55 protein-coding genes and 1 pseudogene (1 of these 56 only partly in view) are annotated in these 55,279 nt (G+C 68.9%); 15 read left to right on the top strand and 41 right to left on the bottom strand.

Annotated elements, in window-relative coordinates:
• From nrdJ to ACFWY5_RS29560, 16 genes and pseudogenes are all read right to left on the bottom strand, one after another.
• Positions 1-1,466, bottom strand: partial view of a ribonucleoside-triphosphate reductase, adenosylcobalamin-dependent gene (gene nrdJ / locus ACFWY5_RS29635; protein ID WP_379635754.1) — the 5' portion only. 592 nt of this gene lie to the left of the window's left edge; the window shows 1,466 of its 2,058 coding nt (coding positions 1-1,466); its start codon is at positions 1,464-1,466; the stop codon falls past the left edge of the window.
• Positions 1,467-1,469: 3 nt separating this feature from the next.
• On the bottom strand, positions 1,470-2,204 hold the full coding sequence (locus tag ACFWY5_RS29630; RefSeq protein ID WP_379635752.1) for a hypothetical protein: 735 nt from the start codon (positions 2,202-2,204) through the stop codon (positions 1,470-1,472).
• A 9-nt stretch (positions 2,205-2,213) separates the two neighbouring features.
• Positions 2,214-2,966 (bottom strand): metallophosphoesterase, encoded by a 753-nt coding sequence (locus ACFWY5_RS29625; RefSeq protein WP_379635750.1) that lies wholly within the window; start codon positions 2,964-2,966, stop codon positions 2,214-2,216.
• 150 nt (positions 2,967-3,116) lie between these two features.
• The gene (locus tag ACFWY5_RS29620; RefSeq protein WP_379635748.1) at positions 3,117-3,449 is read right to left on the bottom strand and encodes a hypothetical protein; all 333 of its coding nucleotides are present in this window, start codon (positions 3,447-3,449) and stop codon (positions 3,117-3,119) included.
• A 26-nt stretch (positions 3,450-3,475) separates the two neighbouring features.
• A complete protein-coding gene (locus tag ACFWY5_RS29615; RefSeq protein WP_379635746.1) occupies positions 3,476-3,700 on the bottom strand; it encodes a DUF3310 domain-containing protein in 225 nt (74 codons plus the stop codon).
• Positions 3,687-4,283 (bottom strand): hypothetical protein, encoded by a 597-nt coding sequence (locus ACFWY5_RS29610; protein WP_379635893.1) that lies wholly within the window; start codon positions 4,281-4,283, stop codon positions 3,687-3,689. Before ACFWY5_RS29610 ends, ACFWY5_RS29615 begins: the two co-directional genes overlap by 14 nt.
• Before the next feature lie 52 nt (positions 4,284-4,335).
• Positions 4,336-4,524 (bottom strand): annotated as a pseudogene (locus ACFWY5_RS29605) (CHC2 zinc finger domain-containing protein); the annotation flags it as partial.
• The gene (locus ACFWY5_RS29600; protein WP_379635744.1) at positions 4,496-4,876 is read right to left on the bottom strand and encodes a hypothetical protein; all 381 of its coding nucleotides are present in this window, start codon (positions 4,874-4,876) and stop codon (positions 4,496-4,498) included. The pseudogene ACFWY5_RS29605 and the gene ACFWY5_RS29600, both read right to left, overlap by 29 nt.
• Before the next feature lie 123 nt (positions 4,877-4,999).
• Positions 5,000-5,302 carry a hypothetical protein gene (locus tag ACFWY5_RS29595; protein ID WP_379635742.1) on the bottom strand — a complete coding sequence of 101 codons (303 nt, stop codon included), beginning with the start codon at positions 5,300-5,302 and terminating at the stop codon, positions 5,000-5,002.
• Positions 5,299-6,168: a DnaB-like helicase C-terminal domain-containing protein gene (locus ACFWY5_RS29590; protein ID WP_379635740.1), complete on the bottom strand. Its 870-nt coding sequence runs from the start codon at positions 6,166-6,168 to the stop codon at positions 5,299-5,301. The genes ACFWY5_RS29595 and ACFWY5_RS29590 overlap by 4 nt, the downstream gene beginning before the upstream one ends.
• Positions 6,169-6,738: 570 nt before the next feature.
• Positions 6,739-7,533, bottom strand: coding sequence for a RecB family exonuclease (locus ACFWY5_RS29585; protein WP_379635738.1), 795 nt, complete (start codon positions 7,531-7,533; stop codon positions 6,739-6,741).
• Positions 7,530-7,763, bottom strand: coding sequence for a hypothetical protein (locus tag ACFWY5_RS29580; RefSeq protein WP_379635736.1), 234 nt, complete (start codon positions 7,761-7,763; stop codon positions 7,530-7,532). Before ACFWY5_RS29580 ends, ACFWY5_RS29585 begins: the two co-directional genes overlap by 4 nt.
• Before the next feature lie 108 nt (positions 7,764-7,871).
• The gene (locus tag ACFWY5_RS29575) at positions 7,872-8,348 is read right to left on the bottom strand and encodes a hypothetical protein (protein ID WP_379635734.1); all 477 of its coding nucleotides are present in this window, start codon (positions 8,346-8,348) and stop codon (positions 7,872-7,874) included.
• A gap of 245 nt (positions 8,349-8,593) precedes the next feature.
• Positions 8,594-9,952, bottom strand: a complete 1,359-nt coding sequence (locus tag ACFWY5_RS29570; protein WP_379635732.1) for a hypothetical protein — start codon at positions 9,950-9,952, stop codon at positions 8,594-8,596.
• A 193-nt stretch (positions 9,953-10,145) separates the two neighbouring features.
• Positions 10,146-10,631, bottom strand: coding sequence for a hypothetical protein (locus ACFWY5_RS29565; RefSeq protein WP_379635730.1), 486 nt, complete (start codon positions 10,629-10,631; stop codon positions 10,146-10,148).
• A 375-nt stretch (positions 10,632-11,006) separates the two neighbouring features.
• On the bottom strand, positions 11,007-11,504 hold the full coding sequence (locus ACFWY5_RS29560) for a hypothetical protein (RefSeq protein ID WP_379635728.1): 498 nt from the start codon (positions 11,502-11,504) through the stop codon (positions 11,007-11,009).
• A 231-nt stretch (positions 11,505-11,735) separates the two neighbouring features.
• Here ACFWY5_RS29560 and ACFWY5_RS29555 point away from each other — a divergent pair, with 231 nt between their 5' ends.
• From ACFWY5_RS29555 to ACFWY5_RS29545, 3 genes are all read left to right on the top strand, one after another.
• Complete coding sequence (locus tag ACFWY5_RS29555) at positions 11,736-12,452, top strand: GntR family transcriptional regulator (protein WP_379618226.1); 717 nt, start codon at positions 11,736-11,738, stop codon at positions 12,450-12,452.
• A 112-nt stretch (positions 12,453-12,564) separates the two neighbouring features.
• Positions 12,565-15,666 carry a glycoside hydrolase N-terminal domain-containing protein gene (locus ACFWY5_RS29550; protein ID WP_379635726.1) on the top strand — a complete coding sequence of 1,034 codons (3,102 nt, stop codon included), beginning with the start codon at positions 12,565-12,567 and terminating at the stop codon, positions 15,664-15,666.
• A gap of 32 nt (positions 15,667-15,698) precedes the next feature.
• Positions 15,699-16,358: a RadC family protein gene (locus tag ACFWY5_RS29545; RefSeq protein WP_379635724.1), complete on the top strand. Its 660-nt coding sequence runs from the start codon at positions 15,699-15,701 to the stop codon at positions 16,356-16,358.
• Positions 16,359-17,071: 713 nt separating this feature from the next.
• On the opposite strand, the gene ACFWY5_RS29540 is transcribed toward ACFWY5_RS29545, so the two are convergent.
• Genes ACFWY5_RS29540 through asnB form a run of 12 tightly spaced genes read right to left on the bottom strand, consistent with a single transcriptional unit; the run spans position 17,072 to position 28,135 of the window.
• On the bottom strand, positions 17,072-18,079 hold the full coding sequence (locus tag ACFWY5_RS29540; RefSeq protein WP_379618220.1) for a methyltransferase: 1,008 nt from the start codon (positions 18,077-18,079) through the stop codon (positions 17,072-17,074).
• A 10-nt stretch (positions 18,080-18,089) separates the two neighbouring features.
• Complete coding sequence (locus ACFWY5_RS29535) at positions 18,090-18,749, bottom strand: class I SAM-dependent methyltransferase (RefSeq protein WP_379618218.1); 660 nt, start codon at positions 18,747-18,749, stop codon at positions 18,090-18,092.
• Positions 18,746-20,080, bottom strand: coding sequence for an acetyl/propionyl/methylcrotonyl-CoA carboxylase subunit alpha (locus tag ACFWY5_RS29530; protein ID WP_379618216.1), 1,335 nt, complete (start codon positions 20,078-20,080; stop codon positions 18,746-18,748). The genes ACFWY5_RS29535 and ACFWY5_RS29530 overlap by 4 nt, the downstream gene beginning before the upstream one ends.
• Positions 20,081-20,091: 11 nt before the next feature.
• A complete protein-coding gene (locus tag ACFWY5_RS29525) occupies positions 20,092-20,562 on the bottom strand; it encodes an acetyl-CoA carboxylase biotin carboxyl carrier protein (RefSeq protein ID WP_379635722.1) in 471 nt (156 codons plus the stop codon).
• A gap of 4 nt (positions 20,563-20,566) precedes the next feature.
• Positions 20,567-22,210 (bottom strand): acetyl-CoA carboxylase carboxyltransferase subunit alpha, encoded by a 1,644-nt coding sequence (locus tag ACFWY5_RS29520; RefSeq protein ID WP_379635720.1) that lies wholly within the window; start codon positions 22,208-22,210, stop codon positions 20,567-20,569.
• Positions 22,211-22,218: 8 nt separating this feature from the next.
• Entirely contained in the window at positions 22,219-22,794 is a 576-nt protein-coding gene (locus ACFWY5_RS29515; RefSeq protein ID WP_379635718.1) for an antibiotic biosynthesis monooxygenase family protein, read from the bottom strand.
• The gene (locus tag ACFWY5_RS29510) at positions 22,791-23,255 is read right to left on the bottom strand and encodes an anthrone oxygenase family protein (RefSeq protein WP_379618208.1); all 465 of its coding nucleotides are present in this window, start codon (positions 23,253-23,255) and stop codon (positions 22,791-22,793) included. Before ACFWY5_RS29510 ends, ACFWY5_RS29515 begins: the two co-directional genes overlap by 4 nt.
• Positions 23,256-23,259: 4 nt before the next feature.
• Positions 23,260-23,712: an SRPBCC family protein gene (locus ACFWY5_RS29505; protein ID WP_379618206.1), complete on the bottom strand. Its 453-nt coding sequence runs from the start codon at positions 23,710-23,712 to the stop codon at positions 23,260-23,262.
• A 2-nt stretch (positions 23,713-23,714) separates the two neighbouring features.
• Positions 23,715-24,038 carry a TcmI family type II polyketide cyclase gene (locus ACFWY5_RS29500; protein WP_379618204.1) on the bottom strand — a complete coding sequence of 108 codons (324 nt, stop codon included), beginning with the start codon at positions 24,036-24,038 and terminating at the stop codon, positions 23,715-23,717.
• The gene (locus ACFWY5_RS29495) at positions 24,035-25,153 is read right to left on the bottom strand and encodes a PLP-dependent aminotransferase family protein (protein WP_379618202.1); all 1,119 of its coding nucleotides are present in this window, start codon (positions 25,151-25,153) and stop codon (positions 24,035-24,037) included. Before ACFWY5_RS29495 ends, ACFWY5_RS29500 begins: the two co-directional genes overlap by 4 nt.
• On the bottom strand, positions 25,150-26,274 hold the full coding sequence (gene mppP / locus ACFWY5_RS29490) for an enduracididine biosynthesis enzyme MppP (RefSeq protein WP_379618200.1): 1,125 nt from the start codon (positions 26,272-26,274) through the stop codon (positions 25,150-25,152). The genes ACFWY5_RS29495 and mppP overlap by 4 nt, the downstream gene beginning before the upstream one ends.
• Positions 26,275-26,293: 19 nt before the next feature.
• Positions 26,294-28,135 (bottom strand): asparagine synthase (glutamine-hydrolyzing), encoded by a 1,842-nt coding sequence (asnB, locus tag ACFWY5_RS29485; protein ID WP_379635716.1) that lies wholly within the window; start codon positions 28,133-28,135, stop codon positions 26,294-26,296.
• Positions 28,136-28,326: 191 nt separating this feature from the next.
• Here asnB and ACFWY5_RS29480 point away from each other — a divergent pair, with 191 nt between their 5' ends.
• On the top strand, positions 28,327-29,076 hold the full coding sequence (locus ACFWY5_RS29480; protein ID WP_379618196.1) for an ABC transporter ATP-binding protein: 750 nt from the start codon (positions 28,327-28,329) through the stop codon (positions 29,074-29,076).
• Positions 29,073-31,022 carry an FtsX-like permease family protein gene (locus ACFWY5_RS29475; RefSeq protein ID WP_379618194.1) on the top strand — a complete coding sequence of 650 codons (1,950 nt, stop codon included), beginning with the start codon at positions 29,073-29,075 and terminating at the stop codon, positions 31,020-31,022. Before ACFWY5_RS29480 ends, ACFWY5_RS29475 begins: the two co-directional genes overlap by 4 nt.
• Here ACFWY5_RS29475 and ACFWY5_RS29470 read toward each other — a convergent pair.
• Both ACFWY5_RS29470 and ACFWY5_RS29465 read right to left on the bottom strand, forming a co-directional pair.
• Entirely contained in the window at positions 31,019-31,672 is a 654-nt protein-coding gene (locus tag ACFWY5_RS29470; protein ID WP_379635714.1) for a response regulator, read from the bottom strand. The two genes, ACFWY5_RS29475 and ACFWY5_RS29470, sit on opposite strands and share 4 nt — an antisense overlap.
• Positions 31,660-32,940: a sensor domain-containing protein gene (locus ACFWY5_RS29465; RefSeq protein ID WP_379618190.1), complete on the bottom strand. Its 1,281-nt coding sequence runs from the start codon at positions 32,938-32,940 to the stop codon at positions 31,660-31,662. The genes ACFWY5_RS29470 and ACFWY5_RS29465 overlap by 13 nt, the downstream gene beginning before the upstream one ends.
• Positions 32,941-33,032: 92 nt before the next feature.
• Here ACFWY5_RS29465 and mppR point away from each other — a divergent pair, with 92 nt between their 5' ends.
• On the top strand, positions 33,033-33,809 hold the full coding sequence (gene mppR / locus ACFWY5_RS29460) for an enduracididine biosynthesis enzyme MppR (protein WP_379635712.1): 777 nt from the start codon (positions 33,033-33,035) through the stop codon (positions 33,807-33,809).
• A gap of 56 nt (positions 33,810-33,865) precedes the next feature.
• Here the strand turns inward: mppR and ACFWY5_RS29455 are convergent, their stop codons facing one another.
• The 7 genes from ACFWY5_RS29455 to ACFWY5_RS29425 form a co-directional block, all read right to left on the bottom strand.
• Positions 33,866-34,819, bottom strand: coding sequence for a cytochrome d ubiquinol oxidase subunit II (locus ACFWY5_RS29455; protein ID WP_379618186.1), 954 nt, complete (start codon positions 34,817-34,819; stop codon positions 33,866-33,868).
• Positions 34,820-34,830: 11 nt separating this feature from the next.
• Positions 34,831-36,090 (bottom strand): cytochrome ubiquinol oxidase subunit I, encoded by a 1,260-nt coding sequence (locus tag ACFWY5_RS29450; protein ID WP_379635710.1) that lies wholly within the window; start codon positions 36,088-36,090, stop codon positions 34,831-34,833.
• A 92-nt stretch (positions 36,091-36,182) separates the two neighbouring features.
• Positions 36,183-36,440: an acyl carrier protein gene (locus tag ACFWY5_RS29445; protein WP_379618182.1), complete on the bottom strand. Its 258-nt coding sequence runs from the start codon at positions 36,438-36,440 to the stop codon at positions 36,183-36,185.
• A complete protein-coding gene (locus tag ACFWY5_RS29440) occupies positions 36,385-37,923 on the bottom strand; it encodes an MFS transporter (protein ID WP_379635708.1) in 1,539 nt (512 codons plus the stop codon). The genes ACFWY5_RS29445 and ACFWY5_RS29440 overlap by 56 nt, the downstream gene beginning before the upstream one ends.
• Positions 37,924-38,026: 103 nt before the next feature.
• Positions 38,027-39,511, bottom strand: coding sequence for an FAD-dependent monooxygenase (locus ACFWY5_RS29435; RefSeq protein ID WP_379635707.1), 1,485 nt, complete (start codon positions 39,509-39,511; stop codon positions 38,027-38,029).
• Entirely contained in the window at positions 39,508-40,524 is a 1,017-nt protein-coding gene (locus ACFWY5_RS29430) for a methyltransferase (protein ID WP_379635705.1), read from the bottom strand. The genes ACFWY5_RS29435 and ACFWY5_RS29430 overlap by 4 nt, the downstream gene beginning before the upstream one ends.
• Positions 40,521-42,017: a peptide MFS transporter gene (locus ACFWY5_RS29425; RefSeq protein WP_379635703.1), complete on the bottom strand. Its 1,497-nt coding sequence runs from the start codon at positions 42,015-42,017 to the stop codon at positions 40,521-40,523. The genes ACFWY5_RS29430 and ACFWY5_RS29425 overlap by 4 nt, the downstream gene beginning before the upstream one ends.
• 147 nt (positions 42,018-42,164) lie before the next feature.
• On the opposite strand from ACFWY5_RS29425, the gene ACFWY5_RS29420 reads away from it, so the two are divergent.
• Positions 42,165-43,346: a cytochrome P450 gene (locus tag ACFWY5_RS29420; protein ID WP_379635701.1), complete on the top strand. Its 1,182-nt coding sequence runs from the start codon at positions 42,165-42,167 to the stop codon at positions 43,344-43,346.
• Between the two features lie 6 nt (positions 43,347-43,352).
• Here the strand turns inward: ACFWY5_RS29420 and ACFWY5_RS29415 are convergent, their stop codons facing one another.
• Both ACFWY5_RS29415 and ACFWY5_RS29410 read right to left on the bottom strand, forming a co-directional pair.
• Positions 43,353-44,018 (bottom strand): response regulator, encoded by a 666-nt coding sequence (locus tag ACFWY5_RS29415; RefSeq protein WP_379635699.1) that lies wholly within the window; start codon positions 44,016-44,018, stop codon positions 43,353-43,355.
• A 38-nt stretch (positions 44,019-44,056) separates the two neighbouring features.
• Positions 44,057-45,196 (bottom strand): sensor histidine kinase, encoded by a 1,140-nt coding sequence (locus ACFWY5_RS29410; RefSeq protein ID WP_379635697.1) that lies wholly within the window; start codon positions 45,194-45,196, stop codon positions 44,057-44,059.
• 81 nt (positions 45,197-45,277) lie between these two features.
• On the opposite strand from ACFWY5_RS29410, the gene ACFWY5_RS29405 reads away from it, so the two are divergent.
• From ACFWY5_RS29405 to ACFWY5_RS29390, 4 genes are all read left to right on the top strand, one after another.
• Complete coding sequence (locus ACFWY5_RS29405; RefSeq protein WP_379635695.1) at positions 45,278-45,691, top strand: cupin domain-containing protein; 414 nt, start codon at positions 45,278-45,280, stop codon at positions 45,689-45,691.
• The gene (locus ACFWY5_RS29400) at positions 45,688-46,950 is read left to right on the top strand and encodes a beta-ketoacyl-[acyl-carrier-protein] synthase family protein (RefSeq protein WP_379618165.1); all 1,263 of its coding nucleotides are present in this window, start codon (positions 45,688-45,690) and stop codon (positions 46,948-46,950) included. The genes ACFWY5_RS29405 and ACFWY5_RS29400 overlap by 4 nt, the downstream gene beginning before the upstream one ends.
• Positions 46,947-48,173, top strand: coding sequence for a ketosynthase chain-length factor (locus ACFWY5_RS29395; RefSeq protein ID WP_379635693.1), 1,227 nt, complete (start codon positions 46,947-46,949; stop codon positions 48,171-48,173). The genes ACFWY5_RS29400 and ACFWY5_RS29395 overlap by 4 nt, the downstream gene beginning before the upstream one ends.
• 177 nt (positions 48,174-48,350) lie before the next feature.
• Complete coding sequence (locus tag ACFWY5_RS29390) at positions 48,351-49,130, top strand: BTAD domain-containing putative transcriptional regulator (RefSeq protein WP_379618161.1); 780 nt, start codon at positions 48,351-48,353, stop codon at positions 49,128-49,130.
• A gap of 633 nt (positions 49,131-49,763) precedes the next feature.
• Here the strand turns inward: ACFWY5_RS29390 and ACFWY5_RS29385 are convergent.
• Positions 49,764-50,732, bottom strand: a complete 969-nt coding sequence (locus ACFWY5_RS29385) for a PLP-dependent cysteine synthase family protein (protein ID WP_379635691.1) — start codon at positions 50,730-50,732, stop codon at positions 49,764-49,766.
• A 73-nt stretch (positions 50,733-50,805) separates the two neighbouring features.
• Between ACFWY5_RS29385 and ACFWY5_RS29380 the strand changes: the two genes are divergently transcribed.
• The 3 genes from ACFWY5_RS29380 (at position 50,806) to ACFWY5_RS29370 (ending at position 54,351) form a co-directional block, all read left to right on the top strand.
• Entirely contained in the window at positions 50,806-51,477 is a 672-nt protein-coding gene (locus ACFWY5_RS29380) for a winged helix-turn-helix transcriptional regulator (RefSeq protein WP_379618157.1), read from the top strand.
• A 1,439-nt stretch (positions 51,478-52,916) separates the two neighbouring features.
• On the top strand, positions 52,917-53,423 hold the full coding sequence (locus ACFWY5_RS29375) for a GntR family transcriptional regulator (protein ID WP_379618155.1): 507 nt from the start codon (positions 52,917-52,919) through the stop codon (positions 53,421-53,423).
• Between the two features lie 448 nt (positions 53,424-53,871).
• Positions 53,872-54,351, top strand: a complete 480-nt coding sequence (locus ACFWY5_RS29370; protein WP_379635689.1) for a GntR family transcriptional regulator — start codon at positions 53,872-53,874, stop codon at positions 54,349-54,351.
• Here the strand turns inward: ACFWY5_RS29370 and ACFWY5_RS29365 are convergent.
• Positions 54,338-54,739 carry an ASCH domain-containing protein gene (locus tag ACFWY5_RS29365; RefSeq protein ID WP_379635687.1) on the bottom strand — a complete coding sequence of 134 codons (402 nt, stop codon included), beginning with the start codon at positions 54,737-54,739 and terminating at the stop codon, positions 54,338-54,340. The two genes, ACFWY5_RS29370 and ACFWY5_RS29365, sit on opposite strands and share 14 nt — an antisense overlap.
• Positions 54,740-54,829: 90 nt before the next feature.
• On the opposite strand from ACFWY5_RS29365, the gene ACFWY5_RS29360 reads away from it, so the two are divergent.
• On the top strand, positions 54,830-55,099 hold the full coding sequence (locus ACFWY5_RS29360) for a hypothetical protein (protein ID WP_379618149.1): 270 nt from the start codon (positions 54,830-54,832) through the stop codon (positions 55,097-55,099).
• The last annotated feature ends 180 nt before the right edge of the window (positions 55,100-55,279 follow it).

Genomic DNA, 55,279 nt, shown 5'->3' with positions numbered 1-55,279 from the left:
GGCTCGGGGATACGGAGCTTGAAGGCGTAGGCTCTGGCCTCGTCCCTTGCGGCCCACTTCAGGTGGTCAAGGATGTCCTTCCACTCCCAGTTGTCTGGGGCCTCGGAGTAGCGGATGCCCATCTTGGCCAGGGCTGATTGCACGCCGAGCAGGCCCACGCCGATGCGCCTGTTCTGGTCGAGAATGGCCCGGCTCTTCGGGTCGTTCACGTCTCCGAAGGTTGCTCGGATCAGGAATCGGACCATGATCCGTACAGCTTCAGTCGCCTCGGTGAGGTCGAAGAAGGGTCGCTCTTCGGTAGGGGCGAAGTAGTCGAGGTTGATGTGTCCCAGGTTGCAGGGCTCGAAGTCCTCAAGGCAGATCTCGCCACATGGATTGGTGGCGTCCACGTGGCCCAGTTCGCCTACCTGGCTGAGACTCTGGTTCCAGATGCCTGGCTCGCCGTTGGCCACCATTCCAGCGGCGATGCGTTCAAGGATTAGCGTCGCTTCGTCGCCCGACTCCAGCCGGTTGAGGAAATGGTGGTCGACGGCCACGCTGATATTGGTCGTCCAGTGCTGGGAGGGGTCTTCCTTGCACTTCAGGAACCATGAGATGTAGGGGTCATCCCAAGGCAGGATCGACATACGGGCGCTTCGCCGGTTGCCTCCGCTCACCACGCATTCGGCGATGTAGTGGTCAATCTGCATGGCCGCAGCCGGGTTCAGCGTTTCCCCGAACAGGATGCCCGTGGGAGCGCAGTGCAACTGGATGGTGCGGGCGACGTTGAGCAGCATCTTGGCCAGAGGGCCGGGGCCGGAGGCCACTCCCCCGAAGGTCTTGAGCCTGGCGCCCTTTGGGCGGACTCGGCTCACGTCGAAGACTCGAACCGGGTTGACCTGGTCGGACCAAGCCGACTCGATCACATCCACCAGGGCGTCAGCCCAGCCCTCACGGCTGTCTTCGACCTCCAGGTATGCGCCCTGGTAGTCGCTGTTGTAGATCTCGGAGAGAAGCCCCGCGGACTTCATCTCTTCGTAGTCCTGGTGGCCGCTGTCGCACACCACGTGGACCTCTACGGTCTGCCGGGCAGGTCCGTACTTGGTCAGGTTCGAGGTGGCGTAGTTGGCTCCTACTCCCCCGCCTTCCATCAGCCTCAGGAAGCTGAACCGGAAGTGCTCGGCTACTTCGCCGGCTGGCCAGCCGGATACCCAGCAGTTGTAGAGGTACTGCCGCCCCTTCACGCCCGAGGCCCACAGGTGTCGGCCAGCGGGCAGGGCGCCGAAGTTCTCGATCAGCTCAACGAGATCGAGGTATTCCCTGGTGTACTCGGCGATCGAGTCGTCTTTCCAGGGAATGAGGTTGAGGTTGCCGTTGACCGCGCGCCGAACCGTGTCGGGCCAGGTCTCCTTGGTGCCGTCTGGCTTGGTCCGGCTGTACGTACGGTTGTAAACGTCCTCGCCGGATGGTCCCCAGTTGATCGACAAGAGTTACTTGCTCCTCATCAGCTTGTGGTACGTGTGGACGGGGTCCTCACGGTCAGGACCCTCAAATCCGCCTTCGTAGCGGGTGATGAATTGCGCGTAGTCGTTGCTCATGGCTCGACGCGCGCCGGGGCCTTCGTGGTCCCATGGCGCCTGGCGTTTGTTGGCGGTGACGTATTCGTTGACGTAGTACGTCAGAAGGCGGACGGCCTTGGAGTGCTTGTTCTGCTCCGACTTGGTGAGGTTATCGCCGTCCCGGTATTTCTTCTGGATGACTGCGATGTGTGAGTCACGGAGCTTGGTGAGAGCGAATTCCAGGTCGAACATGTCGATGACGACCTTGGTTTGTTCGGCCCACTCCTCCAGGTCGTTCTTGAACTCGTCAACGTCGTCGTACTCAAGCCAGTCGGGCTGAGTGAGCCCGTTGGGCCACACCTCGGGTGAGTAGTAGTGCCGCAGCAGCTTCTTAACTTCCTCGCTGCTGTAGGTGTATTGGTCGGAGTAGTACAGGTAGCGGGATGACTGGTCCTGGCAGTAGCGGAATCCCGCTCTCTTCATGGCCCAAAAGAGCAGGCTGCCCCTCAGGTTTTCGTATCTGGCTGGGTTCTCAACCAGGTCGAGGAGGATTGCCCCGGCGATGTCGTCGGGCTCGAACTTGCGGTACGACTTGGCGACTGTTCGTCCGGCTGCTAGTGCGTCCTCCCAGTAATCGCCAGGATTACAATTAAGCAAGTGCCACAACTCCTAGTGCTATGCGGCCTTGCGGCCAAAGACATCTGACTCGACCACGAATGTGCCGTCCTTCTGGACGGGCACCGGCACAGGGGTTACCTTGCTGCCGTCCTGGTAGACCAGACCGAAGCCCTTCTGCCAGTTCCCCGCTCCGTGCTTGAGATAGCTGGCCTTCCGCATGTCCATGAGGTGTCCCACCTCCATACCGGTCCTGGTGATCACCTGGCCGTTGTATCCAACGGACTCGGACGACAGGGCCAGGCGGTGAGTGTGGCCGATGATGACGGACTTGCCGATCTTGTTGGCCGCGTTCTGCGCCGTGCGTCCCGCGATCTGGGACAGGCTGAACCCCAGGTGGCCGTGCGTCATCGTCCAGTCGGGAGCGAAGTCGTAGAAGCCCCTCACCAGCTCGATGCCGTGGCCGTCGAAGTCCAGCAGCTCGTCAAGGTCGAACGTGGTCGCCCCGCTCAGGGCTGGGGCGTACTTGTTCAGGTACTCAGCCGGCCTCTGATCATGGTTACCTTCGATGACCTTGAACGGGCCGCGGTACTTCGAGCGGATGTCCCCGAGGAACCTCTTGCCCGCCTCGGAATCCTTGTAGATGGACCCCTCGAACTCTCCTCGGGTGTCCTTGTTCCAACGTGACGGCTGGGGATAGTCCATCAGGTCACCAATGTGAACTACCTCATCCGGATACCAGTCATGGATGAAGCCGATGAGATTCTTGATAGCCCTGGAGTCATGATACGGGATCTGCGTATCACTGATCACTACAATTCTCTTCAAGCGCTAGCCTTCCAAATCGCCACCACGCTAGGCAGCAGCTTTACTGCATACTCGTAGCCGTATCCGAGTTCCAGAAGTTCCTCAAACATGGTGTGGACCGTGTACACGGGGTTAGTGTCTCGGCGGACAATTTCCTCAGGTGTCACCGTCGTCCTCCCGTTCAAAAAGACCGTTCAACTGCTCTAGGTCGTCGTCCCAGTCCGCCAACTCCTCAGACCAGCAGTAACCAAGTTCAAGCGCCAAGGTGTAGGAGTCGGGAAGGTCCGGGTCACGAATCACGATGAACCTGCCGTTTCGAGAGAACCCGTATTTGTTCTCTACGGTGCTTGCAGCTTCGATCAGTTCGGCCAGAACGCTGGACAGGTCCTCAATCGTGGGCTGATAGAGGCCCTTCAGCTCGCCATTCTTGGCACGCTTCTTGGCGTATTGCCAGCCTTCCATTGCGAAGATGGCCGCTACCTGATCCATGGATAGGTATAGCTCTCCAGTGAAACTCAGAGCGCACCCCATTTCTTGAACTTCTCAATAGCCCGCTGGAGGTACCAGATCGCCTTTTCGAGGTCTTGGACGGGATCTTGCGACTTGAGGCCCGCACGCCAGATGTACTTGACTGCGTTCCCCAGCAGGAATCCCATGTGCTCGGTGACCTGGATACACTCCACCCCGCTTGGGTGTTCGGTGTAGTGGGCAGGGTGGTTGACGGAGTCAGCGCTTTCCATTCACCCTGTCTTTCAGTCCTTGGCTGCCATGCTCAAGCCAGTACGTGTTCACGTCACCTCCGGTCATGGTGATGACGCGGACGTTATCCAGTTCGGTTTGAAGCTGCTCGCCCATCTTTTGCCCGGCCTCATCATCGTCGGCCAAGTGGTAAACGATGTCGTATTGCCGGAAGACGTACCGCCATTCCTTGCGCCAGGCATTCGCGCCCGGAAGACCCACGACGGGAAGGCCCGCCATCTTGGCCACACAGGCATCTAGCTCACCCTCGGTGGTGCAGATTCTTGGGTAGGCGGGTACCAGGTCAGCCGCGTTGTAGAGCCGAGGCATGTCGCCCGGCACGGTCAAGTACTTCGTGCCGGTGCCAGCCAGGTTGCGGAATCTGATCGAGGTGACAGATCCGTCCGGGGTCAGGTATGGGATCGCCAGGCAGCCCCGATATTTCTCATGGTTCGCCGAAGGGCTTTCGACGTACCCAAGACGGAAGTGCTGAATGACTTCTCTCGTCAGCCCCCGACCCACCAAATACTCTTCGGCGGGGCTGCCTTCTAGTGCCTCGTGGTACTTCCGAGAGCTGCTTTCCAAGTAGCTCCTCAATGAATCGGATGGCACTAGACCAATCACATTTCTCCTCCTCTCTTACGAGTGAGATGGCGTTCCCCTTGCGCCCGCAAGCGTGGCACTTGAAGCCGTAGCCGTTCGTGCCCGCGCTCGCGGTGTCGTCGTCATGGAAGGGGCAGCGGATCTGCCTCCACTTATTAAGTGCCACATTGTCGAGAGCAAATCCGCCGTAGTGTTCAAGAATCGGCTGGATCGGGATGTCCATGGAACTTCACAAGCATTTCCCGGTAGAGCCACATGGGGACGACGGCCAAGCCTTCTCCCGGAGTCGCCTTCCGGCGCTTCAGGAAGATGACCCACTCCAGCTCGTCGGCGTTCTCCGCCTGCTGCTCCGCGTCGTCGGCGGTCTTCCAGATCGACAGGCGCTCAACGTCCTTGCACTGGGCGATCAGGGGAAGGCCCGTGTCAATGTCGCCTTGGTCGGCTCCGCCGTGGCGCTGGCCGTTGCGCTGCCACGAGTACCCAACGGCGTTGAAGTACTTGCAGACCTCGAACTCCCAGCCGTACCCCTTGCGCTTGTTGGCGCGGTTGCGCTTCCTAATGGCGGGATCGGTCACGGTTGCTCCAGTACCGGTCAACGGCAGCGCTCAGAACGCGCTCGATCCCGTACACGTCGATGCTCGGCTGATAGTTGTCGTAGCTGTAGGGCTGCTCACGTTCCCAGAGATCGGCGAAGGTCATCACTCACCGGCCTCGGCAGCAGTGCGGCCCGCCTCATACCCGGCGTTGTAGCCGTCGTCATAGTCCTTCTCGGCGTCCCACTTGCCGTCGCTGTAACCCGTGTCAAAGCCCTCGTCGTGACCGGACTCGTAGCCGTCGTCATAGCCGATGTCGCGGCCCGTCTCGTAGCCAGCTTCCACGCCTTCCTCGAAGGAGTGGAGGAGAGCGGCGCCCAGCTCGTCAACGTCGAGCGGTAGCGACAGCTCGTAGCGCATGCTCTCGTGCTCGAAGGTGACACTGGTGTCAGTGATGTCGTACTTCAATTCATCTCCTCAAGCATCCGACGAAAGTCCTCGTCGGTGGTTTCAAATCCGGGGGCCTTGTCCGGATCCCGGATGGTCATGGTGGAAAGGTCGCAATACAGGGGCACCACGAACTTGCCGGAGGCCGAGGCGCGTCCTCCTCGGTTCTTCACGATGGCGACGCCGAGTTCGCTCGTGCCGTCGCCGTAGGGGTCTTCCTCGCGGTAGAGGGTGAGGATCAACTGGGGGATCTTGGCGACCTTGCCCCTGAGCCCGCTTTGGGGAATCGGCTTGTCGCCGTTCTCCCACTCCCCCACCACGTGATGCAGGACGATCACGCACGCCTGCGTCTTGCGCGCCAGATCCTTGAGCCAGCCAAGGATGTTCTCGGCGACCATGTAGGACTCTCCGCCCATGTCGTCGGCGACGACATCACGCAGGTTGTCCACCACGATCACTTCGGGGAAGCGCCCGAAGACGTAGGCGTAGGCGAAGACGTTCGACTCGATGTGATCCAGGTTCGGATTGGCGTCGTAGTCGAATCGCAGATGACCTAGGCGTTCGGCTAGCGCCCGGTCGTACTCGGGTACTTCGCCGGCCTCCATCCGTTCGAGTACTTCCGTGAGGGAAGTACCGGTCAGGATCGAGTAGGCCCGGCTGTATTGCTCCGACTCATCGGAGTCGGCTGAGAAGTACAGTCCGCGGGCGCCTGCCTTGATGGCCAGCGTGGCGGAAAGTACAGACTTCGCGCCGCCTGGTGCTGCGGCGATCAGTGCGAGTTGCGCTCGTCTGAAGTGGACACCATTGGCCGCCAAGGTTTTGAAGACCGTTGGCAGCGGCGTTCCGGCGTCCTTCGCTCGCGCCCTTGCGCGGGTGATGTTCTGCACTACGCCACCGCAACGTGTCGGCGGTGCCGTCCCCTATAGGGGAGGGCTGGTCCTCTATAGGTGTAGATCTTCGCAGGGCGCCCAGCGCCCGCTAGGGGGGCGCGCCTCTCAACCTCAACCGTCCCGAGGTAGGCGATCATGGCAGCAACCTCGCTGGCCCTCAGGCCGTATTTGCGAAGGATTACTGTGGCGGGAACCCCGTGATTTCCGTGACTCCGAATGAACCGTTCAAGCCGCCGAGCTTGGGCATGGTCGATCATGTACCTCCGATCTGTTCTCTCATCAGAGCATTAGTTAGCTAATGAAGTGCCACTTCATGTGCAGGCCCACCCCGCTCACGGGGCTCGATGGCGAGTCGATCGACCTGCACTGCGTGCACTGTTGAGTTTTCAAGCTGCGTCCGCGTTCAAGCTTCTCGGCTCACTGCCTCGCCGTTCCGCCCTGGCGGCGTGTCCCTTCATTTAATGAAGTGCCACTTGCCTTCAAAATCTGACCCCTTGTCGGGGCCTTCCCTCTCGGACACTTCTCAAAGTAGTGGCACTTCATCACTTTGTCAAGTGCCAGAATCGGCTAGAAGAAGTCGGGGCAAGATCGCTGAACCGAGCAGAACCTACAGTTCTCGTTGCTCGGAGCAGCCAGGTAGTAGCCCAGCTTCTCGGCTGCGTCCATCTCCTCGTACCGCTCGACCAGCCTGTCAAGGGAGATCACAGCGAGGTCCACCGGAGCCGATGGGCCGCCCTGCTTGCACAGGAAGTAGTCCCCCCACTCAACGACCTCGCCAAACAGGTACTCAACCGCGTGAGCGTAGGTCTTGAGCTGGATGTGTTCATGCGGTTCGTTACCGGTCTTGAGGTCCCGCACAACGATCATGCCCGTCTCGGTGTCCTCCATGATCATGTCGATTTTGCCAGTAACCCACACCGATCCGAACGGCACCATGAACTCCACCTCTGACGCCGGATTGCCGTCAGGGAGTCGCCACGGCTGTAGCCGGTCATCCATCGAGTACTCCATGTAGGTCACAAGCTGTTCGGCACCGAGCACCCGCCGATCCTGGATGTCCTTCACCGCGGCTTTGCGGCCACCTCGGAACCACTCATGTACCTGAGGCCATTCCTCCACAGCCTTCTCGTACTCCTGATCCCAGATCAGCTCATACACCTCAAGTACTTCGCCGGCCTCGGCTGCCCGATCGGACTTCTCCCAGAACTCCGCGCCGCCGTGGACCGCAGTGCCCTGGATCGTCCACGCTGCTTTGATCTGGGGTACGCGCTCCAGCCGCTCCAACTCGTATCGTTTACCGCAGGCCGCGTACGCGAGGAGCTGCGAAGTACTCCGCCTCCGCTGCCGGGTGGGGATGCTCATGCTGTCGCCTTTCGATAGATGCGGACCGTGAGTCCGCCAGCTTGCTCAAAGATCAAGGGGTTCTCCTCCAAGCACTCTTCCGGGATGTAGTCGAAAGCGGCATCAACCTCCTCGGGGTCAGCGTCGGCTGTGGCATGCAGCTCGTATACCTCCACCCCACCGTGCTCCCTTCGGAGCAGGGCGACACCTTCGGCCTTGAAGATCTCCACCGTGATCAGAGCCGCGTCCACGTGGAGAATTTCTCGGGGCATTTATCGCTTCCTCACTGGAAAAAGGGCCAAAGAGACCCGCACCCAGACCGGTGGGTGCGGGGTCAGTACTTCGGGGTGTGCTCCTGGTCAGTCGCGCCGAACGGTCCTGGGCTTCTTCATGGGCACCGAGGGCAGCAACTCCAGCAACTCCTTGAGCCGTCCCGAGCCTTCGTCGTCGGGGATGAGCTTCCATCCCCCGTCCTCAGAAAGTTCGGTTCCCTCGTACTCGGGGTCGTAGTCGATGTCCCACCCCTGGTTCACAAGCTTGGTCGCCCAGCGAATCGCGGTGTTCAAGCTCGGGGCTGGTACATCGCCGCCCTGAGCCGCCCTGGACATCAAACGGAGGTACAGGGTGGGGCCAGACCTGGAGTGCTCCATAGTGAGCCTCCACGGGATGAACTGGCTGTGATCGTAGGTGTCCTTACTCTCAAGCCCGTACCGCACTCGGGTCCGGGCGATCGTGCGCAGTCCGACGCCCAGCTCTTCGGCCATCTCCTTGTTGGTCTTGCCTTGAGCTATGAGCCGTTCTAGATCTGCTCGGCTTACCTTCTCGGGTGCTGGCATGGTGGTGGCGTCCTCGCGGTCTGGTGGCTAGGCGGAGAAGTGTGACTTGGTAAGGGTCACGCCCTAACTGATGGCCACGATAGCCGCAGGGTTGTGGCACTTGTCAAGTTAATGCACCGGCCACCTCATTCTTGAACCGTCCGAGCTGACCGCTAGCCCGGCATTGACGGTGTGTAGTCCACCAGAGGAGATCCGAACTGTCCAGCAAAGCCGTTGCGCTCGTGCAACGGGGACAATTTCGCAGGTCAGCGACCTAGTATGCCCTGGCTCTGTGCGCCGGAATCCGAGACGACCCATGGCCCGACTACGACCACGCCGTTGCTGTGCGTGTCCACGTCGTTGACGACGATGGGCTCTTCGAGTGTCTGCGTAGCGCTCGGCGTCGCCTCGGACGTGGGGGACTCTGTGGGCTCCGGTTTGGCGCAGGCGACCACAACGAGGGGGCACGCTTCAGGCTCCGTAGGCACCGCCGTGGGGAGAACTTCCTCAACGCTCTGCGTGGGCGTTGGACTCGTCTCCGCTGTCGGCGTGGGTTGAGGAACCGGTGTCTCCACCGCCGTTGTCGATGGCGTTGGCAAAGGCGTCGAGGGTGGGAGCACGACCGGAGGGGGCGACGGCGTTGGATCAGGATGCTTGCTCCCCTCGGGGGTGGGCTCCGTAGTCACCACGGGCGTAGGGGTTGGCTGCTGATTCGGCTTCTCGGTCGGGGGCGCCTTGATACTCGTCGCCACCGATGGCAGGACAGCCAACGGAGGTGGCGAGGTGGTCGCCTCGCTACTCGGCGAAAGTTGAACTGTGGGTTCTCCAGCCTGAGGTACTTCTGTTGGTACTTCGGTGGGTACTTCGCCGGCCCTCGGAGGGACGTCCACAGTTCTCGACACTTCGGGGTCGACCGGTTCTTGTACCTCCTTGCCTGAGACCACGAACGCGGAGATGGGTACGGAGATCTGTTCCACGACGGTGTTGGCAACCGGTGCCGCAACGATCGCCACGCCCATGGCCACCGTCACTACCTTCTCGATGGGTACTCCCTGACCGAGCTGGGCAGCGGGTTGGAGTACCGAGGCCGCGGCGCTTTGCGCTGCGACGTAGGTGTTGGTCCAGGCCCGCTTGACCCCGGCGAGAGTAGCCGCCGTCGCCGCCACGGCCTTACCAAGGATGACCACAGGGATCACAAGTAGCCCCGCCGCAGGGTTCCGCAGCGCCTCCGTAAGCCATTCACGTAGCCGGGACCGTTTGTAGGCGGCGGCCTTCCGCTCGAAGGCAGTCGCGTCCGGGTCCTGGATGATCTCGTCGTACTTCGCCAGTCCTGCTTGGACGATGTCGTTGATCGGGACAACGTTGTCAGGCGTGGTGCGCGCCTTGCTGACCATGCGCGAAACCGTGGACTTGTCCCGACCCCAAAGCTGGCTCAGCTCCGAGAGCTTCATCTCCTCGTTGGCGATGGCCTGGCCTGCCGATGCCCCCAAGGCCCGCTTGGCAGCTTCAAGAGCTTCCTCGTGCCGCCGGATGATCGCCGTCAGGTCCTCTGTCGCGGCCCGATAGTCCGGGCTCGCCGCAAGTACCTCGATGATCTCTTCCAGATCGGGATTACGGCCCAGCACTGCCCCCACCTCTCGAACACGTGTACGAACACTAGCAGTTGCGACATTCGTGAACAATGGTGACTAAGCGGACTCTTGAGGCCCAAGTCGAGAGCGGCAAAGCTTTTTACCTTGAGGGGAAGAAGATCTACCTACGGCGCGTAACCCCGTCGCCACAGGCGGTCCAGCCTGGGTGAAACGTACAACCGTTTGGTCACGGAAGATCGCTGACGAAGTGGTTGATGAAGCGGGTGAGGCGACGTGCCCTATCATCCGCCTCCGCTCGCTCCTCCGGCGTCAGGGCCTCATCGACCGCCCGGGCGATCATGTCGCTGTGCGCCTCAGTGAAGGGACCGTAGGTGGCAGACTCGGGCTCAGGACCCCGATGATCACCATGGACGTAGGCCATGATCTTGTCCATGCACTCGGCGTATCCCGCCTTGGACAGACTGACCGCCTTGGCAGGCACGGTTGGTCCCACCATGCGTGCGATCTCGGAATTGGAGAGTTGCGGGTACCGGCGCGACATGTGGACGAACCACAGATTGATGGCCTCGCGAAAGATTCGAGCCTCCTCCTCCAGGACCCACTTCCACTCCCCCAGCAGCCGGCCGATTACTTCATCAGAGACTTCCTCGTCCCCTGAAGCGGCATGGGCCAACTCCATATGCCTGAAGTTGGGGCCGGGCAGCGCTCCCATGGGTCCTCCTAGGGATGATCAGGCCAAAGTGCACATGGTCTACCCGACCGAGGCAAACCTGACCAAACCCTGCCTTCCCTTGACTTGCGCATGACCCGGAGTGGTTCATGTGTTCAGTTCTCATAGCGAAGCCATCAGCCTCAACCCGAAGCCCCAGACGCGACACTTACATAATTGATGGAGCGTCGAAGCGATGCCCGCGAGGAGCTTCGGGGGCAGAGCGTCCGAAGCCGCCTGGTTTCGGTACAAGATTTTTCGTAAGCCGTGTAACGCATCTACGGCCCCGGTCGATGCATGAGTAAGGCGCTTCCCTGTGTACCCCCGAGCACAGGGAAGCGCCTATCTAATTCGGGGGCGGCCTGCCCGCCCAGGGGTCTACTTGAGCCCTAGAAGCACGCGGGCATAGTGCACGCCCCGCGCGAACGTCTCGCAGTTGGCCTTGCTCACACACGACCAAATGGTGTCGCCAATGGGGGCTTCCTCGGCGATGCGCACGAGGGCTTGAGCGATCTGCCGAATGTCGTCGTCGGTGGCCCCTTCGACGCCGAGCGCGTCAGCCACTTCGTAGACCGCCACCAGTGGTAGCTCAGCGATGGTGTTGGCCACGCGGATGGATTGCAGGAGCAGGGCGACGTCAGGCGTTGCCGGGTCGACTGCCATGCGCTCAACGACGGCTGTGGACACGCCCATGGTCTTGGCAGTCTGGGCTAGGGCATCGGGACCGCAGGTCGCCAGGAGCGTCTGTAGCTCGCCCTGGAAGCTCTCCGCGGCCTCCTGCATTGCACGACGGAGGGTGATCAGAGAGGCAGCACGCTCAGGGGCTGATAGCCCTTGCAGGCTCGGGAAATCCGAGACGTTCAAGATCTTGATCACGTGTGCTACGGTCCCACGGCAGATGGTTGTGGGTCCACTGTGTGCTCGGGGGTACACACATCGACGACCTCTAACGGAGAATCGGTCACCCTTACACCCGCGTTACAGGGTTTCGCGGACAATTTTCCGCCATCGCAAAGTTGGTACTCCAACACTCGGCGATGACGGATGGTTACCTGCCGAATACGGCAACATGGGGCAACGCCTCACACGAACCCCAGGGATGCACTAGTGGCCACCTCTGATCCGGTCTACCTGCGCGTCGTCGAAGACATTCGGCGGCAGATCAACGACGGCACCCTCCTCCCCGGCGCGCCCATCCCCTCACGGGCGCAACTCACCCGTAAGTACCAGGTCGGCGAGACCGCGGCGCGGCACGCGCTGCGTGTGCTGGCCGCCGAAGGTCTCATCATCGGCCGCGTGGGCTCCGGCCATTACGTACGGGAACAGCCAGAGCTGTCCCCGCTGCACCGTTGGCGATTTCTCGACCACCCGGCCCCCTTCGCCGCTGACCTGCAGTCGCAGGGCAGGCGTGTGACCTGGGACTGGCACAGCGAGCCCGCCGAAGCCGGGCCGGACATCGCCCGGCGGCTGCGTGTCGACGAGTCCGTGACGGTCTCGCGTACCCGATACGTCTTCCGTGGCGACGGCAAGCCGCTGCAGTTGGCCACCTCGTATGAGCCGATCGAGTTCGCGGCGCACTCGGAGGACGAACGGCGCAGCCTGGTGACCCGAATGTCCGCGCACGGCATCAAGATCACGGAGATTGTGGAGACCGTGCGCACGCGCGTGCCGCGCCCTACGGAGAGTGACGCTCTGGACCTTCCGGCCGGGGTGCACGTTCTCCACGTCGAACGGACTCATTGGGCCGGCGACCGCCCGGTCGAGACGAGCGACATCGTGATCCCTGGCGACCGATTCCAGGTGGTGTACAGCATGCCCATGTAATTCATCGGACGTTCCTTCCGATCAAGTCTGGATTCGACCGTAATCTCTGGTTATCGTCACGGCAATACCTCCGATGTATGGAGTGCCGATGAGTCCAAGGATGCTGGCGGGAATGACCATGGTCGCGGTGATGCTGGTGGCGCCTCCGGCGGGGGCAGACATTCGGGCCGAAGGCGCCCCGGCACACGAAGACCCGCAAACCGACGGACCGCCGACAGGCGACGCCATGACCCGCGCGGCCTTTTCCCAGCAGGGCGGGACGGCGCGGAGAGCGCCCGGAGAGCGGGGGTCCACTACGGTGGCGCCGACCGGCACCGGTGCGGAGTCGCGAGGGTCCTTCACGGGTGCCGCGCGACCGGATTCTGCCCATGTCTGGGCAGGTCACAGGCCTCCAGCCGGCGCGACAATCCAGCAGGCCTCCGGTCCGGTGGCGGCCCATCGGCGTTCTGAATCGGCGAACTTCCAGAAGGTTGCTGTGGGGGCGGAGCCGTACACGCTGTGGTTTGACGAGCCAGCGCCCGATTCCGACAGCGGGTGGGAGCAGCGGTCGTTGCCGATCGGCAACGGGGCGCTGGGGGCGACGGTGTTCGGTGGGGTGGCGGCTGAGCGGCTGCAGTTCAACGAGAAGACCTTATGGACCGGTGGGCCGGGGGTCAGCGACTACAACTACGGCAACTGGGACACTCCTCGGCCTGGAGCGCTTGAGGGCATTCGCGAACGTATCTGGAAAGAGGGCGGGGTCAAGCCCGAGGACGTGCTGGCCGCGCTGGGGCACAAGTCCGACTCGCCACGCCATCGGCGCTTCGGTGCCTATCAGAGCTTTGGGGACCTCCGGCTGACCTTCACCCAGCCACCCACCGCTCCGGACAGCCCCTCAGAACGCCCCGCCTCCAGCCCGATGACCGCTGGTCCGTCGGACTCGGACTCGGGCACGGACTCGGGCACGGGCACGGGCACGGGCACGGGCACGGGCAGGGGCTCGGGCTCTAACTCGGGCTCGGACTCGGGCACGGGCTCGACAAGTTCCGGGTCAACCGCCCCTGGTCTGGCCAGTTCCAGCCCGACATCCCCAGGTCTGACGGCCTCGGGTACGACCGCCTTGGGTACGACGGCGCGAGGGCCGGCGGCGCGAGGTCCGGCTGGCTCGGGTCCAGCACCGCAACGTCCAGCGCCACGAGGCCCGTCCACCCATGGGCTGACGGACTCCGAACTGACGGACTCAGAGCTGACAGCCTCGGGTCTGACAGCCCTGGGTCCCGCTGGCTCAGGAACGGCGGAATCCTCCGAATACCGCCGCTACCTCGACATCTCCCAAGCAGTAGCAGGCGTCTCCTACACCTCAGCGGGTGTCCGCTTCACCAGGGAGTATTTCGCCTCAGCCCCGGCAGGCGTGATCGTGGGCCGCCTGTCGGCGAGCGCACCAGGTCAGCTGTCGTTCAAGGCCGAGATCTCCACCCTGGCCAACCGCACCAGAACCGCCACGGCCGCCAATGGCCGCGTCACGGTCAAAGGGGCCCTGGCCAGCAACGGCATGCGGTACGAGACCCAGCTCCACGTGGTCAACAGGGGCGGAAGCCGTACCGATGGAGCGGATGGGTCGGTGACGGTCACCGGTGCGGACGAGGTGGTGTTGATCCTCGGTGCGGGCACCGACTATGCCGCGAAATATCCGATGTATCGGGGTGATGACCCTCATGCCAAGGTCACCGCTCAGGTGGATCGGGCGGTCAGGCTGGGGTATGACGGGCTGCTCACGAGGCATCAGGCGGACTATCGGGGGCTGTTCGACCGGATGAGGGTGGATCTGGGCGGGGTGATGCCGGCCATACCGACGGACGAGCTTCTTGCCTCCTACGGCGTCGCACCTCAGGCGGATCGCGCGCTTGAGCAGCTTTACTACCAGTTTGGGCGGTATCTACTGATCTCGTCCTCCCGGCCGGGATCGCTGCCCGCCAATCTGCAGGGCGTCTGGAATGTCCATGAGGCGCCCCCATGGCAGGCCGACTACCACGTCAACATCAACCTGCAGATGAACTACTGGCCTGCCGAGATGACCAATCTCGGTGAGACGTTCGAGCCGTTCGCCCGCTATGTCGATGGGCTGCGCGAGCCCGGACGGGTGACGGCGCGGCAGATGTACGGTGCGGATGGGTTTGTCGCGCACCATGCCTCGAACATCTTCGGCCACACGGGCGCTTGGGACCATCCCGCCTATTTCTTCCCGGAGTCCGGCGCGTGGCTGGCCGGCCAGCTGTACGACCACTACCGATTCACCCGCGACCGCTCCTTCCTGAAGAAGACCGCGTACCCGGTCATGAAGGACGCCGCGCGCTTCTGGCTCGATTTCCTGCAGACCGACCCGCGCGACGGCAAGCTCGTCGCCATCCCCAGCCGCTCGCCCGAACTCGGCCCGTCGGTGGCGGGGGCGTCGATGTCGCAGGAGATCTTGTGGCAGCTGTTCACCGAGGTCAGGGAGGCCGCGCTGCTGACCGGCGACCCGGCGTTCGCGGCGAAGGCCAACAAGGTACTCAAGAAGCTCGATCCCGGTCTGCGCATCGGAAAGTGGGGCCAGCTTCAGGAATGGAAGGAAGACCTGGACAACCCGGACGAGACGCACCGCCATGTCTCGCATCTGTACGCGCTTCACCCGGGGCGCCAGATCTCCCCGCGAACCACCCCGGAGTTCGCGGAGGCCGCCAAGGTCTCGCTGAACGCTCGCACCGACGCGGGGACCGGCTGGAGCAAAGCCTGGAAAATCAACTTCTGGGCGCGTCTGCTCGATGGCAACCGGGCCCACAAACTGCTCGGCGACCAGCTCAGAACCAGCACCCTGCCCAACCTGTGGGACACGCACCCGCCGTTCCAGATCGACGGAAATTTCGGGGCGACGGCGGGAATGACGGAGATGCTCCTTCAGTCCCATCTGGATGCCCTTGACCTGCTGCCCGCCCTTCCCGCCGCCTGGGCCGACGGCTCGGTGGACGGCCTGCGTGCGCGCGGTGCGTACACGGTGGGGCTGACCTGGAAGGGCGGCAAGCCATCCGAGGTACGGCTTCGCGCCGATAAAGCGGGATTGGCGACGCTACGGCATGACATGTTCCGCATGCCGGTACGCGTCTACCAGAACGGCCGTCCGGTCGCCGCCATCCGCCACGGCGACAAGCTCCTTATCCCCACCAAATCCGGTGCGAACTATCGCATTGTGCCCGCATGAATACTGTCGGTGGAGGTTGATAGAAAGTTCTCGTGCTAGTCAACGACCTGCCCGCTCACGAGCGGCCACGCGAGCGCCTCATGGCGTCCGGCGGCGCCGCGCTCGCCGACCGTGAGCTGCTCGCCGTGCTGCTCGGGTCCGGGTTCCGCGGGGCCGGGGCGGTCGAGCTCGCCGCGCGAGTCATCGAGCACTGCGGTGACCTCGGCGAACTCGCCCGCGCCGAGCCCCATCGCCTGCTCGCCGTCCGGGGCGTGGGTCCCGCGAAGGCCGCACGCGTCGCCGCCGCCTTCCATCTCGTACGGCGGGCGCAGGCCGGGCCGGAGCGGGCCAGGATCACCGGGAGTTCCGACCTGGCCGAGGTCACCGCGCCGTTGCTCCGCGGGCACACGCGCGAACGGCTCGCGATCGTGGTGTGCGACGGCCAGGGTGGCATCTTGCGGCGCACCGTCCTGACGGAAGGCGGGGCCGACCACACGCCGTTCCCGGTCCGCGAGATCATCACCACTGTGCTCACCATGGGCGGCGCCGCGTTCGGGGTCGCCCACAACCACCCGGCCGGCACCCTCACCCCCAGCCACGCCGATCTGACCGCCACGACCCGCCTGGCAGAGGCGGCCGACACCGTGGGCCTGCGCCTCCTCGACCACCTGATCATCACCGACACCGCCTGGCGCCGCATCCCCACCCCGTAGCCGCGCTTTGCCTGGGGGTACGGCTGGGCGGGCTGTTGCCCGGGGTTGCGGGACGTCGGGGAGGGCCGAGGGTGTGGACGGTCGGGAGCCGGGGTTGCGTGAGCAGCCGGGGAGCCGGGGTTGGGTGGGCCAGATGCCGACGACTGCCGGGAGCCAGGTGGCCAGGGGCCGGGGCCCGGAAGGGGCAGGGGCCGTGCGCGTTGCGCCGGAAGCCGCCGGGCAACGTCTCGCCGACGCGGCGCCGGACAAGCACGGGCGTGCGCCCCACTTCCCCGGTAGCCGGGGGCGGACGGGCGGGGCGGCGGACCGTGCGCGTTGCGCCGGAAGCCGCCGGGCAACGTCTCGCCGACGCGGCGCCGGACAAGCACGGGTGTCCGCCCGCTCCCCTGCAACCCGGGGCGGGCGGGGCTAGGGCGAAGGGTGGGTGGGCTCAGGAGCGAGCGGGCCCGGGGGCCAAAGGCGGACGGGGACAGCCGTGGGATGGGACGCGAGGAGGGGGCCGGGCAGAGGGGGTCGCGCGAAGGAGGTCGCGCGAAGGGGTGGAGCGGAGGACTGAGGTGAGGGGCAGGGCGTGGGTTGAGGGGGCGGGTGGAGGGGCGCGCGGAGGGCTGGGGCGGAGGACCAGGGTGAGGGCAGGGCGTGGGTGGAGGGAGCTGGGTGGAGGGGTGGGTGGCGCCGGGGGACCTGGTGGTGGGCCCGGCGCCGGTTGGCGGTTAGAGGGGTTTGCGGCCGATCAGGAGGGTGGTGAGTTCGTTCAGGGCTACCGGGCTGTCCACCTGGAATCCCGCCTCACGCAGCCACCCCTCCCCCTGCGCGATCGTGTACTCCGACGAGCCGCTGAGCAGCGCCATGTTCAAGCTCATCAGCAACCCGAACGCCGACTCCTCCCGCTGGTCGTCGATCATGCTGTCGTAGATGAGCAGCGCGCCGCCCGCGGGCAGGTGGTCGTAGGCGCGCTGGATGATCTGGCGGCGCTGGGATTCGACCCAGTCGTGGAGCACGTGCCCGATCACGTACACCTCGGTCTCGGGCAGCGGGTCGGTGAAGAAGCTGCCGGCCTGGAAGCGGACTCGGGTGCCCAGGTCGGTAGAGGCCACCAGCTCGTCGAACAGGGGGTTGAGGGGGGCCAGGTCGAAGGTGACGCCCTCCAGGTGGGGGTGGGCGGCGGCGATGCGGGTGGTGAGCATGCCGCGGCAGCCGCCGAGGTCGGCGAAGGACTTCACCGAGGACCAGTCGAACTTCTCGGAGATGGGGCGGCCGAGGAGGGTGGCGTAGCCGTCCATGCCTTCGGCGAAGGAGCGGGTGCGCTGGGGGGTGGCGTACAGGGCGGGCATGGGGTCGTCGACCTTGGCGCCGTGGGCCAGGTTGGCGGCGGTCTTGAGGAAGGAGGTCAGGTCGCCCCACGCGGGGTAGAGGCGACGCTGGTTGAGGGCGAGGAAGCCGCCGATGTACTCGGGGGCGCCGGGGGTGAGGTACGCGCTGGCGGCGGCGGTCGGGCCGTAGCCGCTCGCGTCCCTGGTGAGCAGGCGCATGGCGACGAGGGCGTCGAGGAAGTCGCCGGCGACGTTCTGGTGGAGGCCGAGGTCGTCGCGCAGGCGCTCGTAGGGGACGGGGCCGTCGGCGACCTTGGAGAAGACGCCGAGTTCTACGGCGGCGTAGAGGGCCTGGGCCTCGTAGAAGCCGGTGGCCGTCTTGATCAGGGAAGCTGCGGTCAGCGTCATGGGCTGTCTCCTAGTCCTTGGTGAAGCAGAGGATGAAGGCGTCGCCGCGGGTGCTCGGCGTGTAGGCGGTGGTGGCATAGGCGTGGTACGGCTGCCGCTCGACGACCACGCGGTCGAAGAAGCGCAGGTAGCGTTCGAGGATGGTGGCGGCGGAGGCGGTGCAGGTGGCGGCGTCGGGCACGTCGCCGTCGAGGGAGAACATGGGCACGAACGTGCCGCCGGGGCGCAGCGCGCGCACCACCTTGGGCATGAACGCGTCGAGCCTGGCCCGGTCCTCGAAGATGGCCTTGGGCAGTTCGGGGTCGAAGAAGACGCCGTCGTAGCTTTCGGGCCTGAGGGTCTCCACGTAGTCGAAGAAGTCGGCTTCGACGATCTCCAGGGTGGCGGGCACGTCGGGGTTGGCCTCGCGGAACAGCTCGATGACCTTGGGGTGTTTCTCGACGACGGTGTGCCGGTAGGTGTCGGCGCGCCCGGCGATGCGCAGGGCGGAGTAGCCGAGCCCGAGGCCGACCTCCAGGAACTCGCCGCCGCGCTCGCACAGCAGGTCGGCCGAGCGCCACATGAGGGAACGTTCCCAGCCCTGCATGGCCTGGACTTCGCCGATGTAGAGCGTCACCTCTCCTTTCTCGTCGCGGACGAGGTTGATCTCGGTATCCGGAAGGGTCGTCATGTCTCTCCCTTGGTGAGGTGGTCGATGAAGCCGGTGGTGTGGGCGCCTTTGCGGAAGACGGGGGTGGCGAGCACCTCGCGCAGGAAGGCGGTGTTGGTGCGCAGTCCCGGCCCGGTGACGCGCAGCTCGGACAGGGCCCGGTCCATGCGGTCGATGGCCTGGTCCCGGTCGGCGCCCCAGGTGACGATCTTGGCGATCATGGGGTCGTAGTCGGGCGGGATGCGGGTTCCGGCCCGGACGTGGGTGTCCACGCGGACGAACGGGCCGCCGGGCGGCGTGAACTCCTCGATGAGGCCGGGGGCGGGGGCGAAGTTCCGCTCGGGGTCTTCGGCGTTGATGCGGCATTCGAGCGCCGCGCCCCGCCGTACGACGTCTTCCTGCCGGAACGGCAGAGGGTGTCCTGAGGCGACGGCGAGTTGCTCGCTGACCAGGTCGAGGCCGGTGACGAGTTCGGTGACGGGGTGTTCGACCTGGATGCGGCAGTTGGTCTCGATGAAGAAGTAGTCGCCGGTGTCGTCGTCGACGAGGAACTCGAAGGTGCCGAGGCCGCGGTAGCCGATGGCGCGGGCGCCGGCGAGCGCGGCCTGCGCCATCCGCTCGGCGAGCTCGGGCGCGACGGCGGGCGACGGGGTCTCCTCCAGGAGCTTCTGCCGGCGCCGCTGGGTGGAGCAGTCGCGTTCGCCCAGGTGTACGGCGTTGCCGTGCGCATCGCAGATCACCTGGATCTCCACGTGGTGCGCGGCCCGCAGGTAGCGCTCCAGGCAGACCCGGTCGTCGCCGAACAGGAGCTGGGCCTCGGCCCGCACCCGCCGGTAGGAGCCGGGGAAGTCGTCGCCGGAGTACACGATGGCCATGCCGCGCCCGCCGCCCCCGGCGACGGCCTTGATGACGACCGGGTAGCCGACCTCGTCGGCGAGCCGGCGGCCTTCTTCCTCCTCGACCGCGTGCAGGCTGCCGGGCAGTACGGGGACCCCGGCCGCGCTCATGGTGGCGCGGGCGGCGGCCTTGTCGCCCATGGCCTCGATGACGTCGGCGGACGGGCCGATGAACGTCAGCCCGTACTCCTCGCAGATGCGGGCGAACTCCGCGTCCTCCGACAGGAATCCGTAGCCGGGGTGGACGGCGTCGGCGCCGGACTGCAGGGCGGCCTCGACGAGGGCGGCGGCGTTGAGGTAGCTGCGCCGGGCGGGAGCGGGGCCGATCCTGATGGTCCGGTCGGCCCAGTCGGGCGGCGCGTCGGCCGCGGAGTGGACGGCGACGGTCCTGATGCCGAGCTCCCGGCAGGTACGCCCCACCCGTAGCGCGATCTCGCCCCGGTTGGCGATCAACACGGTGCCGAACATCATCGCGCCCCGGGGAAGAGGGTGTCGCAGGCCGAGGAGTCGCCCGGCGCGATGACCACGAGCGGCTGGTCGTACTCGACCGGCGCCGCGTCGGCCGCGGGGATCTCGACGACGCGGCCGGGGGCCTCGGCGACGATCGGGTTCATGAGCTTCATCGACTCGACGATCCCGATCTGCTGGCCGACCTCGACGGAGTCGCCGACGGAGACGTACGGCGCCGCCCCCGGCTCGGGCGCCCGGTAGAAGGTGCCGACGAGCGGGGCCCGCACCTGGATGTGCCCGTCGTCGGGAAGCGGCGGGTCCACCGTCGTGGTCACCACGGCGGGGAAGCCGTCGCTCCAGGTCAGCTCGGCGCTGGCCAGCCCGTGCGAGATCTTGAGCGTGGCCGGCGGATGCGGCAGCAGGGAGACCAGTCTGGTCGCCGCCTCGCACAGCGTGTCGAAGTCGCTGTCGTTGGGGAGCTCGGTCATGGATTCACCTCCGGGTGAGTTCTGGGACGCCGAAGCGCCGGAACCGGTCGCGGCGCTGCCGTACCAGCTCGGGGCCGGACAGCGGGAGCAGTTCTGCGAAGGCGGCGCGGACGGCGGCGCCGAGCAGGGCGGCGGCCTTGACGGGGTCGGTGTGCGCGCCCCCGTCGGGCTCCTCGACGACCGCGTCCACCACGCGCAGCCGCAGCAGTTCGCCCGCCTCGACCTTGAGCGCGGCGGCGGCCCGCGGCGCCTCCGCGGCGCTCTTCCACAGGATCGAGGCGCACCCCTCGGGCGTGATCACGGAGTACCAGGCGTTGGCGCTGATGAGGACGCGGTTGGCGACGGCGAGCGCGAGCGCGCCGCCGCTGCCGCCCTCGCCGGTGACGACGGTGACGACGGGCACGGTGAGCTGGGCCATGAGGCGCTGGCTCTCGGCGATGGCCAGCGCCTGGCCGCGTTCCTCGGCGGACAGGCCGGGGTAGGCGCCGGGCGTGTCGACGAGGGTGAGGACGGGCAGGCCGAGCTTGTCGGCCAGGCGCATCAGCCGGCCGGCCATCCGGTAGCCCTCGGGTGAGGGCATGCCGAAGTTGGAGGCCGTGCGGTCGCGGGTGGTGTGGCCCTTCTGGTGGCCGATGAGCATCAGCGGGAGCCCGTCGAGGCGGCCGATGCCGGCCACGATCGACGGGGAGTCGCCGAAGACCCGGTCGCCGTGCAGGCGCAGGAAGTCGTCGAGGATGAGGCCGGCGTAGTCGGCGGTGGTGGGGCGGCCGGTCTCGCGCGCCAGCCGTACGACATCCCAGGGTTCACGCGACGGCGGGATGAACGGCGCGACAGCCTCGAAATCTGGCGAAACACCCGAAGGCGAGACTCCCGAAGAAGCCGATACCAGCGACGACAGCGTCGCGCGCAGCCCGGAACGCGGCACGATCGCGTCGACCATCCCGTGCTCCAGCAGGAACTCGGCCGTCTGGAAGCCGTCCGGCAGCTCCTGCCTGATCGTCTGCTGGATGACCCGGGGCCCGGCGAAGCCCAGCCGCGCCCCCGGCTCGATGAGGATGACGTCGGCCAGCGTCGCGAACGAGGCGGCCACCCCGCCGAAGGTGGGATCGGCGATCACCGAGACCGACAGCACCCCGGCCGCGTCCAGACCGGCGAAGGCCTGGGCGGTCTTGGCCATCTGCATGAGCGCGATCACGCCCTCCTGCATCCGGGCGCCGCCCGAGGCGGTCACGGTGACCAGCGGCGCCCGCTCGGCCGCCGCGGTCTCGGCGGCGAGGGTGACCAGCTCTCCGACGGCGGCGCCGAGGCTGCCGCCGAGAAAGCGGAAGTCCATGACGACCAGCACGACGGGCCGCCCGCCGATCGTCCCCCGGCCGCCGACGGCGGCCTCGTCGAGGCCGGTCGCCGTCCGCGCCGCCGCGATCCTGTCCGGGTACGGCACCGCGTCGACGAACCCCAGCGGGTCCTCCACCACCTCCGGCGTCTCGAAGGGCCGGAACGAGCCCGGGTCGAGCAGCTGCTCCACCCGCTGCCCCGCGGTGACGGGATGATGGCACCCGCACTCGGGGCAGACGCCCAGCGCCCTGCCGAACCGGCGGTGATGGATCATCGCCTGGCAGCGCCGGCAGCGGATCCACCTCTCGTCCACGACTCCTCCTAGAACGCCGAGACCACGGTGAAGGTCTCGTAGGGCTGCTCGCGGGCGGTGTCGAGGTAGGGGCGCAGCGGGCTGGTGTGGCGGTGGCTGCTGCTGTGCACCCAGTCCTGGAGGTGCTGGTAGCTCTCCCAGTAGCTGGTGACGGCCATGGTGGTCTCGTTCACCTGGGAGTGCAGGAGCTCGTTGCCGAGCATGCCGGGGGTGCCGACGAGCTGCTCGCTGATCTGCTGGTACGTCTTCGACAGCGGCTGCACCTCCTCCTTCGGCACGCGGTACCAGAGGATGACCCGGACCCGCTCGTGGTCGGTCGGCATGGTGGCCATGGAGCCTCCTGTTCGGTAAGGGGCCAGCCGCGCGCGGTTGTCGACGTGCGCGGGGCTGAGTTCGAATTGCCGGAACGCGGACTCGTCGGTCCAGTCGGTGATCACGTAGTAGGCGTCCTCGCCGCGCAGCAGGCTCTGCCCCCGGTTGGCGGGGTGGGCGGCGATGCCCTCGGCGACCTCGCGCCAGGTGCGCTCGAAGGCGTCCTCCTGGCCGGGCCGTACCTGGATGTCGAGCAGCACGCGGAAGGTCACAGCGTGTACACCGCCATGGCCTCGACGTTGCCGAGGAAGACCAGCACCGTGATGACGGTCCTGACCATGTTCCACTTGCCGAAGGCGGGACGGGGGTCGCGCTGCGACCAGTCGGCGGGCAGGTCGTCGGGGTCGAGCCGCATGACCCGCTTCTTCAGCACGGCGTTGCGGGTCGCGGAGATCACGATGACCGCGACCAGTGCCGCGATGAGCGTACCGAGCAGGTATCGCGCGCCCTTGGTGGGCGCGACCAGCAGCAGGTAGACGTCGCACGCCAGCACGCCGATCACCATGATCGGCCCGAGCGGGTCGAACCGGGGCGACCAGTACTGGTGCAGCCGTACGTACTCGCCGGCGGGCAGGCGGCGCATCCAGGGCACGCCGCCGATCGCCGACCACAGGAGCATGCCCGCGACCAGGCCGCTCAGCGCGATGGAGATCTGTGAGACCAGGACGCCCATCGGCTCAGCCCGCCGCCTGCTCGACCAGGCCCTTGATCCGCTGCATCTGGACAGCGGTGTTGGTGTTCAGGCGCTCGCGCATGGCGGCGTCGTCCACCGGGGAGACGGGCTTCATCTCGAAGTCCTGGACCCAGCGCATGCGTACCCGGCCGGGCGCGGGCTCGGTGTACTCCCAGAAGAGGTTCATGTACTTGAACCAGCCGGTCTCGACGCGGTGGGCGCGTACGGTCCTGGTCTCGGGGTCGGAGGTGCGCTCGGAGACCCAGCTCCACTTGTTGCCCTGCGGGTCGGGGTGCATGGTGAGCCGGAACCTGATCGTGTGACCGTCGCGGGCGAGGATCTCGGTGGCGGCGTACTCGCTGAACAGCTCGGGCCACGACTCGACGTCGTTGGTCATCTTCCAGACCAGGTCGAGCGGGGCGGCGATGTCGATGGCGTTGTCGGTGTGGCCGGCCATGATCAGGCCTCCCAGTGGTAGAAGGGCGTGGCCATGGCGTCCTTGGGCTCACGCCAGTTCGGGTCGTAGGGCGAGATGAACTCGCTGAGGCCGGTGTTGAGCTCCTTGTAGAGCTCCGTGCTCCTGGCCTTGTAAAGCCCGTCGGTGATGTCCTCGCCGGCCTCGACCAGGTGGAAGTAGAGGTCGTGGAAGCGGAACAGGGTGCGCCGCTTGGCCCCGATGAGGTGGGGCAGCTCGGAGGCGTCCGACTTGGCGAAGAGGGCGGCGACGGCGTCGGCGTTCGCCGCGTCCATCTTCGCCACGATGAGCGTTCGCTGCATGGTCATCCCTTCTGGTGTTGGGTCAGCCGGCGGCCGGCCTGGAAGAGGGTGTCCGGGGGGTTGAAGCTGTAGCTCAGGCGTACGGCGGGCGTCGGCGGCCGGCCGAACCGGGAGCCCGCGGCCACCCGGATCCCGGCCCGCGCGGCGGCGGCCAGCATGTGCTCCTCGCTGGCGCCGCGCACCCACAGGAAGAACCCGCCGTGCGGCGGCCGGGCGAAGCAGGCCGTGCCCAGGCCCTTGACCAGGGCGTCCCGGCGGGCGCCCAGTTCCTTGCGGAGCATGGTGAGCCTGGCGTCGTAGCCGCCGTCCTCGATGAGGGTGGTGACCGCGAGCGAGGCCAGGTGGTTGAGCCCGCCACCGCTGGACAGCAGCCCGCTGGCGGCGGCTGCTGCCACCATGGGCGGCGCGGCCAGCATCCAGCCGAGCCGCAGTCCCGGCCCGAGTGTCTTGGCGAACGAGCAGAGCCTGACCACTCCCTCGTAGCCGGCCAGCGCGGCCATCGGCGCCGGCATGGTCAGCTCGTCCAGGCACAGCTCGGCGTAGGCGTCGTCCTCCACGACGAGGACGTCGTGCTCGCGGGCCACGTCCAGCAGCGCCAGGCGCCGTTCCTCCCCCACCAGCCGCCCGGTCGGGTTGTGGAAGGTGGGGATCAGGTAGGCGAACGCGATCCGCCTGCCGACGGCCCGGTGCCTGCGGATGGCGGCGGCCAGCGCGTCCGGTTCCGGTCCCGCCTCGTCGGCGGCGAACGGGGCCAGGCGCAGCCCCCGGTCGGTGAAGATCTGCTTGCCGTAGTCGTAGGCGGTCGGCTCGCACAGGACCACGTCGCCCGGCTCGGCCAGCGTGGTGGCCAGCATGTGCAGGGCGTGGGAGGTGCCCGCGGTGATCAGGATGTGCTCGGGTCCGCAGCCGGCGCGTTCGGCGAGGGCTTCGCGCAGGGGCTGGACGCCCTGGTTCTCGCCGTAGGAGAGGGCGGCGGGGCCGTACCGGGAGAAGGCCTTGTCGTAGGCGGCGGCGAGCAGGTCCACGGGGAGCAGGGCGGGGTCGAGGTAGCCGGGGGCCAGGTCGGTGATCCCGGGCGGCGCGACGTCCTGCACGATTCCGGTACGCCAGTACGGGCTCACCCCGCGGCCAGCAGGACGGCGCGCAGCTCTTCCGCCGCGGCGCGGATGGAGCTGTGCGGCCTGGCCAGCGCGATGCGCAGGGAGCGGTCGCCCCGGGCGGGCTCGGCCCAGTGGAACTGGGTGCAGGGCAGCGCGTAGACCTGACGCTTGTGCAGTTCGTCCCAGATGTCGTCGCAGCGCAGGTGGCCGAGGTCGACCCGCTCCACGCTGACCCGGCTGTCGGGGTCGGGGAAGCTGACGCCGGGCACGTCGCCCAGGACGCCGCGCACGATCGCGCGGCCCTCGGCGATGAAGGCGTGCAGGTCGGACAGGCCGCCGTTGGCCGCGTCCTCGGCGAAGTGCTCGACGAGGGTCAGGATGAACGGCGAGACGCCGAGCAGGATGTCGGAGTAGATCTTGGGGATCGGCAGGCCGATGTTGCGGCTGTAGGCCAGCAGGCCGACCTTGAGGTCGAGCGTCGCCCAGAGCTTGCCGGTGTCCTCGATGACGACCCACCGGCAGCCGCTGGCCTCCAGCACCGCGTAGTGGTCGTAGTGGGCGCGGGTGTCGAAGCCGCGGAAGGAGGTGTCCAGGGCCAGCACGACGTCGCGCTCCCTGCACACCTCGGCCACCTCGGCCAGCCGCCGGGCCGACAGTACCCGGCCGGTCGGGTTGTTGGGCGTGGTGATGAAGACGCATCCCACCCCCTCCGGTACGGCCAGCGCCGGGTCCCCGGTGTGCAGCGGCTCCTCTTCGACCGGCACCAGCCGTAGCCCCACGCCGCGCAGGATGTCGGGGATGTTGTCGAAGGTCGGATGCACCAGCCCGACCGCGTCCGACGTCGTCACCAGCGACCTGGCCAGGATCTCCATGGCCACGGACGAGGCGTAGCAGCTGAGCACCGCGTTGTCGCCCACGGGGTAGCGGTGCTGGCCGAGGAGCTGGAAGAAGGTCCGGTGCGCGGTCCTTTCCAGGTCGGCGATCGGCTGCATCGCGGCCTTCTGGAAGAGCGTGGACAGCTCGTCGATGATGCGCTGCTGGCCGTCGCTGAGCTCCTGGCGGGCGTGGCCGTCGGCCACGTTCAGCTCGCTGTCGAGAGCCAGGATTTCGAGTTCGGTGAGGTTGACATTGCTCGAGATCATCTCTACGCCCCGTCGTGTTCTACCGGGAAATCCGGATGCTGTGCTGGTCAAGCCATTGGTTGATCTGCAGGACCGACTCCATGTCGGTCAGGTCGCGCCACGCCCGCTTGGGCTCGATCGGCGACTCCAGCAGCGCCCTGGCCCTGCCCGTGTCGATGAGCGGCAGGACGGGGGCGCCGGAGTCGTCGAGGAGCCGGCCGAGCTCCGACTTCAGCAGCGGCGCGTACCCCGGGTCGCGGCCGGTGGGGAACTGGCTGGGCCCCCGCTCCAGGACGGAGGCGGGCAGCAGGTCGGCGACGGCCGCCCTGAGCAGGCTCTTGGGCTTGCCGTCGAAGGTCTTCATCGCCCACGGCACGTTGAAGAGGTATTCGACGAGCTGGTGGTCGCAGAACGGCCAGCGCAGCTCCAGCCCGCCGGCCAGGCTGACGCCGTCGTCGAGCGCGCAGCCGAACTCCTGCCACCCCCGCAGGTGCAGGTAGTAGATCTCGCGCATGCGCCGCTCGTCCTGGTCCTCCCCCTCCAGGTACGGCATGCCGGCCAGATCCTCGCGGTACCGGTCGGCGCAGTAGCCGGGCACGTCGAGCTCCTTGAGCAGGTCGGGCGCGAACAACCCGGTGCCGAGCCCGTCGGGCGGCAGGTGGTGGGCGGTGGCGGCGACCCACGGGTAGGTCTGGGCGGCGACGACCTCGGGCCGGTCCATGCCCATGAAGGAGGCGAAGACGGTGTCGGCCTGCTCGCCGGCCAGCACGACGCTGACCTTCTCGCTGACGCGCCTGGCCAGCGCCCGCAGGGACGCGGGGAACTGGGGCGCGGCGACCGGCAGGTCCTGCTGGGCGGCGACCGCGGTGCGCCGCAGCACCGGGTCGGTGACGGCGACGCCGTCCAGTTCGACGAACTCGTGCTCGGAGCCGATGTGCGCGGCCACCTCGCGGGCGTAGGGCGCGTCCTCACTGGCCCGCATCGGCCCGGGGCCGCCCGCGGCGCCGCCGGGGTAGCCGACGGTGAACGTGCGCAGCGGCCCGTCGCCCCGCTCGGCCAGGATCTTCGCGGCGATCGCGGCGACCGTGCTGGAGTCGAGGCCGCCGGACAGCAGCACGCCCACGGGGACGTCGGCGTCGAGCTGCTGGGCCACCGAGTGTTCGAGCAGCTCGCGGACGCGGGCCACGGTGGTGTCATGGTCGTCGGTGTGCGGCCTGGCCGCCAGTCGCCAGTAGAGGTGCTCGTGGACGCCGGAGCGGCTGACGGTGACGACCTCGCCGGGCCGTACGCGCCGCATGCCCTTGACCGGGCTGCGGCCGACACTGCTGGTGAAGGCGAGCAGCTCGCGCAGGCCGTCGAGGTCGGCCACCCGCTCGACGAGCGGGTGGGCGAGCACGCCCTTCGGCTCCGAGGCGAAGACGACGCCGGAGACGGTCGGGTAGTAGAACATCGGCTTGACGCCCATGCGGTCGCGGACCAGCAGCAGCCGCTCGCGGCCGGTGTCCCAGATCGCGAAGGCGAACATGCCGTCCAGGTGCTCGGGGCAGCGCTCGCCCCACTCCAGGTAGGCGTGCAGCAGCACCTCGGTGTCGCTGCGGGTGGCGAACGTGTGGCCGAGCGCCTTCAGCTCGGCCCGTAGCGCGTCGTGGTTGTAGATCTCGCCGTCGAAGGCGAGGACGGCGCCGCCGTGCGCCATGGGCTGGGCGCCGCCGCCCAGGTCGAGCGCGGCTCTGCGCCGGTGGCCGAGCACGGCGCGCGAGGAGGCCCACAGGCCCTCGCCGTCCGAGCCGCGCCACGCGAGCGCGCCGAGCTGCGCCAGCACGATGTTGCGGTCCAATGCGAGATCACGGTGGAAATCCACCCATCCTGCGATGCCGGCCATCCGCCAGTTCCTCCGCGCGATTCGGGGACGCTTGCCCCGGTATGGTGGCAACCCGGTTTCGGCGCGGCCTGTAGCCGTGATCCAGACGGGAGCCAGCCCGCTTGGTCCAGGCGGTGGTAGTGCTGACACCACCCCGGGATCTCTCGTCGCCGCCCGGGTCTTTCGCGCCCGATCCCGGTTGACTGGGACCCATGACAGAGACCGCCACCGTGACGACGGACGCCGTACGCCTGATCGACCTCTCCCGCGTCTACGGCGAGGCCCCGAACGAGGTCGCCGCGCTGCGCGGGGTCAGCACCACCTTCCCCGCCCGCTCCTTCACCGCGATCATGGGCCCGTCGGGCTCCGGCAAGTCCACGCTGCTGCAGTGCACCGCCGGGCTCGACCAGCCGACCGGCGGGAAGGTGCTCATCGGCGGCGCCGACCTGGGCGAGCTCAACGAGCGCCAGCGCACCGAACTGCGCCGTGACCGCCTGGGCTTCGTCTTCCAGTCCTTCAACCTCATCGCCTCGCTGACCGCCGCCCAGAACGTGGCGCTGCCGATCCGCCTGTCGGGCCGCCGCCCGCCGCGCGCGTGGATCCGCGAGGTGCTCACGCTGGTCGGCCTCGGCGAGCGCATGGGACACCGCCCGGCGGAGTTGTCCGGCGGACAGCAGCAGCGCGTGGCCATCGCCCGCGCCATCGCCGCCCAGCCCGAGGTGATCTTCGCCGACGAGCCCACCGGCGCCCTCGACAGCAAGTCCGGGCGCGAGGTGCTGGCGCTGCTGCGCCGCCTGGTCGACGAGCGCGGCGACACCGTGGTGATGGTGACGCACGACCCGTTCGCCGCCTCCCACGCCGACCGCGTGCTCTTCCTGTCCGACGGCCTGCTGGTGGACGAGCTGCGTCAGCCCAGCTCCCGCACGGTCGCCGCCCGCCTGGCCGAACTGGAGGCCGCGTGACCACCATCTCCGCCCTGCCCGCGCGGCCGGGCGTACGCACCCGCACGCTGCTGTCGGTCGCCTGGCGCACCCTGCGCAGCCGCGTCTCCGGTTTCGCGGGCGCGGTGATCGCGCTCGCCCTGGGCGTCGCCTTCGCGGGCGGCGCGACCTCGATGCTGGCCTCCGGCTCCGCCCTCCCTCCCGACACCCCCGAGGCGGTACGGCGGGCCGTGTCGGAATCCGGCGCGCTGCTGGTCATGCTGGCCGTGATCGGCGCCTTCGTCACCGTCTTCGTGGTGGCCGGGACCTTCGCCTTCATCGTCGCCCAGCGGCGCAAGGAACTGGCCGTGCTGCGTACCGTCGGTGCCGCGCCCCAGCAGGTGCGGTGGATGGTGCTGGCCGAGTCGGGGTTCGCCGCGGTCCTGGCCTCCACGCTGGGCGTGCTGCTGGCCGGGCCGCTCATGGCCGCGATGGCGGCGCTGCTGCGCTCGCAGGAACTCCTGCCCGCCGCCTTCACCCCGAGCCTGTCGCCGGGCGCGCTGGCCGGATGCTTCGCCGCCGGGGTGCTCGTGGGCCTGGTCGCCACGGTGGCCGCCGCCCGCCGGGCCGCCGCAGTCCGTCCCGTCGAGGCGCTGCGCGCCGCGGCCCTGGCCGACCAGCCGATCGGCAAGGGCCGCTGGCTGGGCGGGCTGGCCGCGCTGGCGGCCGGGGGCGGCATGCTGGCCCTGGTGCCGGTGGCGCCGCCGGACGGGCGGATGCCGCTGACGATGTTCGTCTCGATGCCGCTGGTGATCGGCTTCGCGCTGCTGTCGCCGGTCTTCGCCGCCTGGACCAGCGCGCTGGTCGCCGCGCCGCTGGCCCGCCTGACCGCCGCCACCGGCGAGCTGGCCAGGGAGAACGTGCGGATGGCGGCCCGGCGCACCGCGGCCACCGCGGCGCCGGTGCTCATCACGGTCGGGCTGGCCGGGTCGCTGCTCGGCGGCACCACGCTGCTCGGCGAGGCCATGGCCGCCGACGCCAAGCAGGTGTGGCGCTCCGACCTGGTCGTGTCCGGCGCCGGGAGCGCCGAGGCGGCCCGGTGGCTGGGCGGGCAGGCCGGGGTGGGCGCGGCCGTACCGGTGACGTCGGGGCAGGTGGAGGTGCACGCCAACCGCACCACCCGCACGGTGCCCGCGCAGGGCGTGGACCCGGCCGGGATCGGCAAGGTCATGAACCTCACCAAGGTCGAGGGCAGCCTGGAGGCGCTGCGCGAGGGCGCGGTCGCCGCCGACCGGCGCCAGGCCTCGGCGCTCGGCTGGCGGCTCGGCGAGAAGGTGGAGCTGCGGCTCGCGGGCGGGGTGAAGGCCACACCGCGGCTGGCGGCGCTCTACGAGGGCTCACCGCTGGGCGGCGGGCTGCTCGTACCGCCGGGCATGCTCAAGGGCGCGGACGCGGGCTGGAGCGCCGTGCACGTGTCCGCCGACCGGCCCGCGGCGATCCGGGCCGAGCTGGAGAAGCGCTGGCCCAAGCTGAAGGTGTTCGACACCGTGGAGATCATGGCCATGGTGAGCGGGGCCCGGCAGGAGGGCATGCGCATCGGGGCCATCGCGCTGGCCGGGTTCGCCGTGGCGTACACGCTGATCGCGGTGGCCAACACCTCGGCGCTGTCGTTCGGGGCGCGCCGCGGGGAGTTCGCGCGGCTGCTGTTCCTGGGCGCTCGGCGGGTACAGGTGCTGCGGATGGCGCTGTGGGAGGCGTTGTGCGTGGCCGCCACGGGTGTGCTGCTCGGTGGCGCGGTCACCGTGGTGGCGGTGCTGGGGCTGCGCGGCGTGCTGGGCGGGCTCGGGCTTGAGGTGCCGACCGCGTTCCCGTGGACCGAGGCGGGGCTGGTGGCGCTGGCCTGCGTGCTGGTCGTGGTGGTCTCCGCGCTCGTCCCCACGGCCCTGCTGCTGCGCCGCCGTACGTCGGTCGCAGAAGCCGCCGCCTAGCGGGCGCCTTCGCGTAGGTATCGGAGCACCGCCGCGACCCGGCGGTGCTCCTCGTCGCTCGGCTCCAGCAGGAGCTTGGCGAAGATGTTGCCCACGTGCTTGAGCACCGCCGCCTCGGTGACCACGAGCTCGCGCGCGATCGCGCTGTTGGTCCGGCCCTCGGCCATCAGCGCGAGCACCTCGCGCTCGCGCGGCGTGAGGCGCTCCAGACCGGGGTCCTGGCGGTTCTCCAGCAGGCGCACCACCACCGTGGGGTCGATGGCGGTGCCGCCCGCGGCCACCCGGGTGACGGCGTCCAGGAAGTCCTCGATCTCGCCGACCCGGTTCTTCAGCAGGTAGCCGACGCCCCGCCCGGAGCCCGACTCCAGCAGTTCCATCGCGTACGAGCGCTCGACATACTGCGACAACACCAGCACCGCCACCTTCGGGTGCTCGGTGCGGATGCGCAGGGCCGCGCGCAGCCCCTCGTCGCGAAACCCTGGCGGCATCCGCACGTCCACGACCGCGACTTCCGGCAGGTGCCGGTCGACGGCGGCCAGTAACGACGGCGCGTCGCCGACGGAGGCCACGACCCGGTGGCCGAAGCGCTCCAGGATGTGGCGCAGCCCCTCGCGCAGCAGCACCGCGTCGTCCGCGATCACGACGTCCACGTAACCTCCACCCGCAGGGTCGTTCCCCCGCCTTCCGGACTGGACAGGCTGACCGTGCCGCCCACCGCCGCCACCCGGTCGGCCAGGCCGACCAGGCCGGTACCGGAGGCGGTGTCGGCGCCGCCCGCGCCGTCGTCGCTGACCTGCAGAACGATGCGGCCGGGGGCGTCGCGCAGCAGCAGTTCGGCGCCGCTCGCGCCGCTGTGCTTGGCGAGGTTGGTGAGCGCCTCACAGCCCGCGAAGTACAGGGCCGACTCCACCGACTCGGGCGGGCGTCCGTGCGAGGTCTCCACGCGTACGGTCACCGGCACCGGACATCGCTCCGCCGCCTCGGCCAGCGCCCCTTCGAGCCCGCGGTCGGTCAGGATGGGCGGATGGATGCCGCGGACGAGGTCCTGGAGCTCGGCCAGCGTCTCCCCCGCCTCCCGGTGGGCCCGCTCGACCAGCTTCCTCGCCTCGGGGTCGGCCCCGGCCAGCTCCATCTTGACCAGCCCGAGCGTCATCATCAGCCCGGTGAGCCGCTGCTGGGTGCCGTCGTGCAGGTCGCGTTCGAGGCGGCGGCGCTCGCTGTCGAAGGCGTCGGCGAGCCGGGCCCGCGAGCGGTCCACCTCGATGAGCCGCAGCTCCAGCTCCTCCTCGGGCGGCCGCGTGAGCAGCGTACGGGCCAGCCCGGCCTCTGCCGCCGCGACGGCGGTCACCAGGTAGGCGGCCAGGACGAGCAGCACCAGCCCGGCCAGCGAGGCGCCCCACGCGAGCGCCGGGTCGGAGGTGACCTTCTGCCAGGACGGGTTGGCCGACGGCGAGAACGGCAGCAGGCGCCAGAACGGGGCCAGCAGCGGGCCCCCGGCCAGCAGCGCGAGCACCAGCAGCGCGACGGCGTTGAGCGGGCCGAGCAGGCAGAGCAGCAGCCCGTGCCCGGCCTCGCGCCAGGTGGCCGCCTCGCGCAGCAGCGGCCTGCCACGGTGCCGGCCACTGTGTGGATCGGGGGCCGGGCGGCCGTCGACCAGGCGCAGCCGGGCCCGCTCGACCCGGCCGAGCGTCTCGGCCCAGCGCGGCAGCAGGCGCAGCAGCGGCACGCCGACGACGATGGGGACGGTCACCACACCGACGACGAGCAGCACGACGGTCCCGGCCAGCCAGACGATCGCGACGAGGAAGCCGCCGAGCAGGTAGGCGACCGAGCGCCAGGGCCGGGAGCTGAGCGGCACCCGCGCCGGAGCGCTGACCAGCCCTTCCCACGGCCCGCCCTCGATCCCCACGATCCTCATCCTAATGAGGGAATTGAGCCTGGTTAGTGGCCCGCGCCAGGCGGGATGGAGGCTCATTGCCGATCTCCCCGGCGCTTCCTAGGCTGCGGGACATGACGCTGACCGGGTACTCCCTGCCGCTGTCCCCGTCCGGAAGTTCCTCCTCCCTCACCTCGCCGCCCTGGTACTTCTCCGGCGAGGTGGTGATGGTCGACTACCGTGTCGACCCGGCCGCCGCCGCCCGCTTCCTGCCACCGGAGCTCGAACTCGGGCCCGATCCCGGGGCCGCGGCCGCGGTGTTCGCCGAGTGGCAGTGGTGCTCGGAGTCGGGCGCGGAGCTGGAGGACCCGGCGGGCAGCCGGTTCTCGGAGTTTCTGATCCTGCTGGGCTGCTCGTTCGGCGGGTCGCCGATGGCGCGCTGCCCGTACGCGTGGGTGGACCAGGCGGTGCCGTTGATGCGCGGCTGGGTCCAGGGCATGCCGAAGCAGTTCGGGTCGGTGCACCTGACCAGGCCGGTCCAGGTGGGCCGGGCGGGGCCGCGCATGGCCGCGGGCGGACGCTTCAGCGCCAGCCTCGCCGTACGCGACCGGCGGGTGGCCGAGGTGGCGGTGACGCTCGCCGAACCGGCCGAGCCGCCGCACCTGCACACGGTGCCGCTGGTGCACAACCGGCACTTCCCGGCCTGGGTGCCGGACGAGAAGCCGCTGCACCAGCTCGTCGCCTCGTCGGTGCGGGACGTGGAGTTCGGGCCGGTGTGGCGCGGCACGGGCGCGTTCCGGCTGCTGCCCGGCGCGGACGAGGACCTCGCCTCGCTGGCCCCGGTCGAGGTCGGCGCCGGATACGCCTTCAGCTACGCCGAGACGCTGGTGAGCGGCCGCCGCCTGGGCTGAGTGCACGCGCGGGCCCCGGGACGGAACACCGTCCCGGGGCTTTTCCCTGCTCAACGTCAGAAGAACACCACCGTGCCCGCGTGCACCCGGCGGCGGAACGTCCACCACATCCACGCCTGCATCGCCGCCAGCACCGGCACGATGACGACGAGGAAGCCGCTCAGCACGCTCAGCGTCGCCGGGTCCGCGGTGACGTCCGTCAGGCCACCGGCCAGGCGCAGGCTCGCCAGCACCGCCGGTACGGCCGCCGCGAACGAGGTCAGCGCGACGGCACTGCCGTACCGGGACTTGGCGAGGGCGGCGGGGGCGGCCCAGAGCGCGGCGGCGGCGAGCAGCCCGAGCAGGACGACCGGCACGGTCGTGGCGATCCCGCCGGGGCCGGGTACGGCGAGCTGGGCGAGGGAGGCGAGCGCGAGCAGCCCGGCGGCGGGGCGCGACAGGCGGGTGGCCGTGGCGGTGGCGCGGGCGGCGAGGTCGGCGGGCAGGCGGGCGGCCAGGAAGACGGCGCCGTGCGTGGTGAACAGCAGCACCATCACCACCGCCCACACCGCGGCGTTGATCCCGGCCACGAGCCAGCGGTCGGTCAACGGCGGCGGGCCGGTCAGCAGCGCGCCCACGAGCAGCCCCCAGAAGACGGCGAACACGCCGCTCGACCCGCCCAGCATCGCGTCCCATCCGGCGCGCCAGCGCGGCGACGGGCGGCGGCTGCGGAACCAGATCGCCGCGTCGCGCACCACCCAGATGAGCAGCCCGGCCACGATGAGCAGGTAGAGGCCGCCGAGCAGGTGGTCCTTCATCAACGGGAAGGCGCCGGCGAGCACACCGCCGACGGCCACCAGCCACACCTCGTTGCCCAGGAAGAAGGGGCCGATGGAGGTGAGGACGGCCCGCCGCTCGTACTCGCCGCCGCCGAGGCGGCGCAGCAGCAGCCCGGCGCCGATGTCGAACCCGTCCACGACGAAGTATCCGGCGAACAGCAGGCCCAGCAGGATCGGCCAGAGAAGGTCCATGGTCTGCTCCTTCAGAAGCTGTGGGCAGAGGCGGGCTTGGCCACCTGGTCGAGGGTGGAGCCGAACAGCTCGTCGTCCGGGCCCTTCCGGACGAAGCGCGCGATCAGCACGTAATCCACGACCGCCAGCGTGCCGAGCACCAACGTGAACCCGACGAAGGAGATCAACACGACGGCGGCCGGGAGATCGGAGACGGCCTTGTCGGTGGTCAGCAGGCCGTAGACGGTCCACGGCTGACGGCCCACCTCCCGCACCAGCCAGCCGGAGATCACCGCGATGAACGGCAGCGGGACCATGATCAGGAGAACGTAGAGCGGGAAGCGCAGCCGTACCACCCAGTTGCGGAACAACAGGATGAGGCAGACGAGCAGGATGAGCGCCATGATGAAGGCGCTGTTCATCATGATCTGGTACGGCACGCCGATCCACCCGGGCGGCGCCCAGTCACCGGGCCCGAACTGCTGCTCCATGGCCTGTTGCGCCGCCGCCATCCGTTCCGGCTCGCCGTACATCTGGGCGAGCTTGGCCGGTTGGGTCTTCTCGATCACGACTTCCTGCAGGAAGCCCCAGTGGATGATCGAGAACGCGCCGATCGGGGCGGCGATCAGCCCCCAGCGCATCGACCGGCGGAAGACCTCCACCTCCTGGGTGCGCTTGATGAAGTGGTAGGCGCTGATCCCGGCGACGAACAGCCCTCCGGCCAGCACGGCCGCGGAGATCACGTGCAGCAGCGTGTCGATGAGGTTGCTGTTGGCGAGAAGCGCGCCGAAGTCGGTGAGGTAGGCCTGGTCGCCGCGCATCTCGTAGCCCACAGGATGCTGCAGGAACGCGTTCGCGACCATGATCCAGAAGGCCGAGGCGTACGCGGTGAGCGCCACCAGCCAGATCAGCGTCAGGTGGACGCCCTTGCGGATCCGGTCCCAGCCGAAGATCCACATGCCGAGGAAGGTGGCCTCGGCGACGAACGCGATGAGCGTCTCCAGGGCCAGCGGCACGCCGAAGACGTTGCCCGTCACCTTCGACAGGCCGCTCCAGTTCAGCCCGAACTGGAACTCCATCACCAGGCCCGTGACGATGCCGACCGCGTAGTTGACGACGTAGATCTTGCCCCAGAACTTCGTCATGCGGCGGTAGACCGGGTTCCCGGTGATCGTGTAGGCGGTCTGCATGCCCGCCACGAACAGCACCAGCCCCAGCGTCAGCGTGACGAAGAGGAAGTGGATCGAGGTCGTCGTCGCGAACTGCAGCCTCGACAACAGCAGGTTGTCCATGGTTCACCAGCCTGTCAGTCCAGGTCGGAAGGGGGCGTCCGCCGCGGGGAGGCTTCTGCGCCTACCCCGGCGGACGCAGTGGGCGCGGCCGTCTACTCCCCCGGCTGTAGGCGGCTGTTGACCAGATCGATGAACTCGCTCGGCAGCTTCACGCCGCCGACCTCGTCGTCGCCGAGCTTGACGCCGAACTCGCGCTCGACGCGCACGGTCATCTCCAGTACGGCCAACGAGTCGTAGTCGAGGTCGGCGAAAGGCGTGTCGAGGATGTCGCCGTCCAGGTCGACGGCCTCTCCCTCACCCGCGGCCTCCCTCATGATGCGCCGCAGGTCGTCCAGGGTGAACACGGTCATGGTCGCTCCCTTTCTTCGGTGGGGTGGGCAGTTTGAGCAGAAGGGTGGCCAGCAGCCCGACGCCCGCGCAGACGGCGGCGGCGAGCAGGACCAGCGTGAGCGCCGAGCCGTAGCCGCCGGTGACCGCCGTGCGCAGCGCCTCGGGCAGCGCGCTGACCGTCTCCGGGTCGCCGGCGGCGGTCACGGCCCGGGTGAGCTGGTCCTCCGGCACGCGGGCGGCCAGTTCGGCCCCCAGCCGCGCCTGGAAGGCGCCGCTGAGCGCGGCCAGGCCGAGCGTGCCGCCGAGCTGGCGGCTGAGCGACTGCAGCCCGATCGCCGAGCCGAGGTCCCTGCGGGGCGCGTGGTTCATGACGGCCACGGAGTAGACCTGGAAGATCAGCGCCAGCCCGACGCCGAACACGAGCGCGCCGGCCAGCATCGCCGCCCCCTCCGCCACCGCCAGCGCGACCAGCCCGCCGGTCAGCAGCACGCCGCCGAGCACGGCGAACAGCTGGGGCCGTCCGGCGCGGGCCATGAACGAGCTGAGGCCCAGGGAGACGATCAGCGACCCGGCGGTGAGCGGCATGAGCGCAAGACCGGCCCCGGTCGCCGACTCGCCGCGGGCCACCATGAGCAGCGGCAGGAAGGTGACCGCCGCGAACATCGTGAGACCGGTGACGAAGCCCTGGACGTTCGCGACGACGAGCACCGGGTCGCGGAAGAGCCGCAGCGGGATGATCGGCTGCTCGGCCCGCCGTTCGACCCGCAGCCAGGCGATCACCAGCACGATCGCGGCGGCGCCGAGACCGACGACGACCGGCGAGCCCCACGCGTAGGCGACGCCCGCCCAACTGCTGACCAGCACCAGGCAGGTGCAGACGCCGCCGAGCAGCGCCGCGCCCAGGTAGTCGATGCGCACCCGCGTCTCGGGCCGGGGCAGCAGGCGGGTCCTGGCGATGAGCGCGACCGAGATCAGCGCCACCGGCACGGTCAGCCAGAACGTCCAGCGCCAGTTGATCCAGTCGGTGATGAGGCCGCCCAGGAACGGGCTGATCGCCGCCGAGGCGTTGAGCGTGGTGGCGAACCAGATCTGGTAGCGCATGCGCTGCTCGGGGCTGAGCAGTTCGGCGTAGATGGCCATGGCCGAGACCATGAGGCCGCCCGCGCCGACGCCCTGGACGATGCGGAACAGCACGAGCTGCGGCATCGACTGGGCCAGCGCGCACAGCACCGACCCGGCGGTCAGCAGGGCCAGCGCCAGGATGAAGACCTGCTTGCGGCCGAGGACGTCGCTGAGCTTGCCGTACAGCGGGGTGGTGACGGTGGAGGCGAGCACCGCGCCGGTGGTGACCCAGGCGAACAGGTCCAGCCGCCCGAACTCGCCCACGATCGCGGGCATCGCCGTCGCGGTGATGTTGAGGTCCACCATCGCCAGGAACTGCGCCAGCGCCACGGCGACCAGCGGCAGCGCCACACCCTGGCGGCGGGTCCCGGCGTTCACCATGGCCGCTCCTCTTCCTCCGCGCGTTCCTCCTCGGGCACCGGGAACCAGATCCAGAACACTCCGGCCCTGGCGATCTGCTCCAGCAGGTGCATGACCACTCCCCTCACCGCGTCGCCCGGCACAGGACGCGCGCCAGCGCGTCCGGCAGTTCATCGGGCGAGCTGCCGCGCCAGGCCACGATCCCGTCCGGCCGCACCAGTACCGCCCCGTCCCGCTCCACGCCGTAGCGCGCGCCGAACTCCGGCGCCCGCACGACGTGCACCTCGAGATCCGGTACGGCCGCGCGCCAGCGTTCACCGGAGTCCCCGGTCAGCAGGCACGGCTCCCGCCCGAACAGGTCGAGCGTCGAGCGGCCGTCGCCCAGCGGGACATGCGGCGCCCGGGTGCCCGGCTCGCCCGCCGGTTCGGCGTAGTCGCCCTCGCCGTAGCGGAAGCCCAGCGTGAGCGTCAGGTCGTCGAGCAGCCCCGCGTCGGCGGCCGGGCGGCCGAAGCCGGTTCCCGAGGTGACCCTGCGCAGGCACTGCTCGACGGTGAACTCCGCCACCGGGGCGCGCTCGGCCTCGTAGGTGTCGAGCAGTTCGGGTCCGGCCCTGCCGCGCAGCACGTGGGCGAGCTTCCAGGCCAGGTTGTGCGCGTCCTGGATGCCGGTGCTGGCGCCGAAGCCGCCGACCGGTGGCATCACGTGGACCGCGTCCCCGGCGAGGAACACGCGGCCTTCGCCGTACCGGGTGGCCGACAGTGCCGACAGCTCCCACGACTGGGTGTCGAGGATGCGCACCGGCAGTCCCGGCGCCCCGATCGCCGCCCTGACGAGCTGGACGCAGCGGGGCCACGGGTAGTCGGCCGAGCTCTGGCCCTTGGCCGGGTCGTACTGGATGTAGAGCGTTCCCTGCGTGAGCGTGTCGTCGTGGACGAGCAGCCCTTCGACGGCGTCGTTGACCACCTGGCAGATGGCGAAGCGGCGTTCGCCCAGGTACTCGCGCAGATCGGCCTTGAACACGATGCTGAGCTGGCGCAGCAGCGCGGGCGTGCCCTTGAGCTCGATGCCGAGGCGCTGCCTGACGCGGCTGCGCACCCCGTCCGCGCCGATCAGGTACCGGGCCCTGATCCGCTCCGCCGAGCCGTCGCCGCGGCTGCGTACGGTCGCGGTGACGCCGTCGCCGTCCTGCTCGAAGGCCGACAGCTCGACGCCGAAGTCGACCCGCGCGCCAAGCGCCACCGCGTGCTCGCGCAGCAGCGGCTCCAGCCGGTCCTGGCTGCACAGCGCCCACGGCGACGGGCTGAGCCGGTCGAGGTCGGTGGCGGTGGGCAGATCGGCGCGGAACATCTCCTCGCCGGTCAGGCTCTCCACGCGGGCCCGCATCGTGTGCCCGGCGAAACCCTTGCTGGCCTCCAGTACGGCCGGCTCCAGGCCGACCTGGCGCAGCAGTTCGACCGCGCGCGGGTTGAAGCCGCGCGCCCTCGGATGGATGGACAGGTCGGCGCGGCGCTCCACCACCCGGCAGGAGACGCCGTGCCAGGCCAGGAAGGCGGCGGCCGACAGGCCGACCACGCCGCCGCCGACGATCAGGACCTCGGTCTCGCTCATGGCTTGCGGGCGGTGATGAGCGTGTTGTGCGTGCCGAGCTCGGCCTCGGTCAGCCCGGTGAACCCGGCTTTCTCCAGCCAGGAGCGGCAGTCGGCACGCGTGTACTCGGAGCCGTGCGGCGTGACCATGAGCATGTTGAGGCTGGTCAGCAGCGCTCCCGCCGGGCCCTGCCGATCGTCGTCGATCATCGGGTCGCAGATCAGCAGCACGCCGCCGGACGGCAGCGCGGAGAAGGCGGCGGCCACGAGCTGCTCACGCTCGCTCACCCCCCAGTCGTGCAGCACGTGGCTCATGACCAGCGCCTGCGCGCCCGGCATCGGGTCCTCGAAGAAGTTGCCCGGGTGGAAGGTGATCTTCCCGGAGAGCCCGAGCTGGGTCATGTGCTCGTGGAAGACCGGCTCGACGCCGGGCAGGTCCATGACGCCCGCCTCGATGTGCGGGTGGCCGCGCAGGATCGCCGCGGCCAGGTTGCCGCGCGCCCCGCCCACGTCGACCACCGAGGTGACCGTGGACCAGTCGAACGCCTCGGCCAGCACCGGGCCGATCATGCCGTTGAGGTAGTCCATGCCGGCGGTGAAGTTCCGCCAGGCGGCCGTGGTGCGGTACTGCTCGGTGAACATCTGCGCGCCGGAGCCCCACCGGTTCTGCGGCTCGCCGGTGCGCAGGGCGTCGATGAGCTGGTTCCAGCGGGCGTCGGCCGCGTTCAGGAAGGCGCCCACGTAGGAGGCGCGGTCGGAGTTGAGGTAGTGCTCGGCCAGCGGGGTGTTGTGGTAGATCTCCCCGTCGCGGCTGAGCACGCCGAGCGCGACGAGCGTGTCGAAGAAGTCGCGGGCGCCGCGTGGATGCAGCTCCAGGCGTTTGGCCAGTTCGTCGGACGAGGCGGGCGCGCCGGACAGGGTGGTGAAGACGCCGAGCTCGGCCGCCGTCAGCACCGTCTTGCGGCTGAAGTAGGCCGTGCCCAGGCGCCACAGCGGCTCTGCGCTGACGGCGGGCGCGGTCATCTCGCTGGTCATACGGGACCTCCATCGGTGGTGAGCTGGAAGGACGGGTTTGCGGGGCCCGGTCGCAACCGGGCGGCGATGCGGGTGCGGGCCAGCGCGAGCGCGGCCGCGACGAGAAGGGGCAGGATCGTGAGCACGAGGAAGTAGCCGGGCCCGGGGCCCTGCGCGGCCTGCGGTCCGGCGCCGCCGGGCATGGCCAGCCGCGCCAGCTGGCCGCCGACGACGGCGCCGACCGCCCCGGCCAGCCACCACAGCCCCATGAGCTGGCTGGTGGCCCCGGCCGGCGCGACCATGGCGGTCACCCCGAGCCCGACCGTGCCGATGATCAGTTCGGCGATCGACAGCGTCAGGTAGACCACGACCAGCCACAGCGGCGAGGCCGCCGGGCTCTGCGCGGCGAAGACCATGAGCAGGAAGCTGCCGGCCGCGATCACCAGCCCAGCCGCCAGCTTCACCGGTACGGCCAGCCGCCCCGCCGGCCCGCCCCACACCCGCGCCAGCACCGGCGCGGCCAGCAGCACGAACAGCGGATGCAGCGACTGGAACCAGCTCGCCGGCACCAGGAACCCGCCCACCTGCCGGTCGGTCGAGACGGCGGCGAAGTGGTTGAGCACCGAGTTGCTCTGGCTGACCAGCAGGAACAGCACGGCCGTGGTGAGGAAGACCCAGGCGTAGGCGCGCAGCCGTACCCGCTCGTCCGCCGACGCCCGTTTGAGGATCATCCGCGAGTACGGCAGCGGCGCGACGAGCACCAGCAGACCCACCACGGCCACGAGCACCTCCACCCGCAGCACCCCTTGGACGGCGGCGGCGATCAGCCCCGCCGCCACGACGGCCACGACCACGGCGCTCCACAGCCGCAACCGGCGCAGCGTGGCCGGATCGGCGGGCTGGCCGGGCTCGCGCCCGAGTTCGCCGAAGTGCCTGCGGCCCCGGGCGAAGACGGCGATGCCGATGCCCATCCCGATCGCGGCCGTGCCGAAGCCGAGGTGCCAGTCGACGGTCTCGCCCACGAAGCCGGTGATCAGCGGCGCGAGCAGCGCGCCGACCTGGATGCTGACGAAGAAGACGGAGAACGCCGCCTCCCGCTCGGCCGCCTGGCCGGGCGGGTAGAACGAGCCGAGCAGCGCGGAAAGGTTGGGTTTGAGCAGGCCGGTACCGGCCGCGATCAGCGTGATGCCGAGGTAGAACGTCGCCTCGGCCGGGACCACCAGCGTGAGGTGGCCGCAGGCGATGAGGATCGCGCCGAACAGGACCGCGCGCTGCGGCCCGAAGACCCGGTCGCCCAGCCAGCCGCCCGGCACCGAGGCGACGAACGTGGCCGAGATGTAGAGCCCGACCAGGGCGCCCGCGCTGCCGGGAGGCATGCCGAGCCCGTCGGTACTGGTCGCGTAGAGGAAGAGGATGGCCATCATCCCGAAGAAGCTGAATCGCTCCCACAGGTCGGTCATGAACAGCGTGCTGAACCAGCGCGGCTGTCGCCAGGGAAGCAGCGATGGCGCCATGGGCATCCACTCCCGTCGCTCGGGGGCCGGTCCGTCGGCAGCGATGCTGGCACCCGGATCTTGTGCCGGGTTTGTGTCTCCTTGGTGCCCGAGTCGTCTCCAGCGCCGCTCAACGTCCGCACGACGGCCGCCCGGTATGGCTGGGGGATGCGCAGATTCCCCTTCGTCCCCCGCTGCCCCGGCGAGCCGGCGCCCGAGTTCGAGCAGCTCAGGCGGGAGGAGCCGGTGAGCAAGGTGACCTTCCCGACCGGCGACACCGCCTGGCTGGTCACCACCTACGAGGACAACAAGACCGTGATGGGCGACCAGCGCTTCAGCCGGGCCCACACCACCCGGCCGGGCGCGCCCCGCCTGCAGCCGATCCCGCCGGACCCGAACTCGATGTTCAGCATGGACCCGCCCGAGCACACGCGGCTGCGCCGGCTGGTCTCACCGGCCTTCAACAACCGCAGGACCGCCGCGCTGCGCCCGGTCATCGAGCGCGAGGTGGACCTGCTCGTCGCCGCGCTGAAGGAGGCCGGGCCGCCCGCCGACCTGGTGTCGCTGTTCGCCAGGCGGCTGCCGATCACCGTCATCTGCGAGCTGCTCGGCGTGCCCGCCGCCGACCGCGACACCATCGCGGGCTTCGTGGACGTCCTGCTCAGCCTCACCCAGTACCCGCCCGAGCAGGTCGCGGCCACCCGGGCCGAGCTCAAGCGCTACCTGGCCGGGCTGATCGCCGACCGGCGCGCCGACCCGCGCGACGACCTGGTCAGCGAGCTGATCGCCATGCGCGACTCCGGTGACCGGCTCAGCGAGGACGAACTGGTCATGCTCGGCGCCACCGTGCTGACCGGCGGCTTCCTCAGCACCGCCAGCGAGATCGCGCTGTCGTTCCTGTGCCTGTTCCGCCACCCCGCCGAGCTGGAACGGCTGCGCGCCGACCCCGGCCTGCTGCCGTCCGCCGTGGACGAGCTGCTGCGCTACAACGCCCTCACCACCGGCGGCGGCCTCCTGCGGATCGCCACCGAGGACGTGAAGCTGGGCAACGTGACCATCGCCGCCGGCGAGGCCGTGCTGCCCGCGATCTCCTCGGCCAACCGGGACCCGAGCGTCTTCCACGACCCGGACGTGTTCGACGTCGGCCGCGAGGACAACCCCCACCTCACCTTCGGCCACGGCATGCACTACTGCCTGGGCGCGCGCCTGGCCCGGCTGGAGCTGGAGATCGCGCTGGCCGGGATGCTGCGTGGCCTGCCCACGGTACGGCTGGCCGTACCGGTGGAGGAGCTGCGTCCGCAGGGCGGGCATCTCATCCGCGGCCTGCCCGAGCTGCCCGTGACCTGGTGAGGTTCTTCAGAGCCTTCTGCGGGGCGTGACCAGGCCGGACTCGAAGGCGATCACCACGAGCTGCGCCCGGTCGCGCGCGCTCAGCTTGATCATGGCCCGGCTGACGTGGGTCTTGGCGGTGGCCGGGCTGACCACCATGCGCTCGGCGATCTCCTTGTTGGACAGGCCCGCGGCGACCAGCGCGACCACCTCGCGCTCGCGGTCGGTCAGCACGTCCAGCTCGGGCGTCGGACGGTCCTCCGTCGACTTGGCGGCGTACTCGTCGATCAGGCGCCTGGTCACGCCGGGGGTGAGCAGCGCCTCGCCCCCGGCCACCACCCGGATCGCCTGCAGCAGCATGGCCGGCTCGGTGTCCTTGACCAGGAAGCCGCTGGCGCCGGCGCGCAGGCTCTTGAAGACGTACTCGTCCAGCTCGAAGGTGGTCAGGATGACCACGCGCACCCCGTCCAGGCGGGGGTTCTCGGCGATGCGGCGGGTGGCCTCGATGCCGTCCATCTCCGGCATGCGCACGTCCATGAGGACGATGTCGGGTCTTAACGTGGCGGCCAGTTCCAGCGCGCGACGTCCGTCGCTGGCCTCGCCGACGACCTCGATGTCCGGTTCGAAGTGCAGCAGCGCCCGCAGGCCCGCCCTGATCAGCGGCTGGTCGTCGGCCAGCACCACCCTGATCACGCCGCCAGCCCCCTCACCCAGAGCCGGCCCTCCACCCGTCACGCCGCCAGCCCCCTCACCGGCAGCCGGGCCGCCACCAGGAAGCCGCCGCCGGGCGCGGGACCGGCGTCGAAGGCGCCGTTGAGCGACGCCGCGCGCTCGCGCATGCCCACCAGTCCGTTCCCCTCCCCGGGCGTGCCGCCCACGCCGTCGTCGCGTACCTCCACCAGCAGCTCGCCGCCCGAGCAGCGCACCGACACCTCGGCGCGGGCCGCCCCGGCATGTTTGATGATATTGGTCAGAGCTTCCTGAACAATCCGGTAAACCGCTAGATCCACGGTTTTCGGGAGTGCGGGGCAGTCGGCGGGCAACGTGAGATCCACTTCGACGCCGCCGGATCTTGCCCGCCGTACCAGCTCGGGAAGGCGGTCCATGCCCGGTGCGGGCGCGAGCGGCTCCTCACCCTCGTCCACGTCGCGCAGCACCCCGAGCGCGCCCCGCAGCTCCACCAGGACCTCCTTGCTCACCCGGCGGATGTCGCCGAGCGCCCGGCGGGCCTGCTCGGGATCGCGGTCGATGAGGTGCTCGGAGACGCCCGCCTGCAGGTTGATCACCGAGATGCTGTGGGCCAGCAGGTCGTGCAGTTCGCGGGCGATGCGCAGGCGCTCCTCGGTCACCCGCCGCCTGGCCTCCTCCTCGCGGGCGCGCTCGGCCTGGGCGACCCGCTCGCGCTCGGCGATCAGCTGTTCGCGCCGGTTACGCGACATCTCGCCCAGGATGAGGATCGCGACCAGCCAGGTCACGAACCACACCGTCCCCTGCACTCCCGGCGGGCGGGTGCCGAACCAGCCCAGCATCAGCGTGCCCACCAGCCAGACCAGCGCGCCCGCTCCCCCGAGCCTGCGGTAACCGGCGCTCATCACCGTGAACAACGCGATCGACGGCGGGATCGTCGACGCTCCCCCGGGGAAGTCGAGACCCTGGTATACCAGTGCACCGGCGACCACGGCCGCCACGGCCGTCGCGGGCGCCCTCTGCAGGAGCAGCAACGGCAGCGACATCGCCGTCAGCAGCAGAAAGCCCAGCCACAGCGGCAGCGAGCCGGGCGGCGACTCCCGCGCGATGAAGGCGGTCCCCACGATCGTGACCGCGATGACCGCCACCACCTGCGCGACGTCCATCGGGATTCGGCGGATCATACGCAACACTGTAGGCGCTAACCAACGCCTCTCGACTGGGCCTGGAAGTCCGCACCAACGGGCTTTGGCAGTGTTGCGGGCATGAAGATCACCGCTAGTGATGTCGTCCCCAACAGGCGCAGAGGCGGCGACATCCGGGTCCTGCTCAGCCCGAAGACCGTGCGGAGCACCTCGGGCTTCATGGGGGTGCTCAGGCTCGCGCCCGGCGAGTTCGTGGCCGAGCACTACCATCCCCACTCCGAGGAGTTCCTTTACGTCGTCCGCGGCACGCTCACCATGCGCGTGGAGGACGAGTCGGTCGAGCTCGGCCCCGGCGACGGCCTGATGGTGCCCATCGGCGCCAGGCACCGGCTCGTCAACACCGGCGCCGAGGAAGGAGAGGCCGTCTTCCACCTCAGCCCGCTCGCTCCCCGCCCGGAACTCGGCCATGTCGACACCGAGGAGCCGCCCCACGCTCACGAGTCCTCCCCCCAGGTAGGCGGGGCGCGACTGTGAGACGCCGGGTCGTGATCACCGGGATCGGCATGGTCACACCGGGGGGTGTGGGCACCAAGGCCACCTGGGAGATGCTCACCGCCGGACGCTCCGCCACCCGCCTCATCCAGGCCTTCGACGCGAGCGCCTTCCGCTCGCCGCTGGCCGCCGAGGTCGACTTCGACCCCGCCGCCGCGGGGCTCACCGCCCGCCAGGTACGCAGGATGGACCGCGCCGCCCAGTTCGCCGTCGTCAGCGCCCGCGAGGCACTGGCCGACAGCGGCCTGCCGGAGGTGGACCCCGGCCGGATCGGGGTCAGCCTCGGCAGCGCCGTCGGGTGCACGGTCAGCCTCGAAGAGGAGTACGTCGTGCTCAGCGACGCCGGCAAGCGCTGGCTGCTCGACCACGAGTACGGCGTGCCCCACCTGTACGGGCACATGGTGCCGAGCACGCTGGCCGTCGAGGTCGCCTGGGAGAGCGGGGCCGAAGGTCCCGTACAGCTCGTCTCCAACGGGTGCACCTCAGGGCTCGACGCCGTCGGGTACGGCGCGCAGCTCGTCGCCGAAGGCACGGTGGACGTGGCGATCGCCGGAGCCACCGACGCGCCCGTCTCACCGATCACCGTCGCGTGCTTCGACGCCATCAAGGCCACCACCGCCGACACCAGCGACCCCGCCGCCGCCTCCCGGCCCTTCGACCGGACGCGCAGCGGGTTCGTGCTCGGGGAGGGCGCGGCCGTACTCGTGCTGGAGGAGCTCGAAGCCGCACGGGCGCGCGGCGCGCACATCTACGCCGAAGTGGCCGGATACGCCGCGCGCAGCAACGCCTTCCACATGACCGGGCTCAAGCCCGACGGCAGGGAGATGGCCGAGGCCATCACCGTCGCCCTCGGCGAGGCCCGGCTCGACCCCACCGCCGTGGACTACATCAACGCCCACGGCTCGGGGACCAAGCAGAACGACCGCCACGAGACCGCCGCCTTCAAGCGCAGCCTCGGGCAACACGCCTACGAAGTGCCGGTCAGCTCGATCAAGTCCATGGTCGGACACTCGCTCGGGGCGATCGGCGCGATCGAGGTCGCCGCCTCCGCCCTCGCGATCGAGCACCAGATCGTCCCGCCCACGGCGAACCTGCACCACCCCGACCCGGAATGCGACCTGGACTACGTACCGCTGACGGCCCGCGACCACAGGACCGACGTGGTGCTGAGCGTCGGCAGCGGGTTCGGGGGGTTCCAGACCGCCATGGTGCTGGCCAAGCACGAGAAGGGAGATTCGTGAGGGAACGCCTCGGCGTCACGGGCATCGGCGTGGTCGCGCCGAACGGCACCACCACCGAAGAGTACTGGGCGGCCACGCTCGCCGGCCGCAGCGGCATCGGCCCGATCACCAGGTTCGACCCCGCCTCCTACCCGGCGCGGCTGGCCGGCGAGGTGCGGGGGTTCACCGCGCGCGAACTGCTGCCCAGCCGGATCACCACCCAGACCGACCACTGGACCCACATGGGCCTCGTGGCCGCCGACCGCGCCCTCGCCGACGCGGGGGTACGGCCGGCGGACCTGCCCGAGTACGAGATGACCGTCGTGACCGCGAGTTCGTCCGGCGGGACGGAGTTCGGGCAGAAGGAGATGACCGGGCTCTGGGGCAAGGGGCCCGACCACGTGGGCGCCTATCAGTCGATCGCGTGGTTCTACGCGGCGTCCACGGGACAGATCTCCATCCGCAACGGGATGCGTGGACCCTGCGCGGCGATCGCCACCGAACAGGCGGGCGGACTGGACGCGGTCGGGCAGGCGCGGCGGATGCTGCGCTCGGGGGCCCGGCTGGCGTTGGTCGGGGGTACCGACGCCTCCCTGTGCCCCTACGGTCTGGTCGCCCAGCTGTCCAACGGCGGGTTGAGCACCCAATCCGAGGCTTCTCGGGCTTATGTGCCGTTTGACGAGAAGGCATGTGGCTACGTGCCCGGGGAGGGCGGCGCGATGTTCACCGTCGAGCGCATCGACGGTGAACGCGGTGCCAGTGGGCGCGATCCTGGCGAGCCGATTTATGGCTATATAGCCGGATATGCCGCGACTTTCGATCCTCCCCCGGAGCGGGAGCGCCCACCGACGCTCGCCCGCGCCATCACGCTGGCCCTGGAGGACTCGGGACTGCGTCCGGACGAGATCGACGTCGTGTTCGCCGACGCCATGGGCCTGCCCGACGCGGACCGGGCCGAAGCGGACGCCCTGAACGCCGTTTTCGGTCCCCACAAAGTGCCGGTTACTGCGCCCAAAACCATGACCGGCCGTCTTTATGCCGGTGGCGCGGCATTAGACGTCGCAACAGCCCTGCTGAGCATGCGTGATGGTGTGATTCCGCCGACAGTGGGAACGACAGACCCCGTGCGATCTCTCGGTCTCGACCTCGTCCTCGGGCGGCCCCGCGAGCGCACCCTGCGCACAGCCTTGGTGGTGGCCCGCGGATTCGGCGGCTTCAACGCCGCCCTCGTGCTCACCAAGTGAATCGGGGAGCAGACAATACCAACACGGAATTGACAGCGCAACCAGACTTTCGACCGTTGCCATTCCTTGCCGGGTCTGCTTATTCTGAGTCAACTCCCATGCCAAATCGAAGATGGGCGGCGGCTTGCCTCCGCCCGTCTCCATGCGCTTCGATCCGCATTCAACGGGGTAGGTAAAATGCTGGAGTTCAAAGTTCTGGGGGCACTGGAAGTCCTTGATAACGGCCGTGTATGCACACCCACACCGCCCAAAGTCCTGCGCGTGCTGGCGCTGCTGCTCCTGCGCGCCAACCGCGTCGTCCCCATCGAGACCCTGGTCGAGGAATTGTGGGGCGACAACCCCGCGAGGACCGCGGTCACGACCACGCAGACGTACATCTACCAGGTCAGGAAACTCATCGACCGCGACCGGTCGGGCACCGACGAGGAACTCCTCGTCACCAAGTGGCCCGGCTACATGCTCCGGCTCCCCGCGGGGGCGCTGGACGCAGACAAGTTCGAGGCACTCGTCACGCGAGGCCGTACGCACCTGGAGCAGGGCCGCGCCGCAGAGGCGGCGCCGATATTGCACCAAGCGCTGAATTTGTGGACCGACTTACCGCTGGCGAATGTCCCGCAAGGCACCATTCTGGCGACGCACGCGCAAAGCCTAATGGAACAACGCCTACGCGCGATCGAACTACGCATCCAAGCGGACAGCCAATTGGGCCGCCACGTGGAACTCATCGGGGAGCTGCGCGAGCTGATAGCTGAGTACCCATTCAATGAATGGTTGCATGAGCAGCTGATTTCCGCGTTGAATCACGCCGGACGGCGAAGTGACGCTTTGCTGGCATACCAAGAGATTCGGTCGACATTGCACACGGAACTGGGCCTGGAACCATCGACCCAGCTCCAGCGCCTGCAGCACGAGGTCCTGTCCAACCAACCGGTCCGCGTACCCAGGCTGAAAGCCTAGCCGAAACGCCGGCCGTACCGGCGGGACGTCAGGATTTCGTGCAATCCCGCAACACCCGCGCGAGCGCCCCCTCGCGCACCCACAACTGAACGGCACGCGCGCCACACCCGGGAGTCAAAGCACACCACGACCCCCGCGCACGAAGACCCTCGGCAAGACCCGCGCAGCGCCCCCGCACCCCCCACCGCGGACGCAGCGCCCAGCGCACCACCCTCGCCGGCCATGCCGTGAGCACCCCCAGCACCCCCTCACCCGCGCACCCTTCACGCGCACCACCCCACCCGCGCACCACCACCACCCGCGCGAGCGCCCCCGTGCGCCAAGCCTCGCCGGACTGCCGCGCTTCCCCTGAAGCACCCCGCGCGCCGAGCCTCGCCGCGCGCGCCCGCGAGCACTCCCCCGCGCAAATCCTTGGTCGGTCCTGCCACGAGCACCGCACCCTCTCGCAACCCCGCCGCAGCCACCCTGGTAGCGCTCGGTTTGCGTGCCCTCGCACCCTCAGTGCCATGCCTTGCCAACGCTTCCGGCCCGCTGGCACCCCTGGGCACGCTTTCGGCTCCGGCAAGCGCTCACGGGCCCGGAAGGGCATAAGCTGCAGCGGATCGTCCGGCGAGGCTTGCATGCTCCGGTCGTTCAGGTCGATCCCTTGGAGTGGCCGGGTGGGCTGATGGCGCGCCGGTGGACGGTGGTGCTGAGGTATTTGAGACCCGAGTCGACGAGGAGGGTGGCGACGCGGGCGTGCGGCCCGAGTCGCTGTCCCACCCGGATCGCGGCGACGACGTTGGCGCCGGAGGAGGTCCCGGTGAACAGCCCTTCCTCGCGGGCCAGGCGCCGGGCCATGGCCTGCGCGTCAGGTGTCGAGACGGCCAGGATCTCGTGCACGATCTCGGGGTCCCACATCGGCGGCGTGTATCCGATCCCGATGCCTTCGATGGCGTGGGCACCGGCTCCCCCACCGGACAGCACCGCGGATTCGCCGGGCTCGACGGCGACGATGGTGATCCCGGGATGGTGGCGGCGCAGCACCGTGGCCACGCCACGCAGCGACGCCGCGGTGCCGATCGACTGGACGAACGCGTCGACCCGGCCGGCGGTCTGGTCCCAGATCTCGCTACCCATCGGGTGGTAGCCGGCGATGCTGTCGGTGTTGGTGAGCTGATCGGTCCAGTAGGTGCCGGGCTGACGGCTCATCGTCCGCGCCGTGTCGATCATGCGCTCGATGAGGCCCCTGGTGACCAGGCCGCCGACGCTGGGCAGGACCGTCAGGTCGGCGCCGAAGGCCGCCATCTGGGTCAGCTTGTCGTCGCTGAAGGCATCGGACGTGACGACGCGCAGGCGGTAACCCCGGGCGGCGCACACCAGTGCGAGCGCCGCGCCGGTGCTGCCACCGGTGTACTCGACAACGGTGTCCCCGGGTCGCAGCCTGCCGTCCTGCTCGGCGCGGCTGATCATGGCCAGCGCCATGCGGTCCTTCATGCTCCCGGTCGGGTTCTGCCCTTCGATCTTGACCAGGATCGTGGCGCAGTCGGCCGGCACGACGTGGCGCAGCCGAACCAGTGTCGTGTTGCCGATCGCCGCCAGGACGCCGTCGTTGATATCCATACCGATGATCATCAGTCCGCCTGGCGTCCGGCTCCAGTTCAAAAGCTGAACCGGCGGCGCCTACGATGTTCCGGTGAACGGCTACGGACAGTTCTGCGCGGTGGCGCGGGCCCTGGAGGTCCTCGGCGAACGATGGACCCTACTGATCGTGCGCGAACTACTGCTCGGCACCACGACATTCACCGACATCTGCCGTGGCCTGCCGCGCATCCCGCGGGCCACCCTGTCCACCCGCCTACGCGGCTTGCGCGCCGCCGGGGTCGTCGATGTCGTCAACGGCGGCTACCGGCTCACCGCGGCCGGCACCGCACTCCTCCCGGTCGTACGCGAGCTGGCCCGCTGGGCAAGTGCCACCGACAACGCCGCCCTGGCCGAGGGGCACCTCGACACCGCCACACTGACGTGGGACATGCATCGACGGATCGACCACACGGCCCTACCCGCGCACACCGTCATCCTCGCGATCGAGTTCGTCGACCGACCCACGCCGGACCGCCACTTCTGGCTGCACCTGTCCCGCACCAGCGTCAACCTGTGCCGCGAGGACACCGGCGCACCGGTCGACATATGGCTCACCGCACCCACCGCCGAGCTGACCCGATGGTGGCTCGGCCAGCACTCCTGGGCACAACTCCTGCGCCACCCACACGTCACCGTCCAAGGCGACCGATCGTTGCAACGCCAGATGCACCACTGGTTCAAGCGGTACATCTTCACCACCGACGCGCTCGAACGCGACGAGTAGCTCACACAAGTGCCGTCCACAGCACCATGAGCACGCACTCCGACACGACCCGGACGAACCTGTCCGGTGCCCTCCTCGAATTGGTCCAGGAACTCGTCACCCAACCCGGTGCTCATTTCCACCGCGCTAGGCGGCTCTCCGCGGACGAACCTGAGGACCCCGAGCGGAGACACCCGTGAGCGACCCCAGACCCGCCCACGGGGCCCCGGCGCGAGACGCAGGCGTCATCCCGCGCGCGAACCGAGCTGGGCGCGCGACTCCCCGGCGGAAGGCGCCCAGCCCGGAGACAAGGCGAAAGGCGTGGCCCCGGCAACGCAGGGAGGGAGGCCGAGGCCACGCCAGTCGACGGCGCCGTAGCGCCATTCGGCGGCGTGGCTCCCGCAGCAGAGGCCACGCACCAAAGTGAACCGCCGTGTGCGCATCCCACTGCGCTGAGACGCGCACACGGCAGATCTGCCTCGGACAGGGAGGGGGACATAACCGAAGTCTCTGCCCGAGAGCCTCAAAGGGCGGGGTCCCCGCAGGGGTTGCAATGCTGGGATGACCTGCGGGGACCAGCTCCACCCGGCCGAGGGAGAGACGCAGCCCTCGGCCTGTACCAGCACCAGCGCCACGGCGCCGGGCAGGTGATCGTGGTCCTTGTTTCCGACAGCCCCCGGCCCTCCACGTAGGCCAGCGGCGCCTGGCCGCGCGACCGGGAATCCCGAGCGTGCGGCCGTTTGCGGCAGCCGCAGGCGGCCCCGGGCCTGGGCGCCCGCCCACGACTGCCCATGAGCCGTCGAGAATGGCCCATGGTGCGCGCCGGACCTTGAAGGTCTACAGGCGCGTCACGTCTGGCGAACCGCGTGAAGTCCAACCTCTCAGCAGTTGCCCGGGAGCCCCCGCGGAGCCTTCGGTGGAGTCGCTCCGCGGGGACAACCTGGCAAACCCTCGGTGATCGCGGGCGATATCCCCCGCGGCGGAGCACCGCCCGCGACCACCCATGGGTCCCATCCAGATGACCCATGGCGCTCCGGAAACCCAAGGGGATGGCATGGGTTCCGGAGCAGCGTAGGAGGGTCCGAGGGCTCCCCACCCAGCAGCCGGGCGCCCGTTGGCCGGGGTTCGGCGCCGCTGCCGCAGGCGCGACAACGTCAGTGTTGTCGCAACTGCGCAAGCTTCCGCCCCCCATTACAGACCCCGGCGACAGCCGAGAGTCCGAGTCTCAGCGACACCTTCGGCGGAGCCGCTCCGGGGGCACGTCGAGAAGCCCTCGGCAGCCGCGAACGGCGTCTCTGCGGCTGGACGCCATCCGCGACCGCCCCATGGGTCGCAATCCCAACCCATGGCGCACCGGAACCTAAGGGGAAGAGAGGATCCGGCACCGCTCGTCTAACATCGTGCAATCATACGTATCCATACGTCTAGCCAGACGTATCTAAAAGTCTTAGTGTGCATACATGTCCTACGAACCGATCGAGCTTGACCGACACGGGCCTGTGCCGATCTACAAGCAGGTGGCCGACGAGATTCTTAAGAAGATCGAGAGTGGCGAACTCCCCGCCGGGGCCCCCGTGCCAAGCGAGGCCAGCCTCGAAAGCGGCTACAACATCGCCAGGACCACCGCGAGACGCGTCGCCCGGGAGCTTCGCGAGCGGGGCACGGTCTACACGATCCAGGGGGAGGGCACTTTCGTCGGCGAGCCAGGCGTGCCGCGACAGCGCCACAAATCACCGATCTATCAGAAGATCGCGGAAGAGATGGCCGAGCGCATTCAGCACGGTGAGATCACGCCCAACCGATCCATCCCCGGCGAGAAGATCATGATGCAGCAGTACGGCGTGGCCAAGGTCACGGTCCGCCGAGCAGTCACACTGCTGCGTGAGCAGGGATGGGTGTTCACCGTCCCCTACCGAGGCACCTACGTCGCCAACCCCATGAAGTGGCCCGTCAACATGGATCGGTAGCCAGTATCCCCAGTACGTGGACCCCCTGAGAGCGCGATCCTTTCCACGTTCAAGTCAGCGCGCTTCCCCACACAGGAGCCGTATCCACATCTCATTCGTCTTCGCCGCAGGAAGCCACGTCGACTCATGCATGATCACCCGCTTCCTTCTCCTTATGTATCGCCGTATGAAACGCAACCCACCGCCCTGGCAGAGCTCGTAGTACACCGTCCAGCAGCAGCACGTATGCGCTATGACGCGCACCCGATCCGCCCGTGGGACGGCAACCTCCCAGTCGATCTTCCACGCCCGGGGCTGCGCGGGAGCCGGATGAGGTGACATGCACTGCTGTTCCGGCACACTGAAAGAATACGTCTAGTTGTATCGCTCCGTCTACTAGAACTTGCCAGTCGCCTAACTAGTAGGAGCGTTATGTGAGGGCTCGTACCTGTTCGTCTATCTTGCGGATGTGATCGACTACGACGGTGACACCCACGTCTACATCCAGATCGCGGAGGTTCTACGCCACCGCGCCGCGGAGCTCACCGCCGGGCAGCCGATGCCGAGTGAGGCCGACATCCAGCACGAGTTCGGCGTGGCCAGGACCACAGCGCGGCGGGCGATTCACATGCTGCGCGAGGAAGGGCTGATCTACACGGTCCAAGGCGAGGGAACGTTCGTCGGAGCGCCGGAAGATGCGCCTCGTGCAGCACGGAAGACGCCGCTCTACCGGCAGATCGCGCATGACCTACGGGAGCGGATCACGTCCGGGCAGCTTCAGCCGCGCAGGCCGGTCCCGGCCGAGTCGACCATTCAGCAGCAGTACGAGGTGGCGCGCGAAACGGTCAGACGAGCCATGGCACTGCTGCGCGAAGAGGGCTGGATCTATACCGTTCCAGCTCGGGGCAGCTTCGTGTCGCCAGAGGACAACTGGCCTAAGAAGCAGTGACCAAGCGGAAGTAGAGGCAGACGACCGCCGTGTCGTCGTCCACCTGCTGGCCCTCCCCCGCCCAGTAGCGGCGATGGACCTCGCGCCAGTGCTCGACCGAGCGAAACCCCTCGCCCTCCGCCTGCGCGAACTCCCAGGTCACGGCAGCGAAAGTCGCCACTTCGACGGAGGTCACCGACACCTCGCCGACCCGGCCGCCGTGGTCGTCGACCAGCACCAGGTGCTCGCCAACATGCTCCAGGTCCTCGCCCTCGGCGCGGTAGTCGGACTCCAGGAGCCCGGCCGTGGCGGTCTTGGCGCCGGACAGGACCAGGCCGTTGAGTTCTGCGCGCAGCGGGCCGGGGGTGCCGAGATCCAGCACCCTGAGGCCGTCGATTCTTCCCCACATAGTGGGACTCAGCATAAGTGTGCGGAACACACGGGTGGCCGGTGACGAATGCCTCTGGGAGGACGAACACGCCGGCCTTACCGTCTGAGCATGGTCGGATGGTGCATCGCAGTCCTCGGCGCGGCCATGCTCACCGCACCGAGCACCCAGGCGACAGGCGGATACATCTGCGTGACCGGCGAGTTCGGTCAGGGGTGGCTGAGCGCGGAGAACTGCGCGGGCAACGGACTTCAGGACATCACAGTGATCGTCTGGTACGGCGACGCCGGCACCTATACCTGCCGACACGCCACCTTCTACCCGTTGGCCTCCCACCTGGAAGCCACGGACTGTATCAAGGCGGATCTCTTCCAGGAGTAGTCCGTCCCCGTCCAGTTCGGGGGCGTGCTGCCGCTCTCCAGCTCCACGAATGCCTCCTCGGCGCTCGTCACGATCGTGCACGCCACGAGATTGCTTGGGCATGCCGGTCGCGGATCTGTCCAATCCTCAACCGGATCGGGCATCGATTCCCGCTGACCGGCTCACGACCCGGGGAGCGCG

The organism is Nonomuraea sp. NPDC059007 (assembly GCF_042740555.1).
Lineage (GTDB): Bacteria > Actinomycetota > Actinomycetes > Streptosporangiales > Streptosporangiaceae > Nonomuraea.
This window is presented reverse-complemented; position numbering and strand designations above follow the sequence as displayed.

Bases quoted from the DNA above. Each gene is read 5' to 3' on its own strand.
- mppP (WP_379618200.1), bottom strand. From the start codon at position 26,274: ATGATCTCGAGCAATGTCAACCTCACCGAACTCGAAATCCTGGCTCTC.
- ACFWY5_RS29430 (WP_379635705.1), bottom strand. From the start codon at position 40,524: ATGACCAGCGAGATGACCGCGCCCGCCGTCAGCGCAGAGCCGCTGTGG.
- ACFWY5_RS29620 (WP_379635748.1), bottom strand. From the start codon at position 3,449: ATGGATCAGGTAGCGGCCATCTTCGCAATGGAAGGCTGGCAATACGCC.
- ACFWY5_RS29375 (WP_379618155.1), top strand. From the start codon at position 52,917: ATGTCCTACGAACCGATCGAGCTTGACCGACACGGGCCTGTGCCGATC.
- ACFWY5_RS29410 (WP_379635697.1), bottom strand. From the start codon at position 45,196: ATGATCCGCCGAATCCCGATGGACGTCGCGCAGGTGGTGGCGGTCATC.
- asnB (WP_379635716.1), bottom strand. From the start codon at position 28,135: ATGGCCGGCATCGCAGGATGGGTGGATTTCCACCGTGATCTCGCATTG.
- ACFWY5_RS29440 (WP_379635708.1), bottom strand. From the start codon at position 37,923: ATGGTGAACGCCGGGACCCGCCGCCAGGGTGTGGCGCTGCCGCTGGTC.
- ACFWY5_RS29435 (WP_379635707.1), bottom strand. From the start codon at position 39,511: ATGAGCGAGACCGAGGTCCTGATCGTCGGCGGCGGCGTGGTCGGCCTG.
- ACFWY5_RS29500 (WP_379618204.1), bottom strand. From the start codon at position 24,038: ATGACCATGCAGCGAACGCTCATCGTGGCGAAGATGGACGCGGCGAAC.
- ACFWY5_RS29465 (WP_379618190.1), bottom strand. From the start codon at position 32,940: ATGAGGATCGTGGGGATCGAGGGCGGGCCGTGGGAAGGGCTGGTCAGC.
- ACFWY5_RS29575 (WP_379635734.1), bottom strand. From the start codon at position 8,348: ATGCCAGCACCCGAGAAGGTAAGCCGAGCAGATCTAGAACGGCTCATA.
- ACFWY5_RS29455 (WP_379618186.1), bottom strand. From the start codon at position 34,819: ATGGACCTTCTCTGGCCGATCCTGCTGGGCCTGCTGTTCGCCGGATAC.
- ACFWY5_RS29525 (WP_379635722.1), bottom strand. From the start codon at position 20,562: ATGACCGAGCTCCCCAACGACAGCGACTTCGACACGCTGTGCGAGGCG.
- mppR (WP_379635712.1), top strand. From the start codon at position 33,033: ATGACGCTGACCGGGTACTCCCTGCCGCTGTCCCCGTCCGGAAGTTCC.
- ACFWY5_RS29480 (WP_379618196.1), top strand. From the start codon at position 28,327: ATGACAGAGACCGCCACCGTGACGACGGACGCCGTACGCCTGATCGAC.
- ACFWY5_RS29445 (WP_379618182.1), bottom strand. From the start codon at position 36,440: ATGACCGTGTTCACCCTGGACGACCTGCGGCGCATCATGAGGGAGGCC.
- ACFWY5_RS29390 (WP_379618161.1), top strand. From the start codon at position 48,351: ATGCTGGAGTTCAAAGTTCTGGGGGCACTGGAAGTCCTTGATAACGGC.
- ACFWY5_RS29535 (WP_379618218.1), bottom strand. From the start codon at position 18,749: ATGACGACCCTTCCGGATACCGAGATCAACCTCGTCCGCGACGAGAAA.
- ACFWY5_RS29510 (WP_379618208.1), bottom strand. From the start codon at position 23,255: ATGGGCGTCCTGGTCTCACAGATCTCCATCGCGCTGAGCGGCCTGGTC.
- ACFWY5_RS29385 (WP_379635691.1), bottom strand. From the start codon at position 50,732: ATGGATATCAACGACGGCGTCCTGGCGGCGATCGGCAACACGACACTG.
- ACFWY5_RS29550 (WP_379635726.1), top strand. From the start codon at position 12,565: ATGACCATGGTCGCGGTGATGCTGGTGGCGCCTCCGGCGGGGGCAGAC.
- ACFWY5_RS29585 (WP_379635738.1), bottom strand. From the start codon at position 7,533: ATGAGCATCCCCACCCGGCAGCGGAGGCGGAGTACTTCGCAGCTCCTC.
- ACFWY5_RS29615 (WP_379635746.1), bottom strand. From the start codon at position 3,700: ATGGAAAGCGCTGACTCCGTCAACCACCCTGCCCACTACACCGAACAC.
- ACFWY5_RS29505 (WP_379618206.1), bottom strand. From the start codon at position 23,712: ATGGCCGGCCACACCGACAACGCCATCGACATCGCCGCCCCGCTCGAC.
- ACFWY5_RS29425 (WP_379635703.1), bottom strand. From the start codon at position 42,017: ATGGCGCCATCGCTGCTTCCCTGGCGACAGCCGCGCTGGTTCAGCACG.
- ACFWY5_RS29450 (WP_379635710.1), bottom strand. From the start codon at position 36,090: ATGGACAACCTGCTGTTGTCGAGGCTGCAGTTCGCGACGACGACCTCG.
- ACFWY5_RS29540 (WP_379618220.1), bottom strand. From the start codon at position 18,079: ATGACGCTGACCGCAGCTTCCCTGATCAAGACGGCCACCGGCTTCTAC.
- ACFWY5_RS29420 (WP_379635701.1), top strand. From the start codon at position 42,165: ATGCGCAGATTCCCCTTCGTCCCCCGCTGCCCCGGCGAGCCGGCGCCC.
- ACFWY5_RS29360 (WP_379618149.1), top strand. From the start codon at position 54,830: ATGGTCGGATGGTGCATCGCAGTCCTCGGCGCGGCCATGCTCACCGCA.
- ACFWY5_RS29405 (WP_379635695.1), top strand. From the start codon at position 45,278: ATGAAGATCACCGCTAGTGATGTCGTCCCCAACAGGCGCAGAGGCGGC.
- ACFWY5_RS29365 (WP_379635687.1), bottom strand. From the start codon at position 54,739: ATGTGGGGAAGAATCGACGGCCTCAGGGTGCTGGATCTCGGCACCCCC.
- ACFWY5_RS29565 (WP_379635730.1), bottom strand. From the start codon at position 10,631: ATGGGAGCGCTGCCCGGCCCCAACTTCAGGCATATGGAGTTGGCCCAT.